We start from the raw sequence: 57,671 nt of genomic DNA on the forward strand, positions 1-57,671 counted from the left end.
AACCATTCAATACATGACCCGATTTTAGGGTTGATTAAAACCAGAGGTTGATTGCGTTCCGGCGAAATATCAATGACTAACACAGCCTCTTTTCTTCCCACTTGAGGAGCTGCCAACCCAATACCATTATCCGTGTCATACATTGTTTCCAGCATGTCATCAATCAGAGTTTGAACATCCTCTACATCAGTGACATCAACGCATTTCTGCTTCAATCTTTCATCAGGAATTGTGAGTATATCTAAAACAGCCATAACCATTCTCCTTTGTTCACGAAGCGGCTAAGACACCACGTCTGATTCAGAAAAAGTAGTATCTTTTCCCATCCAAATGGATAGAAAAATACTTTACCACTAAAAGGCAAGCACGCCATACCCAATGGATTTAAAGATAGAAGATACAGGCAATTTTAATCAAAATCGGTAAATTATCGTGATAAAAAATGCCAACTGAGAAACCCGGCCGGCATACGACTTTTTATTTACTTATATTGTAACATTATATTTTTCTATAGATTTGCTGTTTCCAATGCTTGTGATAAATCAGCAATCAAATCATCTACATTTTCAATACCCACTGAGATACGGATTAATTGTGGTGTGATACCTGCTGCTAGACGTTTTTCCAGCGGAATTGAAGCATGGGTCATCGTAAATGGCTGACCAATCAAACTTTCTACGCCTCCCAAACTTTCTGCCAATATAAATAATTTCAGAGCCTTAATCACCCTATTCGTATAGCCATCATCACCTTTCAGCACAATAGAAATCATGCCACCAAACCCTTTCATCTGCCGTTTAGCTAATTCATACTGAGGATGAGCGGTAAGACCGGGATAAAAAACTTTTTCTACTTGTGGTTGTTGCTCTAACCAATGAGCAATCTTCTCTGCATTGCTAATATGTCGCTCCATACGCAGTGCCAATGTCCGTATTCCACGCAGAACAAGAAAACTACTGAAAGGATCAAGAATTCCGCCAATCGAATTTTGCAAAAAAGCAACCTGCTCTGCCAGTTCAGGATTATTACCTACCACTGCAAGCCCTGCAACAACATCCGAATGGCCGTTCAGGTACTTAGTCGCAGAGTGAACAACAATATCAAACCCTAAATCAAGCGGACGTTGAATATAAGGCGAAGCGAATGTATTGTCCGCAACACTGATAATCTTATGGTGTTGAGCTATCCGGGCAATCGCCGCTAAATCAGCCAGTTTGAGTAGTGGATTTGTGGGTGTTTCAACCCAAATCATTTGGGTATCTGGTTGAATGGCCGCTTCCAATGCCTCAATATCTCCCGCTTCAACATAAGTGACGCGCAAACCAGCCGTTCGGCGACGTACTTTTTCCAGCAGACGATAGGTTCCGCCATACAGATCATCCACGGCAACAATATGACTGTCTTTATCCAGCAATTCCAGAATAGTCGAACTGGCCGCCAGACCAGAGCCAAAAGCATAACCCCGGCTACCATTTTCCAGCTCAGCAATTGCACGCTCCAAAGCATCACGTGTAGGATTACCACTGCGGGAATACTCATACCCTGTATGCTGACCCGGTGCTGGTTGTGCATAAGTGGATGTAGCATAAATTGCAGGCATTACAGCACCAGTATGGTCAGGGATATAACCAGCATGAACGCTTTTAGTATCAAATTTAGTCATTAAATTATTCCTGAAAGAGATTAATTGAGTTGTTGACGCCATGCGTTCAGCACATCCGTTCGAGTAACAAGGCCGATGAAGTGATTACTATCATCAACAATCAGCGCTACATGGCCTGCATCAAAAGTCGCAACCAGTTGCTCTAATGGCGCTTTTTTATGAAGAGTATTAACCTGGCTGGTCATTGCCTGACTGACAGACAAAGAGAAATTACGGGAATTAGCCTGAATAGCATGCATTAAATCCCACTCATCTATGATGCCGACAACTTGCTCATTATCGAGCACAGGGAGTTGCGAAATGTCATACAACCGCATTCGCCCATGAGCAATTTGTAAGGTATCCTGTGGAGAAACAAAAACTGTCGCACCATCGCGGTAACGATACGTTACATAATCGCTTAAATCGTTCTCTTTCTGTTGTGAACGCAATCCCTGCTCCAATAACCAATAGTCATTGAACATTTTGGACAAATATTTATTGCCACTGTCACAAGCTAAAGTCACCACCCGTTTGGGTGTTTTTTGCGCACGACAATAGCGTAAAGCAGCCGCCAATAATGTCCCTGAAGAAGAGCCAGCCAGAATACCTTCCTGTAACAGCAGCGCTCTTGCGCAAGAAAATGCTTCTGCATCCATGATCCGGTAAGCATGACGAATTTGGGAGAAATCCCCAAGCGGAGGGATAAAATCTTCCCCAATACCTTCAACAAACCAACTTCCTGCTTCATCGTAGTGACCGTATTCAACGTAATCAGCCAGAATAGAACCTTTGGGATCAGCAAGAACAAATTCAGTATTAGGAGAAACTTCTTTGAAGTATTGGCTTAAACCGCCCAGTGTTCCACCAGAGCCGACTCCCACAACCACCGCATCCACGTCATGTTCCATTTGCTGCCATATTTCAGGGCCAGTCGTTGTCGTATGAGCCAACGAATTCGAAAAGTTATTGAACTGATCGATATAATAGGCTCCGCTGATTTCCTTTGACAAACGTAAAGCATAATCCTGATAGTATTCCGGGTGTCCTTTACACACATCGGAACGTGTTAAACGAACATCCGTTCCTAATGCTCTCAGGTGATATATTTTCTCCCTGCTCATCTTATCCGGCACAACCAGGATCAGCTTATAACCTTTCATAGCAGCAACCAACGCCAACCCAATACCCGTATTACCCGCGGTAGCTTCAATGATAGTGCCGCCAGGCTTTAGCAAACCCTGCTTTTCCGCCTGCTCAATCATTGAGAGTGCAACTCTGTCTTTAATAGAACCACCTGGATTTTGGTTTTCTAACTTAATAAATAACTGACATGGGCCAGTGTCCAGATGGGTCAGTTCCAGTAATGGTGTATTTCCAATCAGTTCCAGAACCGAACGTGGTGCTGACATATTAGCCCCTTAATATTCAGTAATATTTAAAAATAATACTTACAGATTAATGAAGGATAACGCTGCATAGCGGCAGATTTAAAAGAACAAATCAAAACTATATATAACAAAATGTAATTAATTACTGGCTAAAAACATAACGCAATTAAATTCCCAGAAATTCTGTCAGAATGATATACGCTTAAATTATCCCTTTTATATTTTTTATGCTGCAAGATATTCGAATTGCAGTATGTCAGAGATATGCATGATACACACAGTCAGCAATGATAAAGAGGAAATAGATTATGTATAACATAACATTATCCAGAGAAGCCCAATTGGCATCGTTAATACTGTACGCAGCAGATATGAACATACAATATTACAATAATCCAACTCCTCCTCCTGATCCGCGTATAGAAGAAGATGGCTGGAAACTTGTCGGTTATATTAGTGGTAATGATCTGTCTTTCTCTGTAGATCCAAAAACTAATAAGCAATTTTTAATTATGCTGCCTGTTAGTGTCTGTTATGGATATATCGCAGAGAATAAAAAAACGCCAAAAGAGTATGTTATTGTTATTCGAGGGACAGATATTTCAAACCTATTTGAAGCTCTACATGATCTTGTCCCTGTTTTCACCTCACCATGGGCAGATACTCCGGAACAAAAAGTCAGTATGGGTTTCTATAGTATTTATAACTCATTGAAACTTAACATTGTTGATCCTGAGTATAAAGGTGATCTCCAATATCTCAGATTCTGCAACGCAATCGCACAATTCATAGGAATCAACACGCCATATACCATACTTGGTCATAGCCTTGGCGCTACCATTGCTGCTTATCTTATGAGAGATATTCCGTTACTTGGTGATAAACATAAAGCCTGTTTATTCGCCAGCCCAAAACCGGGAAATCATGAATTTGTTACCTATATCGACAACCATTTCTCCAATTATGAAGTCTTCAACTACGAAAAAGATCTGGTTCCCCATCTTCCCCTGCGTATTCCACTCATACTGGAATATGAATCCCTGTCAAAAGTGACCTTACTCAAACCACCAGATGGCCTGAACATAGCCGACAGTTTGGGGTGCAATCATTATTTAGTCAGTTACATTGCAATATTGGATCCAAATCAATTCAAACGCCTGATCTTAGCCTCTAAAACCCCAGATTCAGAAAAGCATAAAATAGTATCATCTTGCATTTCATTAACACAATCATCTAATGAAACAACAATAGGCAACTGATTGATATGAAAATTTAATAAACAGGAGAAGAAAAATGAGATGGCGTGGTTACACATACAGAACAATACTGATATTACTGGCAAGTTGTCTGTTCAGCCCGATCTTACGGACACAAGGGGAAGCTCATTTGTTATTCCACATGGGATTGGGAGCCAATGGAAAATTCTTTGTGGGAGGAACACTGCAAAATAAAGGAGATCAACCTGTAGCAGGTGGTTACCTGGCGATTTTGCCTCTTAATATTCAATGTGAACCACAATCCTTGATCATGTACTCATTTGATTCCCTGGCCCCTGAGCAAAAAAAGGAATTTCGCATTCCTGTAGATATCCCGCTCAGTAGTTATCATTTAATGGGTTTTGTGGCTTATGATGACATGGGTTTTTCTCTTCCCACTGTGGATGAAACAGCCAAAATCATCAAAGATCGTGAACCCAATGAACGTAAGGCATGCCAGTTGGCACGAGAAACCAACGTTACTCATAAATGAAGAAAATGCAGAAGACATTCCGCACTAATCAAATCTTTAAAATTATGGGAGGAATATAACATGTTATATCCTATTGCGATTGAAATTGGTGTTGCGAACCACGCTTACAGCGTGGTTATGCCTTCTGTACTTGATGCTAATTCGATGTGTTATCCGGCTTTATAACCATTGGGATTCTGTGACTGCCAACACCACGCATCATGGGTCATTTCTACAATGGTACGGCTTGCTTTCCAGCCCAGTTCACGTTCAGCTTTCTCCGGGCTTGACCAACATTCAGCAATATCTCCCGGACGACGTGGGCAAATTTCATAAGGAACAGACTTTCCACATGCCTGACCGAATGCTTCTACCATTTCCAGTACACTCGTTCCTTTGCCAGTTCCCAAGTTATAGATATGCAAACCTGATTTCCTGCCAACTGCATTCAGTGCCGCTATATGTCCATCAGCTAAGTCAATGACATGGATATAATCACGGACGCCTGTTCCATCCGGTGTAGGATAGTCATTACCATAAACAGATAACTTTTCCCGACGCCCTACCGCCACTTGGGCGATATACGGCATTAAATTGTTAGGAGTGCCTTGCGGATCTTCGCCCATCGTACCAGAAGGGTGTGCCCCGACTGGGTTAAAATAGCGTAGTAATACCACAGACCAGTCATTTTCCGCATGATGGAAATCAGACAGACAACGTTCCACCATATATTTACTTGTACCATAAGGATTTGTGGTATTACCCACCGCAGATTGCTCTGTGATAGGCACAATCGCAGGATCGCCATACACAGTTGCCGATGAACTGAAGATGATACTTTTCACACCTGCTTTGTGCATGCTACGCACCAATACCAGTGTTCCATTAACATTATTATCATAATATTCAAGCGGTTTTGCGACTGATTCTCCAACTGCCTTCAAGCCAGCAAAGTGGATAACTGAGTCAATTGAGTGACGGGAGAAAACAGAATCCAGGAATGCTTCATCACGAATATCACCTTCGTAAAACAGCGGCTTGATACCCGTCAGTGCTTCAATACGATTCAAAACTTCACTATTAGAATTACACAGATTATCGACAATAATCGGCGTCATTCCCGCTTCAATCATCTGGACACAGGTATGGCTGCCAATGTACCCCATTCCACCTGTCACTAATATTTCCACATTTACCTCTTTTTCAATTGGACTGAGTAAAATACCCATATAATCAATAGGATAATATCACTTTTCAGTTTCTTATCGAGATATACGATAAAAAGGTACAGTATAAAAAGAGTTAACAAATTAGTGAACTAAAAACCAAGTATGGCAAAATCAGCCGAAGACAATTTACCAATATTTCCAACAAACAATTCCCGCGAAAAATAATGAAAGAAATAACTTTTATCCCTGTACAAATGACCACCATCAATGAACCTTTTTTCACGGACATACAACGAGGCCAATTATCTGATCACCCTGAAATTCAAGTTATGCTGACTTATTTCGCTCCCAACTTCTATCAGGATAATTTATTTGATAAATATGGCATTACTTATCCCACACGGTTGCACAACGCTGTTACCAAACGGCGGGCAGAATATCTGGCCGCTCGTTACTGCACCCGACAGCTATTGAAGGCCATGGGACATCCTGAGTTTCAGGTGGAAACAGCAAAAGATCGTTCCCCTATCTGGCCTGAAAAAATTTACGGTTCCATCTCTCATTCAACCAATTGCGCTATCGTTTTTGCTGCTTCCAGCGATAAATATCAACTAATAGGCATTGATATCGAAAAGGAAATTAAACAGGACACCATTGACAGTGTTTCAGCCAGTATCATCAATGAAGCTGAGGCTGAATTACTTTCAAAATGCTCACTTTCTTTTATTCAGGCTTTTACTCTCGTTTTTTCCATTAAAGAGAGTCTTTTTAAAGCGCTCTATCCCCATGTAAAGCGATTTTTCGATTTCCATGCAGCAGAGATTATGGAAATTGACGGTATCCATCGCACTATAACCATTAAATTACGACAAACATTATCTGATAAGTATCAAGCTGGTTGCCAGTTCCATGGAAATTTCGTTCTGATGCCACAACAACAGATATTGACCTATATTGTGGGATAAAAATAGGGGATGAAAAACTCGGAAGATTTGACGGAGCAGCTTACAAGACTGCAATTTACAAGATGAGATGACAAAAATACATGCCAGTTCATAATCTACTGGCATGTTACGTCAATATGATTTGGCGCCAGTATTACTTAATTCTTCCGGTTGCCCGCGCATAAGAGAACAATCCACCAGCAGCAACAATATTGGCCAGTTCTCCCACAGGGTCAGTCGGATATTGTCCACCACTTTTCAACAAAGTCACCGTCTGGTTTTCAATATCAATCTCAACACTGTCTCCCGTAACTAATTTGTCACACAGACGCTCTTGTGCCGCAACAGGTAATAATTCTCCCGGTATCCTTTGGTAGCCAATGTATTGTCCCTGTCCTGAACAATTTTGTCGCCGGGAATATCCATGTCAGTGTTGATCTGGAACTGACAGACAGAATGATTAACATGCAAGATGATCACTGCGATATAGCTGTTGTAATAGGGCGTGAAACACCAAATCATCCCCTTGTTATGCCTCTGATTGATATCACTTGGGGGCTTTACGCCGCTCCAGACTATATCAACCAGTTTCCGGCCATCAAGAAACCGGAAGATCTTCCCCGCTATGATTACCTGCTCTTCCGTGGCCCCGCACATACTATTTCTCTGCCGTTTAGAAAAGAAAGGCATAAATTTGATATTGAAGTACGCAGCCGATTCCGCATCAATAACAGTGTAGCATTGATGAGTTCTGCGCTGGCTGGTGCCGGTATTGCCTATCTGCCGGATTACATCACCCATGAATCCGTCACAGCCGGAAAGTTAATACGACTTCTTCCCGAATGGAATATGGATATCTATCAATCCTGGATATTGTTTAAATCAGAAGAAACACTCTCTTCACGTGTACGGTTTTTTGCCAACGCTTTACAGCATAAGCTGAGACAAGATCTGGAAAATGACAGATAAAAATAAGCCAAGAAAATTTTTACGAGTGCAGCACAGTATCCATGATGCTGTACCCGTAACGAATATCACCCTGTCAGTCCAACAATGATCAGTAACAGTTATCTATCAATAATAGTTACCGTGACGGTAATCCCAAGTCGTGAAAATATCAGACATCATTACCATAATTTTGTTGACATCCAAACCCTTACGGATCAATACCGGACACGGTGTAATATCACGCTGACCATTTTGTACCGGAACTAATTTGCCGTTTTCATCCACCATTGAAATCATCACACCCTGTTCATAACGGGTTTGTTCAGTTTCATTTGGCTGGATAGATTTAACATAATCATTAGCGGCAATAATCAAATCTGCGCGCTCTTCAATACGTTCACCGATACATTCAACCAATCCCCGATTACCTTTACCTGATGGATTAGCTGAACTGGCAAAAGAGAATTTACCGTATTCTTCCCACAATTCTTTCGCCAGAATTTCGCCGGGTTTACCGAATTTAATCACGAAGCAGCTTGTACCACGATTATCCATCATCAATTCTTTGGAACCATCATCGGGAATGCGTCCTACAGCCTCTTCTTTCCATGGCAAAATACAACCCAATAATACATCTGCATCCCAATGTTTTTGATAAAGTTCTTCAATTTCCGGGTTAAGCTGAGCCAGCTCTTTAAGTTGTTCCAGAGATCCACATAATACCACTCCCGGTTTATTGCGATTACGCTGCTTGGCTTCGAACTTACGTTCCAGCCCTTTCGCATCGGAAGTCATAATGATGTAGCCCACTTTAGTTGGACAAACGATCATTCCACCATCATTAGAAAGGATCTCTACCGCTTCCTGCTGTATCCCTTGGTTCCATTGAATTTTTTTACCGCTCATATATTGATACCCTTTAACTTAAAACTGAAGAACGATTAATCCGTTAACGCTGGTAGTAACCGGTAATAGTGGCTGTTGCCAGAGTATTGGCCTGGATCATAAAACGCGCGACCGCGTTTGTTGTTTCTGAATCAATACCCAGTTTCTCTACCGACAAGGCGTGCACCGTGAAAATATAGCGATGCGCTTTATCTCCCTCAGGAGGACAAGGACCGCCAAAGCCAAACACACCATAATCATTTTTGCTTTGGATCACACCGGCTGGCTGCTTATCGCCATCACTCCGTCCCGAATCTGCGGGCAAAGTTTGTATTTCCAGCGAAATATCAAAAACAACCCAATGCCAGAAACCGCTGCCTGTTGGCGCATCAGGATCATAGACCGTAATAGCAAAACTTTTTGTTCCGGCTGGAACATTTGTCCAGGCAAGCTCAGGTGAACGATTACCACCATTGGCACCAAATTCGTTAAATTCATGCTCTTTACGCAAGAAGTCATTATTCTTAAATTCAGTTGAAGTGATTATCATGCTTCTCTCCTCATAGAAATGCCTTTTAAAACATCCTAACGCAGTTTTTCTATGCTGCAAGATTAAGCGGTGGTTTTACCTGATTGTTTCAATTTGGGAACAATAAGTGAGTTTTGGGGGAATTTTTTATTTATATGATTGCGGTAAGGATAGAGTAGAGAAAGAATCTATGGTCATCTCATTTTTGCAACACTGATTTTGAGTTATGATGGGGTTACTTAAAATTATCCGGCATGTATTAGCTCAAACTCCATCTGATAGTTACCCGTTTTTATGGTATCTGTCATATATTGACGTTCAGTAATATTCAACTTTTTCAGTGATTCAGTGTGTGGCTAATTTTGGTTTACGGTCATATATTCGGCGTCTGGCAATCATTCAAATTTGCTGCGCCATGATGAAGTCCGAACCTTGCCTCCTCATCAGATCAACGGATTAGATATCCTAGACAGTTTCAGGTTATTGCAAGGCCGGATAACCGTTTAGCTCATCAACTGCAGTCAACTTTATTGAAAATGAAACAGGTGTCTTCAGGCAAAAGCTTTGCTCATTTGGAATACCTCTTTACTTACCATAACTGACCAACATATTCTGGCGCATTTATTGGCGTAAGCGACGCAGGCTTTATTAAATCCACGTCGGCTAACCAAAGAGCAGCCAATCACCGAGCGTATCATGTTGTAACGCTCCGCGCTGTATGGCGGCTCTGGCTCTATGGATTAAAATACTGCACAGATACCGATTACTATTTTTAGTGATTTTGCCTAATTGATTTGATTAGAGACAGCAACGCGTTTTTGAACTAATGATTGCCGGACATTATGGAGAACGCAAAGGTCTTGTTGAGACAGTTTTTTACCGGAACAAAATGCATACCAGATCGATTTGCAGCTTCACAGATTACCAGTACATCATTGGCATCATTTTTATGGTTTTTAACGAAGGTTTTCACATGCTGAGGAGGAATAAGGCAAACCTAAAAACCAAGATGTTCAACTATTCGTCCCCAATAGTGGGTGGTACTACAGGCCTCCATAGCAACCAAAGTCCCAGGTTCCATTTGTCTGACAGCATCCAGTAGCCGACTTAGAGTAATCTTTTTGTTAAAGAAATGCTATTACCATCAAGCAAACAGAGCTGAAAAACAGATTTAACCAAATTAATGCCGAGAATTTTATTAGACATGATGGACGCTGCCGTAAGATGAATATGTTTATTTCATTTTGGTACAATTGACGCTATGTGGGACGTCCATCTCATCAGATTAGATTTGGGTTAAATTCTTTTCAGCCCAAATCCGTTTTCCATCCAGTAAAGTTTCCATTGGCGTTCGACCACAACAGATTTTGCCCTGATAGCTCCTGTAGAGCTTCTTGCGGAAGGCTATCTGATAGAACTCCTGAAAGATCATTTTATGAAAACGTTCACAAATACCATTGGCTTGGGGTGACATCGCTTTCCTTTTAGTGTGGTCTATATCACTTATCACAAGGTAGAGCTTACAGTCATGCTTATCCACTTTACCACAGTATTCCGTTCCTCGGTCAGTTAATATACGCAAAACAGACAAATGATGTTCTTCATAATTAACGGTAATACCTTATCGTTAAGTAAATCTGCCGTGGTAATCGGGGTTTTGGTCGTATAAAGCTTACAGTGAGCTACCTCTTAATACGTTTGCTGATAAATCCGCCCGACGCCTTTGAGATTCCCTACATAAAAAGTATCTAGGGCCCCCAGATATAGAAAAATCATATTAATGTGGCATAATATCTGGATTCAAATGACAAAGGATAAAGTTAAGATGGGTTACAGTTTGGATTTTCGACAGAAAGTACTGGCATACAAAGACAAGCATTCGTTGACTTTCGAACAAACGAGTGCCCATTTTGATATTTCTATGCGGACCTTATTTCGCTGGTGTCATAAAATAGAGCCTTGTACGACCCGTGATAAACCGCCCACGAAGATCAGTGATGAGATACTTATCGCGGATGTTCAACATTTCCCTGATGACTATCAATGGGAAAGAGCAAAACGCTTAGGTGTCTCACAGTCCGCTATTCATTACGCGTTGAAACGACTTAAGATAACCTTCAAAAAAAAACACTTCACCGTCCCAAAGCTGATCTTTTGGTTCGTCAGGCATTTATTGAGCGTATCAATGGCTACGAGTAGGCGGGCAAACCGATTGTTTATCTCGATGAAAGTGGTTTTGCCCAGTCAATGCCCCGCCTGTACGGGTATTCAAAGGAAGGGTTACGGTGTTTCGGAACACACGATTGGCACGCGAAAGGCCATCTTAATGTCATTGGCGCGATCATAAAAAATACCTTTCTCACCTTAAGGTTGTTTAGCGGAAACATCAATGCCGATGTTTTTCATGCCTGGGTCACCCAAGATTTGCGGCCAAAACTCCCAAACAGCGCAGTCATCGTCATGGATAATGCCCCTTTCCATAAACGACATGACACGATACAAGCGATAGCAGACAGCGGATGCCAACTGGAGTGGCTTCCGCCTTACAGTCCAGATTTGAATCCCATCGAACCCAAATGGGCCGAAGCAAAAGCAATAAGAAGAGGAAAAAGGTGTTCAGTTGATGAGTTATTTATGGCGCATGTAGGGGACGTCATATTTCTCCTCCTCAAACTCTTTCAGCCGTTTTTTAAGGTTTATTTAGTCAGTTGGTGAACCGAACCATCCAGTTGGTAAAACAGATTCCTGAATATCACTCCAGCCCTCAGCACCGGTAATCACCGCACGAAGTGTGGCAAACAGAATGTCAAATAGAGGGCCATCAACTTTAGCTGTCTGACGTGAATTCGATATTTAAAAAATGTTCGGTAAGGTTCTCAAGAGAAAGAGAGTAAGAACACAGCTATTCGCCCAAATCAATGAATTTATTTCTGATTAGAAAATATTCGCACTCTTGCCCTACGTTATATTACCTCCAATCAACATAATAAGTTAGACAACTCATAACTATTTTTAACTATTTTCATTCATAAGATTATAAATATACAGACAAGGATCACATAACATTTTTAAAAAACTAGACAATTGAATGTCCAATATTAGATAAGAATAAAAGATTAATAATAATTATTATCATTTATGGCGAGCTAAAACTATGAATGTGATTTCAAAAAAATCAACTAAAAAAATCATTGAAAAACAACCTATTGATTGTAAGTCCAATCTTGTGACACAAAAATTGCATTCTGATTCAGAGTGCCAGAATATGGGTTGGTATAATATTTACCTCCCAAAACAACAGGGACAAAGTAACTTTCGTTGCTTTAATATTGGTAAAGAAATTTACTTTACCAAAAGTTATTATTATGGAAAAGAACCTCTGTTTTCTAAGAGCAGCTACCCTTATGATACCACACTTATAATCTTTGGACTGAAAGGAAAAAGTCATCTAGGTTTCTCAGAAACACAACTAAACCATACGATTAGTGCAGGAGATATCTGGTTATTTAATCTTCATCACCATCAGGTATTATACCGCTTTAGCACTTCGAATCTCCGACATGAAATGGCTGTTCTCAAATTTCCTACAGAACGTTTAAAACGCTCCTTTTCAGCTAATGATGAACAACTTCTATCAATATTTAATTTGTATGTATCCCATGTGGCAGTACAACAGGATAATGACAAGTGGATTGCCCCCCTGATCGAGAATCCGCTCAGAACCCCCTTTGATCGGATCAAAGCAGAGGGAAAGACATTAGAACTCATTTCACACTGGTTACTTCCATTAGGACAATCTATTTCCATCACCTCAAAAAATCATTTAGGCTCATGTTGCTATCAAAGCAATGCGGTAGAAAAAGCACGAGAGATCCTGATTACTGAACTGACTGATCCTCCAACCTTATGTGATTTGGCAAAACAAGTGGGAATGAGTCATACTCGACTCAATCAAAACTTCAAAAAAAACTACGGAAAAACGGTTTTTAGCTGGCTAAGAGAATATAGACTACAGCTTGCAAAGGTTTATCTTCAAGATAAACAACATAGTATTACTTTTATAGCACATTTATGTGGTTTCAGCAGCACCAGTCACTTCATACAAACATTTCGTCAACATGAAGGTTGTACTCCTATCCTCTATCGAACCAATTATCTCAGTAAGGAAATGTATCATGTCGATTAAATTACCGACCCATTATTTTTCATTATTTCCTCTGATGATAATGCTTTTTGGAAACGCTATAGCACACAGTCTATTTATGATTGGTTTCCCAATTATAGGGCGCACTATGGGAATCAGTGAGTTGTTAACAGGAATATTACTTTCTGTTTCTGCTCTTAGTATGATGATTTTTGCTCCCTTTTGGGGCCGCTATACAGATAAACATGGGCAAAAAGCACCTGTAATCATCGGAATTGTTAGTACTGCGTTATTTCTGATATTAACTGCTGGATTGATCAAATTTCAAACATCTATTGAGATCACTATTCCAACACTTTTTTGCTTATTCTTTCTGTTAAGACTCATTCAGTCTGTTGGTGTCGCAGGACTTATGCCCAGTGCGCAAGCGTATGTTGCAGACCAAACTTCATACCACGAGCGTCTTTCGGGAATGGGGGTTATTGGCGCAACATTCGGCTTTGGCAGCATTATCGGTGGCTACCTTGCAATGAGTTCCGGCATAACACAATTTTCATCAGTGTTGTTTATTTTGGGTATAATTATGTTCATCATCAGCTTGGGACACCGTTTTCTGAAAACAAATCCATTATCCCATGTACCGCAAAATACAACTCTCCCTTTTTCTTCATGTCCGCAGCCACTCAACCCGATTTTGCCCTTTGCTTTGATAACATTCTGCGTCTTATTGGTTTATGGCATGCTCCAGCAAACCACGGGTCTCAGATTACAGGATCAACTTGGATTTTCTACTCAAGAGGCTTTAAAAGGAAGTGGGGAACTATTGACTTCATCCATGATCAGTATGGCAGCAGGACAAATTATATTCACTAATTTCACCACTAAGCACACAGGCCGACTCATGATCATTGGATTTATCTTCGGTTTGTTAAGTCTAATATATCTTGCGGTAAGCTGCACCTATATTTGTATGCTGATTGCGATGATTTGTCTGGGAGGCGCCATGAGTTTGATTATTCCTACCAACCTTACGTTGCTGAGTCAGACTGTCGGTGAAAAACATCAGGCTTATGCAGCCTCAATTAATTTGATCGGCAAGGGACTCGGATGGGCTGCCGGACCTGTTATGGGAGCTGTACTTTATCAATATACGCCGACCTTACCTGTCTGGTTCTCGATGATATTCTTCCTTGTAGCACTAAGTATTGTGGTTTATCAGCGGGCTGGTTTTACAATAACCTAATCAACCCGAATTCTGTTTAAGCCATCATTGGAAAATCGTCTTCCGAATAGAAAACTTTCAGTGATGGCTTCTTTCATTTAAGGCAATAGCAATCAAACCGCCTAAAATCGTCAACATAAACCCTTTTAAACTTCGGTGGCGCGAATGCTCTATCTGAGAAATTAATTTTAATTGTCCATTAATCGTCTCAATGATAAAACGCCTTGATAACATTATTTTATCCCACTCAGCTTGCAGGCGTGCTTTCATGTTTCGCCGCTTTTGGGTGATGAACGTAACACCCGTTTCGCCTAGATCGTCTTCGAACTCTTGACTGAGATAACCTTTATCTCCGTAAAGGGACCCCGTTAATTCTGTGGTTAATTCGCGAACAGGTTCCCGAGCATCCACATTACCGGCAGTCATTTTCAGCGCCAAAATTTCCCCCTGATGATTGACAACCAAGTGTAATTTGAAACCGTAAAACCTTATATGGACGCCCCCGGTTGTGCAAGCATTGAGTCGATACGGTTTGCTACCATATATCCGGCGTCATAAAGGACTTATTTGCCCGCGCCATGATGTCATCCGCACCCTGTTTCCTTATCATCCATCATCGGTATATGACTACCTAGGTTTTACTCAGGTTATTGCAGGGCCGATAGCCGTTTTTTCATCAGTGTTTGCAAACTCGGTTAAAGCATCTGTTTCGATTTACTTAATTCAATTAATGGATAGCAAAAGCTTTTTTCATATTAAAATCAACCTCATCTGTCAGAATACGCCAGATAATTCGGGTCAGCTTGTTAGCTAAAGCAACCACAGCTTTCATGACGCCACATCGGGTAATCAACGTTCTTAGCCACTCGCCTAAAGGGTCATCCCGTTTTTGCACGCCCTGCATCATCGCGCGGGCACCATGAATGATTAACGTTCGAAGATGACGGTTGCCCTGTTTGCTCAGGGAAGAGAGGCGGCTTTTCCCGTCTGAACTGTGTTGCCGGGGGACCAAACCACACCAGGCTGATAGTTGCCGGCCATTAGCAAATTGGGATGCGTTGACGTCACTCACGAAAGCCGCCGCAATAAGGGGACCGACACCGGGAATAGTCAGCAAGTGCCCATACCCTGGTTGCTGACGGGACAGTGCCGTAATTTCGTTATCCATTTCATGAATGCTGACGTTTAAATCCCGCCGATCTTCCCACAGCGTATGCAATAAACGGCGCAACACACAAGACAGGGTGTTATCGCCTTCCTCTAGAATATCAGGCAGGTGCTGTTGGAGTTTCTGAATACCCACCGGCACAATTATTCCCTGTTCAGCGAGAAAGGCCCTGATTTGATTAGCCAGGGCGGTACGCTGTTCCACCATGAGCTGCCGGGCACTGCGCAATGCTTTGATATCTTGCTGTTCTACGGTTTTGATGGGAACAAAATGGAGACCGGGTCGACAGGCCGTTTCACAGATAGCCAGCGCATCATTCGTATCGTTTTTTTGATGATGGCTGAAAGCTTTTACATGCTGGGTGGGAATAATCCGGACATGACAGCCCATAGACTGCAACGTCCGGCCCCAATAATGAGAAGTCGCACAGGCTTCCATAGCGATGAGCGTTTCAGGTGGAAAAGTCCGTATGGTATCAAGAAATTTTTGTCGGGGAATTTTTCGATTCGAAGCAACAGACCCGTCTTCCATCCAGACACAAACTTGAAAAACGTTTTTAGCGAGGTCAATCCCCACCACTTTGATCATATTCATGAGATGTTCTCCTAAAATTCAGTGTATCGGAAAAAAATGACACTCTTTACCGCTGAAAAAGGGGACGTCCATCACATCAGCCCATTGAATTTTTTCCGCGCTTTGCTATCCCCGCAAAGACCTTATGCCGAGGGATGCGAATGTTATGGCACACACACAAACTCGTCGAATCAATAAATGCAATTCCCGTGGGTTTCCCTTTTCATTGTGTCAGATAACGGCACAGGGGGACTAAAACGGAAGGGGCGACACTGATAAAACGGGTATAACTGAGTAGAGTGAGAAAATCGTTATGATGATATCGCCAAATATGTTCCAGATAAAAGTTTTTAAAATCAATGTAATGAGACATGTGGAAGAGGATCAGGATGGTCATGATTTCACTGGGATACATGTGACCTTGTCGGCGACGTAGACGATACCCCTTATTGAGGCAAAATTGGTCCCATTGGGGAACGAAAAAACGACAAAAGTCGAAGAGGTGTCCCATGGAACAAGTTATCGGCATTGACCTGGCAAAGCGAGTGTTTCAATTACATATTGCCTCCCCGCTTGGAAAAATGATTAAAAATACGGGGGTTTCACGCGATAAACTGACGGCTTTCATTGCGCAACAACCCCCTTCAAAAATTGTCATGGAAGCCTGTGGTAGTGCAAATTACTGGTGTCGCCAATTTAAACGCTTTGGTCACGAAGTGAAGCAAATCAGTCCCCAATATGTCGCTCCCTTCAGAATGGGCAGCAAGAATGATAAAAATGATGCCATGGCTATTGTGGAGGCAGACAGTCGTCCGGGAAAGCGTTATGTGCCGGAAAAAACACAGGCACAACAGGATATTCAGTGTTTGCATCGGGTTCGCCAGCGGCTAATGAAAAACAGAACGGCGCTGATTAATCAAAATTGGGGATTAGGCTTGGAATATAGCATTGCTATCCCAGAAAGCGCTCATAAAGTTGCACAGTGTTTGCCTGAGCATCTGGAGCGCGGAAAATGACCTGACGCCAATGAGCCGTGAACTGTTTCAGGAACCGTTGTTTGAACTCAAAGAACAACAGCAGCGCCTGATGGAGCGGAATAAACGCCTCAACCACCTGAATGCGCAACAGGAAGATATCGGACGGTTACTGACACTGCCGGGTATCGGTCCGATGGGCGCATCGGCTCTGATGGTCGCCTTGGGCGACAGCAATGACTTCAAAAATGGCCGCCATTTTGCCCGCTATCTGGGGCTGGTACCCAGGGAACAGAGCAGCGGAGGCAAAGTCAGGTTATTGGGGATCACGAAACGCGGAGATAGCTATTTGCGTGGAATACTGATCCACGGTGCCCGCTCAGTGGCTTATCGGGTGCAAAAACTCCCCGATGAACAATGTAATGGATTGCAGCGTTGGTTAAAAGGCGTGATAACCCGTAGCGGACTCAATAAGGCAGCAGTAACGTGGGCACTGGTCAACCAACAATCGAATTATGAAGCGCGATAAGTCACCCTTTATGTAGCAAAAGTCCGTAAGTTGATGTCATTGACAGGTAGTACCGACTCTCTGTGAACCTGGTAACCCGATCAGTCTATCGAGACTGTTGAATTAATGGGGACAGAGAGTGCGGATTTTCATCAGGGCTCACTGAAGCCGAATATATGTTTGCGACTACGTTGTCAGAAAAATTCACCCACTCACTTGAATTAAGTCGGTGTCCATATATCGGGTTAATCATCATGAGGTCTCTGAAACGTGTTAGAATAGAGCCCTCGGAGAACACTACACATCAACAATAATAGGTGTACCCTGTTTGATTAAAGAGTTGGCGATAATATTACGATGGATTTCAGATGTTCCATCGATAATTCTGAATAACCGTGCATCGCGATAAAAGCTTTCTATTAGATGACCGTCATGGCAGCCCGAAGCACCAAAAATCTGTACGGCATGATCAGCAACTCGCCCCAGCAGTTCGGTAACAAACACTTTCAGCATCGAAATTTCTTCACGACATAATTCTCCCTTATCCATTCGTCTAGCCGTTTCCCACAACAATGCCCGCGCTACCCGAATCTCAATAGCACAATCTGCAAGTATGTATTGAATATTTCCCGTTTCAATAATAGGTTTTCCAAATTGGTGACGTTGTTTGGCATATTTCGTCATCAGATCAAGTAAACGCACACATTTACCCAAACCACGTGCTGCAACTTTCGCAAGACGTGCTCTGCCCAGAGTTTGACATAATATCTTAAACCCTTGATTCACCTCCCCCAGTAAGGAGTCTTCTCCCAGATGAATTTGGTTAAATATCAGTTCATTATGGCTAGTACCAACAAATCCCATCATATTAAAACTCTGTCCGAGAGAGAAGCCGGGCATATTTTTGTCTACCAGAAATAGTGAAATTCCTTTCGCCTCCAATTCAGGGGCGGTTTTCGCTGCAACAATAAAATAGTCGGAGTACTCAGCATCACTGATATACACTTTCCGGCCATTAAGCACCCACCCCTGATCGATCTTGGTTGCACAGGTCTTAATGGAAGCAGCATCAGAGCCAGCTTCAAGCTCAGAAACAGCTAGAGAGCACCAACGATCTCCTTTCAGTGCCGGAAATAAGTATCGTTCCTGTTGAGCAGCTGTACCCAACATAAGACATTCATAGATATTTCCCGTAGCCCGTCTGGTTAAAATATCTTTTGTAATCCCCAGTTGTTCTTGGACGAGTACATTTTCAAATGTACTCAGTCCGACACCACCATATTTAAAATCAATATTAGTCGCAAACAACCTAGATCCTTGCCCCAGTCTCATCAGAGTTTTGGCTTGCTCCGGCTCAATTCCTCCCTGTTGAGTCACCATATTCTCCAGTGGCACAAGATGTTCCCAAGCAAAGCGACGTGCTTTTTCGACCAGTGCCCGCTGGTCTAGTGTTAAATGAGTCATCCCCCATTCCTTCTGACTAACATCCAGCTAAGTTCAAATCATTTAATAATAAAATGTCGACATATCTTCACAAACCTGACGAAATGCTTCAGCAAAATACTTAGCATCATCGTGAGTCAGGGTCAGTGGTGGCTGAATCCGCATCACACGATTACTGTTTGCAGTCATAAATGTCAGAATCTGATGTTCTTGTGCTAACTTAGTGACAATGCGCAAAACAAACATATCTTCCATGCCTTGCTCTATCTCATGAATGGCCACATCAATATGATATTTAGCTTTATCTGATAACAGATGGTAAGTTCCAGCAGAATCCCAACTGAAACGGTGAGCCAACTCATTAACGGTGGCAGCAACACTTCCGGTAAAGGGCTGCTCGAACTCAACGGCTAGCATGAGGCCTTTTCCCCGAACCGATTTCACAAACGGGTAGTTGCCTACAGCTTCCAGTAATAATTTTTTCAAATAGGAGCCCACATCCATGGCATTTTCGGCCAATTTTTCTTCTTCAATCAACTTAAGTGCACCCAAAGCAACAGCCGCAGCCAGATTCCCACCGCCAAATGTTGATGTATGTAATATAAACCGATCTACACTGCCATAAGCCGCATCCCACACTTTAGGAGTAGAAATTGTGGCACCAATAGGTATCACACCGCCAGACAACGATTTCGACAGAGTCAGAATATCAGGGCAAACCTGCTCCCACTCACAGTAAAACATTTTTCCAGTACGTCCCAGCCCCGTCTGGATTTCATCCAAAATAAGCAAACAGTCATACTGATCACAAAGACGACGCACAGCGTGTAGATAGCCTTGAGGTGGAAGAATAACACCACCTTCACCTTGGATAGGTTCCAGAATAAACGCAGCAATATTGCCCGATTTCAATTGCTGTTCCAATGCAACTACATCCCCAAACGGAATGACATGACACTGACTCAACAAAGGTTCAAAATACTTACGGTGCTTCTCCCTTCCAGTCACGGAGAGAGCCCCCATGGTTTTTCCATGATACCCATTTTCACAATATAACAATGTACTTTTATCCGATGCGGCCAATGCTAGTTTTATTGCAGCTTCAACAGCTTCTGTCCCGGAATTACTGAGAAATACTCGTGATAAAGCACCCGGTGCTATATTGGCCAGTTTTTCTGCCAATAATGACGCCTGGTATGGAATCGATGCATACTGAATAAAAGTAGGTTGTTGATGTGCTAAATAATTCGTCACCGCTGCCACAATTGCTGGATGGTTATGACCAACGTTTACACATCCATAGCCAGAAATAAAATCATAATATTCAATCCCTTGAGTATCGGTCAGTTTGAGTCCTTCTCCTTTAACAAATACTCTTTCCAGATGATTATGTTCATAAAAATCGATCATTTCAGGGTTGATGTACTGGCGGAAACGCTCTACTGTCTCTCTGAAATTCGAGGTACCAGGGTGAGAAACCACTTCTGCAGGAGGTTGAGGACGATGATAACGTCGGATTGCTATCCAATCCTGCTCTTTTATATGCCTCCCCAAGCTGGCAAGCGGGGCTGTGCTAAAACCATGCTTTAAGGCAATTTCTCCAATATCAAGAACCTTATCGCAATCTAACTCTCTACCTATAGAGTAAAGTTCTGCTCGTTCTTCAAGCGCAAGAATCAAAGTTTCAGCCAGACATCCATTCATAAACATTTTTGGCTCTAACTCAGGTTGGGCCCCGCCAAAAGAGACCTGTTCATTGGCAGAAATCAATCCCCCATCAAGCAAGAGTATATCTCGCCTTGGTTCATCCTGAGGCAAAACATCCTGGGGAAGTGCCACATCAATCACCACTGAACCAGGTTTTAATCTAGCAGGGTCAATCACTCCACCAGTAGAGGTTGCAGCTACATAAAACAAAACAGTTGGGTAACATGTGCTAATATCATTAGTCAGCCGTATTTGAGCGTGATAGGTTTCGGGCAGATAAGACAACAATTTTTCGGTAACCGCTTCACGGTGACGATGCACCAGATATAAGCGAACCCCTAAAGGTAGTAATAAGCGGGCAAGCACTAGGGCAATGGAACCTGGATAGCCAACAATAGCTATTTCGGCCTCATCTCCTCTTATATTTAAATTTGCCAATGTGTCGAGTATATTCCGGTAAGCCACATAAGCCGTCAGAGAATTCCCTGTCGTTACCGGAAGTACAGCCTGTTCAGCTGTTTGTAAACCACGTTGACCTACAATACCCGTGAATCCACCTAACCCCACCAACTCTGCCCCTTCCTCCCAAAGCTGATTAACTCCTGTCACTACACGCTCACTAATCACTTTGGGCTGTGTTAGCATTTCTTCAGCAGTTAATGGCATGTAATGGATGGTCCCACTACAAGTGGCACCCGTTGCACTAATCACTTTTTCAAATCGTGTAAAAGGAACCAAGTTTTCACGCTGCCAAATATTCGGCTGAAACCCTTGAGCCTGATCACGGCAAGTCCGGGTAAACATATCCATCAGCTTTGCATGTCGCTTGAGGGGTATTGATGTAGGGTGTGCAATAAAACCAAATTTCACGTTACATTCCTTATACTATATTGACACATTGCCATGCTGCTTCAGAGAGCAGACTTAGCCCATCCCCATCGGAGTTATGTGAGAGCATGACGTCGATAAAATAAATGGCTTGAGGGGTTGTTAACACCGTTTTGCAATAGGCTGCATCAAAGGTTGTCCAGCGTTCACGAATGACTTGTGTTGTTGCATGCGGTTCAGGGGCAACCAGGGCATTAGAGGCAGCGGCCAGAGATAGATAACGCGACGATGCAACAAGAGAGGACTGTTTTACCTCATTGGTTGCACTTCGTTTATCGATATATGATCGAATCATCGACAACATACCATTACACAGATAAAACACAGAAATATTAATCTTCTGTCGATGTGGATTTTGCATCAATGCCTGCTCAATATGGTGTTCGATATTTGGTGTCAAATCTCTGGCACCATCACCAATAAAAGCCAGAATATTCTGGGATGATGTGCGAGCCAGATAAGGCAATGACATCAACGCATCCCCCATCAGTGCCCGACCATACCAACCAGAAAATCCTTTCCCTGTTTTCGGTAAATTCCGAATCGCACTGATCCCGCATCTCCCTACATCATAAACACCTGTATAGACAAATCCCTGATCACTGATCAAATTATGCAACTGTTTCCCTAAATGAGCATAAAAGTAATTGGGTGACATCGGCATCTGTGGCAGCCAATCTATCGGGGTTGTGTCAGGGCAATTCTGGACCCGGGCTAGTTCTCGACGGCGATAAGCAAGTACCTCTTTATCCACATTAAGTCGGGTGAGAACTGTTTTTAAGAATGAAAGTAAATAACTATGTACAGCCAGATCAGTGTAAGGAGACATGTGTTCTGAACGACAGTTCACCTGAACAATATGACATTTATTTTTAAGTTTACTGGGAGAAAGTGGCGAGGATGCCTCATCGACTTTACTTTTGAGGAAAAAAATACTCTGGCTTTCAGGCGCAGCAAGTTGCTGCGCCTCATGTAAATAACGAAAGACTTTGCGGCTGAAACCGTAGTTCGACAGAGTTCCGATATAGTTGCTAACGGGCTTTTGCTGATGGTAATCACTGACCGCCCCCGGCGACACCATCGCATCTACTAACGCTATCCCTGCTTTTTCAGCAATCTGATAAATCAGTTCGCGTTCCTGATCAATCAAATGACAACATTGCCATAGTATACGACGCTTGTCGTGGTTGATCAGGGACATCACAGCATCCATAACAGATGTTTCGTTATCCTCAATCTGTGGAGCCAAAAGATTCCACTGACTCGGATAGGGCAGCTGTTCAGGTTTTAGGGTACATTCCAACGCTGATTGTGTTGCCAAAATAAACACGGGACCTGGCTGAGACTGTAATAGCTCTCCTACTTCACTCAACCGCTCAGACAAGGTTGTTCTATCATCAATATAAACGCACGGAATTCCTTTGGCTTCAATCGATTTCTTACCATCGTAATCCCTGTGCATCGTACCTTGGAATGGATACCAGCTATTGCTAGGACTATCGGCACAAATGATGATACCCGGCGCATGAGCACGCTTTAGGTTGCATAGTGTGCCTCGAAATTCATCAATCATACCTGAGGTCACTGCAATCACATAACCATGCTGATAAAATTGCCAGCCACAAAGTGCGGAAACAGCCAGACTGTGCTCATTCGGCCCACTTTCACACAAGGTAGATGTATCATCACACAAGTGAAGCATCGAATCGATAAACCCAGAGATCATAGACCCCGTATAATAGTGGAAGTCCCAACGATTCTGGAAGTGACACTCCATATAATCATAAATAAACTGTGCCATTGATGAAATCATCAACTTAGAAGTCGTTGCTCTAACGAGCAATGGATTAATATAAACATTATCCAAGTGATCCATCAGGTTTTTTAATACCTGTATTTCCCAAATAAGAGGATCAGACCGCCTAATATTGAATGTCACAGAATCCATCATTTGCACTTGTGCATTATCAGGCGTAATTTCTGACAAAGAGAGTAAGAAAGAATAAGGCGAAAATTTCCAAGATTTCGATTGAATCAATTGAAAAAACTTATAATTGGCCTGCTCGTAATCCCCATGTTGTAAAAACAGATCATCAGCAATCACCAGATCGAATGTTTTGCTTGGGTGCGATGCAATATCAGCCAAAACTGCATCCAGTGTTTCGTACGTCATAACATGAAAAGAAAATTGATGCTTTTTCTGGTAAGCCAGAAAGTATTCCCTAGCTTTCTGAAGCAAGTACGTCATAGTGAAGTCAACCGAAACTGCCGAATTGGGTTCCCAGACCCCACAGTGACCAGATTCAGTGGCAATTGATAGTTCCAGTTTGTTAATTGCTTCCTTCACACCTTGACTTACAATTTGAGACTGAGTGACCACACAAATTCCGATGGAATGATGCATAAGCTCTCCATAATTATTCATCAAAATGTACTAGCTTTGATTGCTCCTGAAACCACAAGCAAAGCTTGATATAAGAAAAAATAACCATAAGGCATTTCTACAACTTGTTGATTATTTTCAGAAGCGGTATAACAACATCCAACAAACCTGATTGTTTCGCCCTCTTCGATAAAACTGGGATTAGTGAGTACCTGATGCAGTAAAGTTTTGCCCCTTTCCCACCAAACAGAATGCCCACCACAAGCTTCATCCAGCTTAAAAAAAGCTACAGCACTGATAAGTGTTGCAGAAGGGTCAAGAACATAATGTCCCGTCTTAGGAACATCGGAAGAATCATCGGTATAGTCTTGCCACCATACACCACAAGATAATTCCGCTACGTGAAGAAATGTCTCTGGGTTATATAAAGCAGCACAGGCCATTCCTAACATTCCCCAACTCTGCCCACGTGGCCAACTACCTGCTTTTCCCACTGATTGCCATTTTTCCGAACTCTCTGACGGATCAAAATGACTGTGGGTATAAAATTTTCCTGAAGAGTGAATTAATTGACGGACAGTTAATCGGGCATGTGCTTGCGGCATTTCCTGCCAATTATGATGTACACCTAACTCAACCAATGCGGCACAAGGATCTATTGATAGGCAATTGTTCCCATGTTTTCCTCCTCCCATTTCAGTTCCAACAGGAAATCCCTGCCAAGGGGCAAATGTCTGACACAATTTTTCCTGAAATTGGAAGATAAGTTCGCCAGCCTGAGCATCATTCACTAAACGCAAAGCTGGACCAAATCCGTACCAAGCATTCATCGCCCGAAATACAGACTGAACATGTTTCCCTGCCTGTATTTGCTCCCAACGGAATTGGGTACGGGATATCAAGGTAGCGTGATTTGAGAAATAACCCGCCAGCCAACAACTCCCCGCCCAGAATCCAGCAACCCAAGAACCACGAGATGATGTTACCCATGACGGACTATCGGTAAGTCGATATAAAGGAAAACAAGGCGCAATCTGTTTCTCAATCTTAGCCACAGATACCGCCAATTTATGAATCAATTTCTGGTAATCGAAGCTCATCATGAATACTTTCTGTTTACATTATCTGTGACAAAGACCAGCGCAAACGGAGCACTGCAAGAAAACTGAAGCTTAACAGTATCAACATGAACACCATTCCCGCCCACATAGATCCGAAATAAGCTACTATCCACTGGAAAAGTAACGCCCCTAATGCCAGTCCGCCAAAAAATGCAAAGGAAACTCGCCCAGATGCAGTAGGTATCTCGCCAAAACAATCATGATGCAGAATCATAGACATCGCCAGAGCATTACTTGCTACAAGCGTACAGCCGATCCCAATTACCCCTACATAAATCAGCCAGAGGTTCTGTGCAGTGGCATTGAATGTCGCAATTAATGCAAGAAATGCGAATACAAACAATAAAGCCAATAAATCGGATTCCTGCTTAAAACGACTTGCTAGAGGTGTCAGCACTAAACGAGAGATCCAACCCATCAGCCCGAATAACGTGACAAGAAATGCAGCCTGACCAAGAGGCATTCCCAATTGAGAAGCAAACATCGGTACCTGAGTAATAAAGGCTGCCAACACAATACCAACACAACCTTGCATTAACATCAGCATACTTATTGTGTTCAATTGCGCTGTCCTGCGGGATTTCATCTGTGGAACAGTAAATTTTGGCTGCCAGTTACGGGTCGCAGCTAAAATCGCCATGAGCAGGCACACTGGAACAATAGAGCCTAACGCTGCCCGCCATCCCCATTGTACTGCAATCCATGGCAAAATTGTCCCCGCCGCCAATGCGGAGAGTTGAACCCCGGATTGCTTTAATCCCACCATGAACGATTTACGTGTAGGAGTTACCTGCGTCGCAATGGCCTGGTTGGTCATTGGATTCGCCAAAGCCTGCGCAATACCACAGACAGCTATTGCCAGTATCATCAGCCAAGGGTGACTTGCCAGAACCAATGCTGCAAATGCTCCACCAGTGAGCAAAAACAACATAATACTTGCCCAACGGATACCTAATTTTTTCACCCATCTCCCAGCGGGTAAGGATAAAATCGCAGATACACCAAATGCTGCTAGCGTAAATCCCCCCAAAAGTTCGCGGTCAATCTCACCCTCCTGTAACATAAAGGGCGCTAATGCTCCACTAGCGTAAAGAATCAGCATAGGCAGTGCCATCGCCAGTACTAAAATAAATCCCAGCGATAACTCCGTCTTTTCATTATGGGTTTCATTTTGAATCACCATATATGCTTACCCCTCCGATTCACCGATGTATTTTCAATACAAGAAGTTTGAGTCAATTCTGATAACATATTATGAAGAGTAGGCTTATCAACTTTACCTGCTGGACTAAGAGGTAATTGACTGAAATGGCAAAGATATTCTGGTAATTTATGCTGCTCTAATCCATATGACTGCAAAAACTGCGCTACATCATTCAGAGAAAGTGGCTGCATGCCTTCCCGCAGTGACAAACAGAGACAAATTCTCTGTCCTAAGTCTCTATCAGGAATGGCAATACATGCAGCACTGACAATACCCGGGTGATTAGTCATCAGTTTCTCAATCTGAGTAGGACTAATATTGACTCCTCCACGGATAATGACATCCTTCTTTCTTCCCATCAGATTGAGATAGCCACTTTCATCAATGCACCCCAAATCACCGGTATAAACCCAACCTTTTTGATCTCGGTACTTTTCATCCAGCATAGGGGAATTCACGTACTGCATGGGAGAAATGGGTCCACGAGCCGCAATTTCTCCAATTTGCCCCTGAGGCAACGGTTGATGATGCTCATCAACAATTCGGATATCACAAATGGAAGGATTAGGGCGCCCAACTGTCATAGCAATCTTTTCTTGTGTATCGGTCAAAGCATTAAAACAGTTCACACCATCAGCTGATCCATAAAGGCTGATAAATCGACACCCAAATTTTTCATAACAACGGTTAATTGTAGCTTCATCGATCAGTGCCCCTCCACTGATTAGTGCGACCAAATCACGAAGATCCAAGTCATTCAGGCGTTCATCGGCAACAATTCTCTGGAACATGGTTGGCACACCGAGAATGTGAGTCGGGCGATAATCATGAATCGCCTCCAATGCTGCATCGACACTAAATTTAGGCAAAATGACAACCGTGCCGCCCAGCCATGCTATAACACATGCACTGGCAGTAGAACCAAATGCCGAGCCCAGAGGCATCAGATACAAAGGAACAAACCTCGTATGGCTTCCTCTTAGTTCTTCCATAAAACGTCCCCGTCCTCCTAACAAGGCGTTATGGGAATATGCAACTAATTTAGGCTCTGATTCAGAACCGGAAGATATAAGAAAACGCACTGGATCATCAGCGGAAACCAAAGGAAATTGTGTTAAAGGCTTCCCATCAAGTAATGCTTCAAATGACAGCCAATAGTCACGAGTTTTCCCCACGGTGATCAAAACACGCAGCGACAGTATCAAAGGCCGTAAGGCTTCGATAATCTGACATATATCACCCTGATCATTCCGGTTCTCAACAATAATTGCACGCGCCTGACTACGTTTGAGGATCGACTCAATATCCAACCGACCTCTTCCCGATGGAATAGGGCACACCACTACTCCTATAGCGGCGGCGGCCATATCAATGACAATCGAACGCCAACTGTTACTCAACTGATAAACAATCACATCACCACGCACAAGTCCCGCATTAGCTAGACCTGCTGCCAATCTCAAACTTTGCTGATAAATTTCAGAATAACGATAATTTCCATCCTGAGAACAAACTGCTAACTCATCAGGCTGTTTTTCAACTTGCTGAAGAAAGGCTTCAAATACAGTTGAGTCCGGATAAGCACCTGATGCTTTCCATTCATGGCGAACTGATTCGGGGACTAAATTGATAATACCTGCTGGATTCATGAGGGCCTCCATAATTCACGTAATTGTGTGTAACTTCCTCTCATCAAATAAGGTTCAACAAGTGGATGTGTAGGGAGTAATGCCAAATCAGTACAACACCATTCGGGTAAAGAATTCACTTTGGGAATAGGCGAATTACCGGTGAGAATGGGTTCTATCAACATCGTCGCAGCCCCCAGCAATGAGCTTCTAACACTCAGCCCTGACGTGCCTCTAACCCGACAGTAAAGCGCCATGATCGCTGCCTGTGCAGCAAGAATACCCCCGAAAACATCAGTCGCTGTAAACAACGTACCACCTTTGACACCCGCACTTTGGGCAATCACATCCGCCATACCGGAATAAGCCTGAGCCATAAAATCCGTACCAGGGATCGTCATCTCATTGTCTAATATCCCCCAACCGCCTGCATAGACATAGACCAAATCAGGGTGATTAAGGCTTAAGTCAGGGATATCCAATGCCAACTCAGATGCTTTTCCCGGAGCCCAGTTGTGTATAAATAAGTCAGCATCATGGACCAATTTTTCGATGGTTTGTTTTCCCTCTGCTGATTTGATATCTACTTCAACCACCTGCTTACGGGCATTCAACGCCTGAAAACGGGCAGAAGAATCACCAGCCAGAGGAGGCATATCACGCAATGGATCGCCTCCCAGAGGCTCTATGCGCGTCACAGTTGCTCCAAGCATGGCGAGTAAATGCCCAGCCATAGGTCCCTGAATTCTCCGACAGGATTCCACCAGACGGATTCCTGCAAGTGGCAGCCCGGTTGTATTCGCAGTGTCTGAGAGCATACGAGAAGGCTTTCTGGCCTCATCACCAATGGCTTTGATAGACCAAGGGCCGTACTCAAGTAGTGACTGAAAATCTCGATCCATCTTACAATCTTGAATACGCCTGACAGGTGTAATTGCAATTCCTGTCTGACAAGCTTGAGCGGCCAAATCTGCATAGACGTGACTGGTAAGCAGTGTCAGCATCTCTACAGGTAGTGACATAGTCCCTTTGGCATATCGCTGCATAAAGGTATGCCAACCTCTGCCTATTTGCTGAATATTAGCCCCTAATTGAATCCAAAACTTCTGCCAGAGCTGTGGAGAAAGAGACTCTAATTCAAACAAGACACCATCAAGAGACATAAAAGGAGGCCTGAGAGAAGTATTTGCTTCACCACATGAGAACACCTCAGCTCCAGTTTCGGCAGTAGCGCCTGCCAGATATTGTCCGATAGCTAGTACTCCGGCTTGCACGAAATCAAAAGTAGCTTTCTGTATCCTGCTGCCCCTATGTTGTGCGATTAACCCAGCCAATAGCTGTTGCAATACCAAAGAAGCACTGATTACCGAAATATATTCAACGCCTAGCGGAGCAATCCGATCCAATGAACGGCTGTGAACGGCAACCAATCCGGTCAGTGCCTGTAACGCCACTTCATCACAAACCTGTCCATTGATCACAGGCGAAGTAACCGTGAGCATAAATTGCCAGCCTTCCTGCTCTTGTAGTATCACCACCAATTCGTTGTTCGAAGCCTGAACTGAAGATTCATTCACTGCAATACCGATTTTCTCTGCCTGAGAATTTAATGCCCTGATAAACGGGGCAAACGCCGCATCGGTCTGACTAAATGTGCCACTGAGCCGCAATGACTGAAATATTTTTTTTCTTGGCATGAAAACACCCCGATTACAATAAATAATGGTTCTGACGTTGTGAGTTAACCACCAGCCACTGCCGGAAGGATTGTGATAACGTCGCCAGCTTTCACAGTAGTTTTCAACCCATTTCCAAACCGGATGTCATCATCATTTACATAGAAATTAATAAATCCGTGAACTTCTCCGTCCCTCACTAAACGATCTTTAATTCCTGGGAAATCAATATCTAAGTTATCAATAACTTCACAAACATTTTCACCAGAAGAGGTTACCGTTTTCTGGTCATTGGTGAATGTTCTTAAAATAGTAGGTATATGAACCATGACAGACATAATTATTTCCTCACTGAGTAATTTTTATGATTTCTTCGACTGCATGCCCCTGTACATATCGGTAGCTACGCAGTTCAAGCCGCGACTCTGGAGCAGTAGAAAGAATGACATGGTGAATTTGGGGTGAAACAGAAAAAGCTAAGTCTTCTCTACTCGGGTAAGCCCGTGAGCCAGAATGAGAGTGGTAAAGGACAATCGGTTCTAGTTCTTTTTCCTCCATTTGACGCCAGACCTGGAGCTGCTGTCTCGAATCAAAGCGGAAATAGACCTCAGAAGCAGCACTATTGTGTATTGGAATAACCAATTCAGGTTTATCGCTCCCACAGGGACCAACAATGAGTCCACAAGCTTCAATTGGATGTTCTTTCTCAGCATGTTTCACAATTTCATCCAATTGGGCTTGAGATAACACTAGCATTGGATACTCCTTAATATGTCGCTTGTGAGGAATCGACTTGGCGGATCCAATTTAAGATACCGCCTTCCAGACTAAATAGTGACTTAAATCCCTGCCTCTGCATGGCAAGCAGTGCTTTTCGGGAGCGTCTACCCATCTTGCAATACACAACTACCGGACTTTGTCGATCAAGCAATTCCAGCCTTCTCCCATTTATAATTTCTTGTTGAGTTATCCCAATAGCGTTGTCGATACTACAGATAGCTCGTTCGCCAGGCTCTCGTACATCTACCAATTGAACAGCTTCTCCCCGCTCCAACATTTTCTGAAGCTCTTGTGGAGTTATTTGGGAAACAACCTCATCAAGAGCTTGTGATTTGAGACCACAAAAGAGCTGATAATCTGTCAATTGTGTAATAACCATACGATTTGGAGCACGACGAAGCGGTAACGTACGATATGTCATATCCAACGCGTCATAGACCATCAAACGACCTAAAAGGCTTGTTCCTGTCCCCGTAATCAATTTGATGGCTTCGGTCGCCATAATAGAACCAATAGCGGCACATAGTACTCCAAATACTCCACCTTCTGAGCAAGAGGGAGCATGTTCAGGTGGTGGAGGTATAGGATATAAATCACGGTAGTTTAGTCCCAGCCCACTTGGTGCATTTTCCCAAAAAACGGACGCTTGTCCTTCAAAACGGTAGATAGATCCCCATACATAAGGCTTGCCAGCGAGCACACAAGCATCATTTACCAGATAGCGGGTTGAAAAGTTATCCGTTCCATCAAGTAATAAATCGTACTGACGGATCAGTTCTAATGCATTATCTGGTTCAAGGCGTTGTTGATGACAAATGATATGAGTAAGGCGGTTAGTTTCTTGTATTGACTGACGGGCACTATCCGCTTTGTTGCGCCCGACATCGGACTGACCATGAATTATCTGACGTTGTAAATTTGATTCATCAACCACATCAAAATCGATAATTCCTATTGTTCCAACACCTGCTGCCGCTAAATAGAATAATATGGGTGATCCTAATCCCCCGGCCCCTATCACTAACACTTTGGCATTTTTTAGACGACACTGACCGATATATCCAATATCCGGCAATAATAAATGACGGCTGTATCTCTCCTTTTCCTCTTTATCTAAGTGAGGTGCAGGCTTGACAAGCGGTGGTAATTTCATTGTGATCCTCCACTTTCTTTTTATCTGTCCCGCATGCAAATAATCGGGCCTTCAACATACAGTTGGATATTTAAAAGGAGGGCAAATAGTAAAAATATCAAACGACGAGCTAATTTTTATCATTCTATGAACACAAATCTGGCTCGTTCATCATTTGATATTAGATTGCTCCGCGTCTTATATCGGGCGACACCACAATCCCTATAGTGATATTGGACAGGTAAAATGGTTTTGAAACGGGGCTGTTATCAATTGCTGATAGAAATAAGCGAAAAACCTCCTCATTCTCGCAAGTTATCAAAAGTGACTCACAGATGAATTTGTCAATAAACGAAATTAACGAGCAACAATATTTATTTAATATGCTATTAGGCCCAATTCGCTGGAATATACTCGCATTCGCATTCCAGCACAGATTGTTTGATCACTTCATCACTATGGTCGATGCAACCACTGTGGCCCAACAATTCAATTGGTGCCCAACACGATTAACATTACTTCTCAACTCTTATGTTTCCCTAGTAATTATGGAAAAACAAGCCCAGAGTTTTTCCATTAAATCCAATTATCAGCCTTACTTGCTTAGTCATTCACAACATTATCTCGGGGAAACGCTCTGCTCGCTGGCAGAAATCAAATCTCTCACATTGACGAAATCTGCCGAATGGCTGGTACAAAACACACAACCAGAACAACAAATGGATATGCATGACCAACGTTTTTGGCAAAAAGCGACATCGCGTTTACGAGCTTTTCACCGAAGTACAAGAAACCCAATCTTGTTATCTATCCTTCAGTCACTTGATAACTGGCAAGATGGACTGCATTTCCTTGATGTAGGTGCAGGCTCTGCGGAGCTAGCCCAAAATATTTTAGCTATTCACCCCCAAAGCAAGATCACGTTGTTTGATTTGCCTCTATGTTGCACAGCAATACAAATGCAATTGATAGATTCAGAGGGATTTGATAAATCTAATCCCTCTCAATCCATCAAATTTCTTCCTGGTGATATGAACACCACCCCTTTTGCGGGTTCTTATCAAATAATAGTAGCTGCGATGTCTCTCTATTTTGCTACCAATCTTCAATATTGTATAAATAGGCTCTGGACATCATTATCCCCCGGCGGAACATTGATTAGTTTTCACGAATCACTGAACCAAGAACGCACTCAACCTGAGTTTCATGTATTGGGCCGCCTCCCTGCTGAACTAGCAAATGGCCCACGTTCTATCGAATCAGATCAGATTGAAGAGGCGTTAAAAACCAATCACCCCTCTCGTCTAGATACCCAAAAAATCCCAACTCCATTTGGAGAAATGGCACTAATTATTTCCCGTAAATGCATTTGACAATCAAAACAAGGAAACACGATCAATGCCATTAAGTATAGATCTTATCCGCCAATCGATTATCGGAGAATGCTGGCCCATTAAAACCCCGTTTGGTATCAAGCCGTTAATCTATGCAGATTATACGGCTTCTGGGCGAAGCCTCAGTTTTATCGAGCAGTTTATTCAGCAACAAGTAATGCCCTTCTATGGAAACACACATACCGAGACCTCAATCACTGGGTTCCAAACAACATATCTGCGTGAGCAAAGCCGTCATATTATCCGCCAAGCGCTAAACGCCACCCAGGAATATCACATTATTTTCACTGGTTCAGGAGCAACTAGTGCCATTAACCGCTTTATTCATATGCTGAATATTCCTCGTTATAAGGAACAAAAACCTGTTGTTTTCATAGGTGGTTACGAACACCACTCCAACGACCTGCCTTGGCGGGAAGCAGATGTAGAATTGGTTCGTATTCCACTCACTCCAGAAGGTATACTGGATCAAACAGAACTAAAAACACAACTCGTCAAATATCAACATGTTCCTCTCAAAGTCGGCTCTTTCTCTGCTGCTTCGAATGTCACAGGGATTAAAACCGATATTACTGGAATCTTTACCCTACTCAAAAGCTTTAATGCACTATCATGTTGGGATTTTGCAGCCGCAGCACCCTATATGTCCATTGATTTACAGGTAATTCCAATGGATGCCATATTTATTTCACCTCATAAATTTTTAGGTGGCCCTGGTACACCAGGCTTATTGGTGATTAGAGATAATTGTTTTAGTCAGACTATCCCTGGTCTTAATGGCGGTGGCACCGTATCTTATGTAAATGCATCAACCCATCAGTATGTCGACAATATCGAACGTCGTGAAGAAGGTGGCACTCCTGCCATCATTGAATCAATTCGTGCAGGGTTGGTATTCAAAATCCAACAACAAATTGGTCTAGACTACATTAAAAAACGGGAAAAAGAGCTGGTTGAACAAACACTCTTATATTGGAGGAATCTTCCCAATTTCGAGTTAATGGGCAATCCTTCCCTTCCCAGACTAGCCATCTTCTCATTTAATATTAAAGGACTACACTATGGTGTGGTTGTTGCCATGCTAAATGACTTATTCGGAATTCAGGCCAGAGGAGGTTGTTCTTGTGCCGGACCTTATGCCCACCAGTTATTGGATATCAACCAAGAAGATAGCCGGAATATCCAAGAAAAACTAGCACAGGGAAACAATCTTGCCCGTCCTGGCTGGGTACGGCTAAATCTGCATTACCTGCTGGAACAATCCACGGTTTATTACATTCTGGAGGCTGTTTCACTCATCGCCCGCTATGGGCACTGGTTAGCAAATCAGTATCACTACCATAATGACAAAGGTGTTTGGTTATATCAACATTACCAACCTCAACTGACCGTTTCTCTCGATCATCTGGAGCTTTTTCACCAACAGAAGAATATCCGCCCGGAATCTTTTGAAGAATCCATGAAATCAGCTAAGAATATTCTGTTAAAAAGCAAGTCACATATCAGTAGTAAGAAAATTTTCAATATATTAAACAATTAGTTGTTATGGTAAACTCCATTCTCTTTTTATTGGTGGGGGCATATTTAAAATTGTTGTCTATTGTCGATATGACCATAAATACACCAACATTTGCATGTTGTACTTTAATAAATTCGGACATTTTGATAAAGGAATAGAATGACTTTAACTTAGCTGTCTTTATGAAACGAAAATCTCCTCAAAAAATTACCAATAACTTTAAAAGAAGAGCGGTCAATCTGGTTGTTGAACAGAGCTATACTGTCCGCTGAAGCTTTAGGTATCCCAACAAAACGGCTGTAAGATATCGGTTCATTGACAAACTTGCAGACCCATTTCTCATTCGCCAGTTATGTCGAATGATGAAAATCAGTCATTCAAAATTTTATGCTTGGCAGACAAAACCCGCTCGGTGACTTTCTGATGAGCAACGCACATTTTATACCGAAAGGCGACGGCGATATTTAAACAACGTCGAGAAAACTTAGACTATCGGACTCCGCGCAAAGGTAAAAACAATATCGACGGCCTGTGATCTACTTAACCGGAATTTTAACCCACTTACACCGAATTAACACTGCTACACACGGCTAATGATTATGTTGCAAAGCCAATCTGTGGTTTTACCTGATTGTTTCAATTTGGGAACAATAAGTGAGTTTTGGGGAATTTTTTATTTATATGGTTGTGGTAACGGTACAGTAACGGCAGTAAAGAAAGAAAAAGCCCGTAATTATAACGGGCTTTAAAACTTTGCGACTACAAACAGTACTTATTTAGCTGAATATGTTAAACACGCTTTTTCGAAGCCTGTAAATATAACAATTCCAATCCAATCGTCGCTGCCGCCAGCGCAGTAATTTCTGATTGGTCATAGGCAGGCGCAACTTCCACGACATCCATGCCAACGATATTCAAAGGTTGCAGACCACGCAGGATTTTCAAAGCGCGATCTGAAGTCAGCCCCCCGATCACGGGAGTCCCTGTACCGGGGGCAAACGCCGGATCAAGGCAATCAATATCGAAGGTCAGATATACAGGCAGATCACCAACAATAGCTTTGATCTGCTCAACAACATCTTCAATGCTACGATCATTAACCTGTCCGGCATCTAATACTGTGAAATCATTATCAGTATCGTGCTCAGTACGAATACCGATTTGTACAGAGTGGGTTGGATCGATTAGCCCCTCATTTGGTGCATGGTAAAACATCGTACCATGATCAAACTTGCTGCCATTCGGGTAAGTATCCGTATGAGCATCAAAATGCACCAGTGCCATTTTACCGAAATGTTTCGCATGAGCGCGCAAGAGTGGCAATGTAACAAAATGATCACCACCAAAAGAAAGCATCTTCTTACCTGACGCCAGCACTTTCTCAGCATGAGACTGCAATTTTTCGCTCATATCCTGAGCATCACCAAAATTAAATACCAGATCACCACAATCCACGATATTCAGGCGCTTACGCAAGCTGAAGTTCCATGGCCAACGGCTGCTTTCCCAAGCCAGATTAGTCGATACCTGACGAATGGCGGCTGGCCCGTGGCGACTGCCGGCTCGTCCGGATGTAGCCATATCAAAAGGCACGCCGGTAATCACCCATTCTGCATCACTGGAATAAGGTTGGAAATTCAACGGGAAGCGCAGGAAGCCGAAGGCATTTGAAACCAAGGAGTTATCGATTTGGTTTCCTAAGGAACTAATACTCATGATATTTCCCCAAAAACCCCATGTTTAATGAACATGGAGCTTGATTACGCTAACTTCAAAATAGTCTAGATTTTAAAATTAAATTTAAAAACAATAAATTACTGCCTAAAGAGAACAGGTATGTCCTTATTCATGCTCTAACAGAAAAAGCCCCAAGCACTCTAGCTTGGCAACTACTTCTATAGTATTAGACATATTTTTTTCTTACCACTATTTTGAGAAGAATTACATTAAATAAACGCTACAATGATATGAAAAACAAACGAGGATTTATTCAATCGTGGGATAGCTCCGTTGTTTGATTACCTACCTGAAATGGGTTGACTTGAATTACATTAAAATCATGATCTTACTGAGTTAATCCTATGAAAAAGAACATGATTCGATCACTTCTCCAAATCCCATTGAAGCCATTAAATTCAGCATGGAACAATCCGGCTTGACAGTTAAAGACTTAGAACCAGCAATTGGTAAGTCTAACCGTGTTTATGAAGCTCTCAATAGTGCACTGAATGTTATCAGCGAGCTCATCACTGCCATAACACAAAAAGCATTAAAACCAATAAATAATTATATTAATAATCAGATTTAATAACGACTTCTTCTCCAAATTTTCCTGCTTTTGGCAAAGGTTGATAAGAGGAATTTGATGCTCTCAAGATACGAATACCACGAATATTTAACTCGCGAGCTGCTATAATATCTGCATCAGCATCTCCATAATAAATTTTCAACTTATGTTTTTTTATCCAACTTGCTTTATCATTTTTATTTGGTTCATCCCCTGCAAAAATTACAGTATGCATTTTATCTTCAGGAATATGCAGGATTTTCTGTATATGCTGAGTAATAGATTCTATTTTTGTTTCGGTACGCCCTGTAATAAAGTAAATATCATCTCCCCGTTTTATATGCATCTGAACTAGTTCAATACCGATTTTTTTCGGCATACTGAATTTATTCCATTCATTATTCATTTTTTCCCAAAACTCTGTCTTTTTCAGATAGTTTTCATTATTAGGTGAATATTCTAACTTTCCTCGATAAAATCCTGGACTAGAAAATATGACTGTATCATCAACATCAAACCCAACAGCCATTGGCGGTTGTCCTTCCAAACTTTTCTCGATCTGCTTAACTGAAACCCAATGTATGGCGTGGCGCGAGGTTAAATCAGCCGAAGTTACTCCAGCTTCAACTTGCTCAGGCATAAACTCGTTTGCTTTCACTGCACCATTTAAACCGAAAGTGAGTGTAATCATACCGAATATCAGTATTACTTTACTCATCATTATTACGCCCTGCCTATATTATTCATAACGTTATATTTAATAAATATTAGTTTAAAAGTTAAGTTAATAGACCAAAGATTATTTCATGAGAAATACAAAACCTAATTTAAAGATGAATTAAAAATTAGAAAAGTGATTTAAAAAATCTTTCAATTCTAACTCCCTTCTCTTTAAATAATAAAGATAACTGAACAATTCAGATGGGAATAACGTATTAGGAATAAATTCCACATCAATGTTTTTTAGATACCTGGAACTCAATACTGAACTATTAATTATGGAATAACCAATATCAAAACAAACAAAATCTATAATGTGATTAATCTCTGGAACAATCAACATTTGAGTTTTAATTTCATGTTCTTCTCGATAATTCAACAAATTATAAAACAATGGATGATTTTTTATTTCGGAGTGTAAAACTATTTTTTCATTACGAATGATATTATCTAATGAATTATTTTTATTCAATATTTTTTTTGAAAAAATAAATACATCTACTTCATGACCATATTTTTTACAAGAAATTCGTTCTAATTCATCTTCTGTTGGTGGATGAATTGAAATAAAAAGATCTAATTCTCCTGAAAGGAGTTTACTGCGATGATCTCCAAAATGATATCTTTCACTAATAAAATCAATTTGACCATTTTCAATTATTTTACTTGTTAATTTTTTAAATAATTTATTGTAACTATCTGTTCCTACTTTAATCTCTTTTTTTTTAATCTTGAGAAAAAACTTGATTTAATATTCTCAACATTATCACGTATAGGTAATAAATATTTGTATAAATTTATTCCTTCTTCCGTCAGAGTTACTCCTGTATTAGAACGGTTAAATAGCTTAAATCCCAATACCTCTTCTATATCAGCGATACTTTTACAAAGTGCTGGAGGGCTTATATGAATATTTTTAGACGCATTTTTGAAAGACCCACATTCTACAACACTCAAAAAATGATTTATTTTCTTTGATAAAATCATAATAATCCCACCAATAAAAAACAAAATATTAACAATAGTGATATGAGGTTATATAAACCATACAAAGATGTCAAGATTATACTTTAGTTCAAAATAGGACAATTAATAATTCATATTAAAGCAAAAACATACTAATGTTATAGCCATTTTAAGAATGCAAATTTGTAAAAGATTAAATTAGATAAAATTAAAATCAAAGAAAGAGGCATTTAAATTTTAATAGTCATCTATACATTTAAAGTATGACCGGAGCCTCTAAAACTGTTGTGATCAATAAAAACTGGTCACTGGTTGATAAAGTCACCTGCACTGAGCATTTGATGTCATCACGAAGAACACTGGAAAATTAAGTCCGCTTTAACTTTTAGTTAATGGCAGAAAAAAATTTTTGAATTGATTTTAAGACTGATAGATATCATTTTTAGTCACAACAAAGTTTAATATTTAGTTTAACTGAATAGAAAAGTTATTTTATAAATACACCTAATGGATTTCAAAGTACGCCGCGGGCGGCAAGGGAGTATAAATCCCAACAAGTTATTAACCAGATATAAAATTTTTCATTATGGTAAGCATCTTGACCTATTGTTTGATATTTTGGCAAATCATACATGGCATTATGAAAATGTGCTTACTATTTTGAAAAATTATATATAAATACGAAAAAGCATATTAAAGGAAAATATTATGACTAATTCTATTAATACCAATAATAACCCGAAATCAAACAATCTCCCTATCCATGTAGAATGTCATACAGAATGGGGAAAATTACGGCATGTCATTGTCGGTCGTGCAGATCATGCCTGTATTCCTCCACCAGAGCCTGCTTTTATGGCTCGCATCCCAGAAAATTCAGATATGCGTGGTCGTTATGGCCCAAGAAGCCAAGAATCCGTTGATGCTGCCAATGAACAATTGGATGGATTATCTTCGATACTAACTTCACGTGGCATTCGTGTTGATCGACCAACTCCATTAGATTTTAACTCACCTGTACAGACCCCGGATTTTATCCAAGGTACTATGTTCGGTTGTCAACCGCCAAGGGACATTCTCATCACTATTGGCCGGGAAATTCTTGAAGCAACAATGAGTTTCAGATCTCGTTTCTTTGAGTATTTATGTTATCGACCTTTGATTGCAGCTTATATGAAAGAAGATACAACCATGCGGCATGAATCAGCCCCTCGTCCCCGGCTTTCGGATAAGAGTTACCGGCAGGGTTATTTATCAGAAAATATCAGTATGGAAACCCGAAAAGAGTGGGTAATGAAAAAAGAATTCGTCACGACAGAAGAAGAACCCATTTTTGAAGCTGCGGATATTTTCCGATGTGGAAAAGATCTTTTCGTACAGCATGGCTTTACTACAAACATGAAAGGTATTGATTGGTTACGACGCCATTTTCCTGATTACCGCATTCATGCTATCAATTTTCCCGGTGATCCTTTCCCAAGCCACATAGACTGTACTCTATTACCTTTGCGTCCCGGTTTAGTTTTAAATAATCCTGATAGACCGTTATTGCCCGAATTCAGAGAATTATTTATTCGTAATGACTGGCAAATTGTCGCAGCAGCACCTCCCGCACATCACCAGTCTCCTCCGTTATGTTATTCAAGTACATGGCTGTCAATGAATATATTGTCACTTGATGAGAAAACTGTGTGTGTAGAAGAAAGTGAAATTTATCAAATAGAGCAACTGGATAAATTAGGATTTGAAGTCATTCCTGTGCCTTTCCGCAATGCTTATCCTTTTGGCGGTGGTTTGCACTGTGCCACGACGGATATTTGGCGAGAAGGAAGCCTTGATGATTATTTCGCGAAAGAAAGTTCACCATATTAACACATAACGTGTTGGCATATTGATCATACAAAAACAATGAGTCTTATTTTGACCATTGAAAATCAGGGCCTGAAAATTAGAGAACTTTCAATGAATAATATAGAACTCAATACAAATTCTTCCAAATATTCACCGAATACCTTTTTCTGCAAGGATGTTCAATATTGCCTTAAAAAAGTGCCCGCCGATTTTCTCGTGGAAGAAGTTCCAAACTTCTATCAGCCCTCAATAGAAAAACAGATCTGGCATTTTCAATTACGCAAAGAAGGAATGACAACCTCTGAAGCAGTTACAAATATTGCCAGCATATTAGAAATACCAGAAAGCTATATTGGGTATGCGGGATTAAAAGATGAAGATGGAATAACAAGCCAGAGAATATCTATTCAATCTTTATCACGAAATATAATAGATACCAGTGCCATTAATGCGCATTTGGATATGACATCAGGTAAATGGCTCTCATTGCATGAAGTTGGTTGCTTTGAAGAAAATATCAAGATTGGCCAACTCGTGGGTAATAGCTTTCGAATTGTCATACGTAACTTAAATAAGCCTATTGCACACGCCTTGGCAAAACAGACATTCCATAACCATGCTTTTATTAACTACTATGACACGCAAAGATTCGGTGTACCTGGAAAGCCATCTACAACTCATCTTATTGGGCAAGCTTTTCATCACGGCAAATGGGAAAAAGCCTTGTCATTGATATGCCAATCGGCATCACCAGAAGCACAAGCAGCCCAAAAATGGCAAGGTAAAGCTGAACATTTTTTCCATCAATTAGATCCCAGACGGCTATCTTTTTATTATGCTTCTTATGGCTCTTACCAGTGGAATAATCTCGTCGCCCAAGAGTTCCAGCGTTATCACCAAGGGCTACATGTGATGCGCTCATCAATACCCTATGTTTTACCCACTGCTTATTCTGATGTCATGACATTTGCCGCTACGATGCCTTGGTATCCCTTTATTCGATTTAATATCGTTGACGGGAAGAAAGTAGAAAAGCAAAGTCTTCGTCCAACCATTGTGCATACCTTTATAAAAATTATCGACCTCAATGAAGATCACGAATTCCCTGATCGTTCCAGTTTAACAGTCGAGTTTTTTCTTCCATCTGGCTGTTACGCAACTATGGCAGTTTGTCAATTTATCTACTTGGCAAACACGCAGTTTTTCACTGTTTAACTTAGGAGGTTTGCATATGCGTATACTATTATTGATTCCTCCCTATATTCCCTCTTATTTCAATGCCGGTCATCACCTGCCATTATTTCAAGTTGCAACCTATATCAGGGAAAGAAATTCATCATGGCAAGTTACTGCGTTAGACGGTGGTGCATTAAATCTTACTTGGCATGATTTAGCCCAAGAATTGGCAAAAGGCTATGACTTTATTGGGTTATTTAATGATTTTGATGCCGTGGATAGTTTCGGCCGCACAGCAATGTATTGTCGAGAGATTCTACCCCAAGTGAAAATATTTACTTTCGGACGATTATCGAAACAAATTCCTGATTGGTTTAAGCAATTTGATTTTGAAGGTATTGTTTTCAGCGGTGATTATGAAAGTGGTGTTGAATCTTTCCTGCTAAATTATGTTCCCGACATAAAGAGTATTCCCGGTCTTATTGTGAAAACACCCCTTGGCTATTTACAGGGAGATGTCGGCCAGATGCTAAGTCCAGAAGAGTGGATACTCCCTGATACCTTAGAGATCCCTTACGCTGCATATGATCGGATGTATAAAAATGACTTGAACAAATTTTGTGGTATTCCTGAACGACGTGAACTCGTTATTCCTGTCGCACGAGGATGCCCGGTAGGTTGCGAATTCTGTGATGTCCCTCCCATGCAAGGTAAAAGTGAACGACGGCTTTCCGTAGATCGTGTCATTGAATATATCACGGAACAGCAGCGTATCCAGCCATTTGATTATGTCTCTTTTTATGCTCCCACTTTTACCCTAAATCGTCGGTGGGTAAAAGAACTGTGTCATAAATTCATCGAATTAAAACTGCCCATTCGATGGAAATGCGTGACAACAATTTATCATTTGAATAAAGAATTGATTGAATTGATGGCACGAGCGGGCTGCATCCGAATCAGCCTGGGAGTAGAAACCATTTCTGTCTCACCAAACCTGCAATTACCCAAAATAAAGCTAAATACTGAGGCTAAGGTTGAAGAACTACTCGCAATTGCCAAGTGGAATGACATAGAAATTAACGCTTTCATTATTCTTGGGTTACCCGGAGACACAATAGAAGCATCAATTAAAACAATCGACTGGTTGATTGCTGAAGGTGCCAGAGTCCGTCCCACTGTTTATACCCCTTACAACGAATTACACGAAAACTCCTCAATAACCGAGGTAGGTAAATATAATCGCCAGCTTTTTCACGCATTTCCTCAATCACCAGAAGAACGACAAAAAGGCTACGCATTGCTATTTGCTAATCAAAAAGATCGTGCCACAGAGGTCATGAAAAAAATCACACAGAAAGCGGGATATGAGCAAAATCCCACATCAGGAGATCACATATGAATATCCGCTGGCACTCCCCTGATTTTAAAAATAAAAAAGAACCGTTTAAATGGTTTCATTCAGATCATTTTTTATCTCCGAACGTCTTCAAACGATTACAAGCAGAATTTCCACAGGCGGGTTACCATCAATCTCACCGTGAAGAAGGTGACGGAAAATACTATAGCACTTGGGATCTACTGGCTATTGATGATGGTATTCCTGTGCCGGAAACATGGAATAATCTGACCACCGCATGGAAAGCAATGCTGAAAGTTATCTTAAGTGATGATTATCGCCACTATTTTTCAACACTGATGGAACGCGATCTCTCAAAGACTCGCTTACATGTGCGTTTTACTATTTACCATGAAAATTGCTGGCTGGCTCCCCATTGTGACCGTCCCGATAAGATCCTGACTCAAACCCTCTATTTCCCGACGGGTAGCATAGAAGGAGGAGAATTACTTATCCTCGGCTCGTCTGAACCTGATGATATCAAGGAAGCGGTTGCGCCTTCTCCCAATCGCTCGGTGATCCTCCTGCCTTCCCCCAACTCCTGGCACAGTGTCCGTAAGGTGACGCCTGGTTCACAACATGCACGACGTGCCCTACTCCTGCATTACGTATGCCCTGATAACCTTTAAAAATAAGGAAAATGAAACTCATGTTTAATTTATTACTGCCCCAAGCATTAACAAACTTCCCCTACCACTGGGGCATGGTATCTCCTTTTATTGACGAGGAGGTAGCCAATAACCTGATGGAAACATTTCCTCATGAAGGCTTTATCATTGCAGAAAAAATGGCAGAAGAGACCGATGATAAAAAAACCTACTGTCTGGAAGCATTACGCATTGAAAAGGATACCCCTCTTTCTTCTGTATGGAACGAATTTTGCGAATATTTAAGAAGTGAGCAATATCGGGATCGAATGGGAAAATTGATCGGCAAAGATCTCAGCTCGGCTCGTTTGAATTTAACGTTATGGCGATATCGTTCTTCTCAATGGTTAGGACCACACACAGATAAAACCGAAAAAATCGTGACTCAAATCTTTAATTTCAGCCGAGATTGGTCTCCTGATTGGGGAGGTTGTCTGCGTATTTTACACTCTGATGATTCACAAGATATTTATCGTGAGATCCCGCCTGAACTGAATACGTCAGTGATCCTACAACGTTCAGATCAATCATGGCATATGGTAACACCTATTTCTGCTTCTGCGCCCAAAGGGACTTACCGGCGTGTACTCACGGCTGTTTTTATTTCGGAATAAACGTTTGGAGAAATAATATGCAAGAGATTGAAGTGACGGGCGGCAATCAATTATCAGGGCGTGTGCATATTTCAGGATTTAAGCATGCTTTCCCACCGTTGTTCAGCCTAGCATTGTCAGCAAAACAACCTTCTTTAATCAAAAATGTTCCTGATATTGCAGATATCAGGATATTGAGCGAAATAGGTCAATTACTGGGTGCCAACATATTGTATGAGCCAGAAAAACGCACCATGTATATTGATCCCCGCGGTTTAAACAATACCAAAATACCTGAAGATTTAAGTACATTGATTCATGGTGCATGGTATCTTGCCCCTGGGATATTGGCTCATGCAGGCCACGTTATATTAGGTGAAACCGGTGGCTGTAAGATTGGAGTCGGTCAAAGAGGAGAACGCCCCATTGAACAACTATGTACCGTTTTACAACGATTCGGTGCCAAAGTTGAAACCCTGGGAAATGTGATCCAAGCCACTGTATCACGCTTTTCTTCCACTCAAATCAATATGGCTCATTTTGCTGTCGTTGAAAAAAACACTGGCAAATTAACTGGCCCACTTTATTCTGGCGCAACAAAAGCCGCATTGTTATGCGCTGCAAGGGCTGAAGGTATTAGCGAGATTATCAATCCTTATTCTAAACCAGACGTTGCGGCATTAGTTGAAGCTATCAAATGTCAGCAGGTTGATATAGCGTGGGAAAAAGACCGAATCGTCATTGCGGGGAAACCTGATGCGGGCGGTTTTGAAACGACTCTTGGCCCCGATCTGATCGAAGTTATGACTTATTTGACCCTTTCCGCTTATTGCAACGCTCCAATTTCTATTACTGGCGTTTCGCAAGATGCTATCGAAACCGGGCTATCGGCTGAAATAACTTGTCTGGAAAAATTGGGTTATCAGCTTTACTGGAAAGGAAATACTCTCACCATCGCCCAAGTGTCCACTGCATCCCGATTGGATATTCAAGTTACCTCTTACGGAATATTCAGTGACAATCAACCTTTTATGGCTCTTTTACTGATGGCATCTCAATTAGGCGGAAGTATTACAGAGCAAGTTTGGGCCAAGCGTTTCCAATATATTGAAGAATTGGAAAAGATGGGAGCCAAAGTTATTCGCAATGCCAGATCAGTAGACATTATGCCCCATGTTCCCTGCAAAAGCGGCATAACAGTACAAGCCGCCGATTTACGTGGGGCCGCAGCCCTAGTTATTGCAGCATTAAAAATATCTGGGAAAACTCAAATAAAGGGTATTAATCACCTTGAACGCGGTTACCCAGACTTATTAGGGCAACTTCGTATATTGGGCGCTCAAATTTGAAAAATCTGCTATGGAATATATTAATGGCGAAAACAACATCTGTTAATAATATTTACCCGCTGCCTTTGTCACCCAAGTGCCCTTCTCGTCAGAGAGAATTTTTATCTGACGGAATAAACTTACGTAGTGGTGAATTACACCATAAAGCATTAACAAAAATCCTTCAGGAGATTACTGTTCCGCCACAAAGACATCAATTTTACCCTTATCCTCAAGTTGAACATGAACAGGCCGCCAAAATATTAGGAATTAACTCGTCTTCTATTTATTTCACTCCAGGGTCAGACGTTGCTATTGGTCTGATATTACGTTTAATTGCATGTACAACAAAAAGATTAATTATTCCTATACCTAACTATTTTGGCTGGATTGATCACGCCAATCTTAATCAAATTGATATATTACCCATTTATTTCGATGATCAATGCGCAGAAAATTTTTGTATCAAAACATTATTAAAAACAATCCAAACGGCCCCACCTTCTATTGTTATAATTTCAAATCCTAATAGCCCGACCGGGATAGAATTTGATAATAATACGTTATTAGCAATTTCTCATTCTTGCGCCAAGCATGGTCACTTATTAGTTATCGACGAATGTTTTATAGCATTTGGTAACATTAACCATTTAGCTCTTTTAGGCCAACCTGAACATATTATTTATATTCGATCATTTTCCAAAGGTTACGGTTTAGCGGGCGCTCGTATTGCCGCCACAATAGCTTCCTCTACTATTATAGATATCCTGTCCCAGGAAAGGACTGAATCAGCTATCTCAGGCAGCACTTGGACACTACTTCAAGAAATTTTAGCGAAAAAAGAATATATTAAACAAATTTGCCAATCCATTATTCAAACACGAGAATATGTTGTTGAAACCATCATGAAATTACGTCCAAACTGGCAAATTCTTCCTTCCGGTGCCAATTTCATCAATGTCAAAACTATTGGTGATCATCCCACTAAATTAGTAGAAACCGCCGCTTTAGGTGGGTTTTACATCCGTGATATGAGTTCACAAGAAAGAATGAATGGCTATGTCAGAATTGGTATTGGAGAATTAGAATTAATGGTGAAATTTCTTAAGCAAATTTTTCCCTCAGAATACTATCATAACGAGTAAATCTACAGTAAATAAATGACAGTGAGCAGTCATGAAAACACAATTAAATAATATCAGCCAACTAAAGATCTACCCAATACACCACTCTGATATTCTGAATGGGCGAATATTAAAAATTAAGCATACCGAAAAAAATAACCGTGGAACGCTCATTCGTTGTGGTATGCAAAGAGGAAAAGAAAAAGCAGCATATAATAAATTATCAGAAATGTTGCCAATCAATATTTGGGTAGATTTACGCACACCTGAAGAATATGAACCACAGTTCAAGCCGCCTATGCCTGCATCAACCAAATATCTTAATCGTCCTATTAGATTTAAACCACCAGAGAATAATCAGACACATATTGTTACAGAATCTGATTATATTAATCTTTATTTCACCATGAGTCACGTGACATGGAAAATTGCTCAGGAAATAAAAGAGTTGCTCGATACAGGAAATGTGATGCTTCATTGCAGCTTAGGAAAAGATCGCACGGGGCTTGTCACGGCTGCTATTCTTCACCAGCTTCAATTTTCTACTTTAGAAATCGCCCACGATTTTGCGTTGTCTGCCAGATTTCTCCGTCGCCAATATCAATTGATCGAAGATAAAGCTAAAAGAAATGGCATTCCTAATCACCTGCAAGCTCGCCGCTATGAACTATCGGAAAAAACAATTATCCCTGTATTAAATGAATGGACAAAAATAATCTCATACGGTGGAGATAAATATGATTGATAATATGCAGCGTATCTTAGTGATTGGTTCCCCTGGAGCAGGAAAATCAACCTTCGCCAGGCAATTAAGCCAAATTTGCTCAATTCCCTTGTTTCATCTTGATAAAGAATATTGGCAAGAAGGATGGGTAGCCCCTTCAACAGAAAAATGGCAGCAAAAATTATGCTTCTTAACGAATCAATCATCATGGATTATCGATGGTAATTATGGTTCAAGTCTGCCACAACGTCTAGAAAAAGCAGATACGGTCATTCATCTCTACATTCCAACTTATATTTGTTTATTCCAGGCCATAAAACGTATAACTAAATGGCATGGAAAACAACGTCCTGATATGGCATTTGGTTGCTATGAAAAAATAAATTTCGATTTTTTACGACAAATAATAAAATACAGAAAATATCAATTTAAAAAAGACAAAGTATTACTAGATAGTTTTGATGGAAATTATATTAAATTGACGTCAAGAACAGAAATGAAAGTATTTTTACAAAAAATAACTCAGGTTTATAAACATCACCATTGACCCAATATTTTGAATTTGTATTTGAAAAACGAAGGGTATAACTCATTAATTGGATGAGAGAAAAAATCATGGCATTAAACCGTCGAGAACACCTATTTTTACTGGCCATGGCAATTGGCAGTATGGGCGGAGGGATCTGGCGCCCTATGGCGATCTTTTATTTAGTGTTAGTGCAGGGGTTAAATATCGTAGATGTTGGGCTGGCAATGACGATAGGGGCGATGATCGCATTACTTATTGCCGGTTACCCAGCAGGACTATTGGCTGATAGATTAGGGCCAGCTAACTCAACGCTGGTAGGTAGTTTACTGCGATTTAGTGCATTTCCCTGGATGTTAGTTGTTTCAACACACTGGCAGGTCGCTATCATCGTTATGTGTGTTTCTATCGGTGAGCGTATTTACTGGTGTGCCAACCCTGCTGCAATAAGGGTTCTATTTCCTATGAAAAATACTCAGATGAATATTTTTGCTATTATAAATAGTTGTAGAAATATTGGATTAGGTTTTGGCGCCTTATTTTCGTTATTCTTCATTGATAAAGATGGGATATCTAATACCATTGTTAATTTGATTATTTGGGGAAATTCATTCAGTTATTTTATATCAGGGATCATTATTTTTATCATAACTCAAAACGCTACCAAACAGTCTAATAAAATTATTCTAAACCCAATACAAACTGATCAAGATAGTATCTCCTCTTTTTCCATCCTGAAGGATAGAAAATATCTTATTTTCGTTTTTTTGATCGGTATACTACTACTGGCAGGAAAAAGCATCGAGCTTGTCTTACCCTACTACTTTCTGATTGAATGCGCTTTACCATCTTGGTTTGCCGCTTTTGTATTTACTGGCCTTTGTTTTGGCATTCCTTGCTTTCAGCAAGTTGCGTTGAGATTAGGCAATAAGCTTGGATGCCTGAAATCTTTAGCCTGGTCTGGCTTTTTACAAACGATCGCCTATAGCATTATTTTATTTCTTCAGGGTGACTTTGCATTACAATTTATCTTAATTTTGATTGTAACCTTACTGCTTAGCCTTGCTGAGGCTATTCTCGGAGCACAAATGGGAATCGCTATTTTAATTTTTTCTCATTCTGGTTATGAAGGACGTTATTCTGCTGTCCTTCAATTTGCTTTCGGAGGTGCCACTGTCATATCCCCCTGGTTATTCACTCAACTTCTCAGCTTTTCCAGCACTATCTTATGGGGAAATATTATATTGTACGTTACCTTAACAGGCATTGGATTTCTTATTCTCAATCGATATCACAATACTAGTAACAATCTAATACAAAAAAGATAAAAATAAGCTTGAAGAGAGTTCTCTCTTCAAGTTATTAATACCCAATGGATTTCAAGTTGCGGCGCAACGGCAAGGGAACGAATCCCCAGGAGCATAGATAACGACAACTATGTAACCGGAGTGAGTGAACTCAGCCAAAAAAGAGGCAATTTGAAAGATGAAGGGTACACACTTCTTATATCCAATATATTTCAGATTGCAAAATAGAACGTGAAACATTAGAAAATCAGTCATTTTTTATATTATGATCGACGAAACTTACATAATGGAAATTAGAGGTTCGACTAACCAGTTCAGCTACAATATTCCCAAGTAATTTTTCCTGTCCCAGTGGACGATAAATAAGTGCATCAACACCCTCAGAAGGAACTCCCAATACGATCATCTGGTTATTCACTTCAATTTCAACCACCTTTTGCTGTTTTTCTTCTCTATCCAATACAGTGATATCTTGACCTGGATAATTTCGGATCATATCACGCCAGATGATTTCAACCTGAGAAGGGTTAATCTCCGTAATAAAAGCACTATTTTCCTGAACAGCCCGGTTAAATAAATAATCAGGAAACAAAGGAACTGCACGATTAATCCCCAATCCAGATGCATGGCGAGGATTAATTTCTGTCGCAAAAAACTCACGGCCCGTCCATATTCCATCAAGGCTAAAGATCCCTCGATAACCGACTTCCTCTGCCAGTTTTTCTCCCGCCAACCGGGTATAATCACGCATAACTTCGGCATGTTTTCCAGGTCGCCAACGATTCGATGAACCACAAAACAAAAGCTGATTAGTTGATTTCTCAAAAACCGTCAATATTTCTATCGGATCAAAGACAGCAACACCTTTGGGCAAAACCAGCGCAAGGATACTGCATGGAATTCCTTGTATAAATTCAGCCATACGAAGTTTTTCAGTTTTATCGCGAAATTTATTCAACGCCTTAGTAAGTTCATGATGATCCTTAATCCAAGACAAACCTTCTGAACCTGCATTAAATGACTTTGAACTATCGGCAGCCAATATAACGCCTTTACCTTTATTCATAAGGTGAAATGCAGCTACCGCATCGTTAATATCAGACGCAATAATTTTATAAGGCGGTGTATTAATTCCCCATCGACGAAAATTTTCATCAATATAAGTCTTATCTTCAAATTTTGCCCATCCAGGCCTTTGCCAACCATAAATAGGCCGGTCTGCTAATGGAGAAATTGCTAATCTCACCCCTCCTAAGAAAGTGATATTTTTCTCTGGATCGATCTTATCTAACCAATATTTGATACAAATAAACTCCTTTTTCAATAACTCTGACAAAGGATATTTTTCAATATTAATTATATGCCAACACAATACCCCTTTAGGCCGCCACACTTTATCCGATACGGATATTAATGCTTTTATTTTGGCACCACATATTTGCAGTTCGAACATCAAACTTTTCAAAGCATCCAGACTATCTGAACAATCAATTAATAAACCGACTTCACGATTTTGCCAGTATTCCTTCAAATGTTTTGTTATTTCCGTAAACCAATTGTCTGATACCCGTTGTATCGCCATTGAGTTCCCATCCATAAATCATGAAAATAAAATATACCTTTTATCTTTCAAGTTACTGTTCTATCGGCTATACCCTTCGTCTTATCGGGTATACTCTCTTCATTCCACCAAATTGCATTATTTTTCCACCAAGCATCAATTTCATTAATAACCTTCGCAGGATCACAATCAATCGGCTGCAAAGCAAATGCCTTAGCAATGTGGTCTGAAATCGAGCGAGGAGCCTGATAATATCTGCCAGTGCGCGCCATTAGTTGATAATCAACAATGCCAGAAACAGGGCAACTGTTTGGGGCATAATGAAATACCCCCTCTTTGGGAGGAAACCAGGCAAACCCTGCCATCGCCTGAGGATAAATATGCCGGTAAGTTTCTTGAACGCGAAGCCCTGCCTGACCAAGCAACGTTTCCTTATACAAATTCAGGCCAAATGCCATTTCGTACACAGGGACATGCCCTGCTCCCCCTGGGCGACATGCAATCTCACACAGCACAAGGCGGTGTGTTTTTTCACAAAAGAAAGCTTCTGCATGAAATGCTGTGGTATCCGGCGTTGGCGGAAGGCTCATAATCACCCGTGACATGAGTGCAGATATTTCCGTTGTCAAAGGGTTACTTGGCAATAGCATCCAGCTAAGCAACGCAGAATTCCCACTAACTGCCGAAAAATTAGCTGTAGTGTGTGAAGGCCAACAATGTAACATTTCACCGTTTCTCATCAACCCATCAATCGTGAAAAACTCTCCTTCAATCCATTCTTCAACAAGATAACCTGATTTTAATAACTCAAAATTAATATCCTGTAATTGTGCAGCATGGTGAATAATCTGCACACCTACCGAGCCTCCTCCATCAACTGGCTTAATTACGACAGGAAAACCACACTCATCAGCAAATTTCTCTACCGATTTCCTATCAGTGATTTGCAGCATTCTGGCAACTGGGAGCCCATTTTTCTTCAATAGGGATTTCATCATCCATTTGTTGCGATATGCCTGTGCTGATATTTCGTTTTGACCCATTAAGCCCATTTTTTCACGCACTTTTGCTGCCCGTAAGACATCAACTTCTGTTGCCGAAATAATACGATCAATTTGCTTTTCTTCGACTAATCTAAGAATTAATTCATTAATGGAAGGTGAATCATAATTCTCAACAGGATAAATTTCCTTAATATATTTATGTGTTTTATTAGGTAATTTTTCCGATGGATATAATAATGCCTTTGGTGTTATAAGAAAAACGTCAATTTCGGCTTCAGAAAACCATAATGCAATTTTTTCTACAATAGGGCGACGATTAAGAACCAGTACTCTCATCATATTTTCCTGCTGTAATTTGATGACATGAAAAATGTTATTCCTGTGACTTTTTAGGTAAGCAAGCCAGACGGATACGGAGAAAAGCAATATCAAAACCAGATACAGCAATAATTCGAATACTATGCAAATCACATCCCTGATTTTCATCTAATTTAAATTCAAACTTTATGACATTATTATGTTTCAATTCCGCTATTTTTATTTCAGAGGCAAAACACTGTCCTGTGGATTTATCATATCCACGAAGTTCCAAATGCACCCGTTGAGAAATGGGATGAATGGAGTGGGGAATATGGAGTCGAATTTTTACTGTAACTCTTTCCCCTTGCCGGGCAATCCATGTTTCTGTCAAGTCTTCCAGGCGAAGACCACCACAACGGTAAGCAGCAAGTGGGCCACAGACACGGCACATATAAGTTTCGCTACATCCCGTTATTCCCCCGGCATGACCAAATGAAGAAACTTCCATTAATGTTCCACATCGCCGGCAAGGTTCAACGGTTTTTAATGTATTCATTAATTGATCGTAATGCAGTAAATCAAAGGCATCAAAATTTTCACGCCCCTCATGTAACAGCGACACCAAAATTTTTTCCCATTGAACAATCAATAGTTGGATAAGTGCATTATTTCGCCAAAGCACTTTTTTATCTTCTTGGAGATAAGAAATTTCATGTTTTTTCAGAGAAAAAAGAGCCAATCGCTCGATATTTACCAACTTTTCACGCAAGCTGGATAATTTATCCACCACCGTCTCACCTAACCACGCATCAATTGAACGTAGTAACCGATGACCATGAATTCCTTCTTCCAATACTGTTTTGATCCCTATCATAATCTGATGGGTTGATTCTGATTCAGTATTATCATGTAGTCTTTCTGGCAGAAACGAACTTTCATCTTTCAATGACAATTGCAATGTTGGATCACCAATTAATGCAAACGTAAAAGGTTGCCCAAGCACAGCACAAGCATCATTCAATGCTGCCACAATTTGCCCAAGCGGCATTTCTTCTTTCGCCATATTTCTGAGTAACACCAGAAGGTAATCTGGGGCAATCAATGGGCGAATGGGGGCTAAAACAGCCGCCGGCCACCCTTCTGTCAGTGCCAAGATCATTGATACTGGAGAAGGATAAAGTTCTTCAGCCATATTAAAGCCATTGCAACATATATAATTAACAGCATAGGCACGGATATCTAACCCATAAAATACTTGCGTTTTTCCATGTGCTCGTTTACATCGCCGGGTCAGGCGCGAACACCCATATTCAGGCATCAGAGGGAATTCTGTTTCTTCAAGCAACCCACAAACAGTTAATGAGGGCAGTTTTGCATGACTTCCTTCACCATGACTTCTGATCGTTTTCAACATAGCGGGTTGTGCAAGTAATTCTGCTAATTTTTCTGGCTGACTTTCATCACTTGTATATTTATGTTTCGGTGCGTCAATAAGAAATTCATTATGTTCTAACAGAGCAGGATTTAATAAAGATTTAGCAATTAAATAACTAAGGCCAGAAAAAGTTCTTCCACACAAAAAACCAATATTTTTCCCAAGCTCAGAAGCTATTTCCAGTGTATTAGCAACAAAATCTACTTTCAAATTATACGCTATAGTTATGAGCAGAACGTTTTTTTCTCTGATTTCTGATAATAGCAAGGTAATATTATTCATGTCGTTAACTGAAATAACGCGATACCCCATCACCTTTGCATATAAAAAAGCCATCGGATACGTATTTTCCCCTATATTCAATATTGCAACGTCCTTGTTGTCACTGGTACGCAATTCTTCCGCATACATTTCTTCTATGACTTGACGCCAGCGAATTTCTTGCACAGTATTTTCTGGCCGAATAATAGGTATCCCTAAGCCAGAAGCAACCACATCATTATATTCAGAAAGTGTATTCAACCAATTTATCATGTGACTATTCCTGGCTGATTAATAATCATGATTAACCAACAGTTAAATGTTCATTTATTCTTGGGCAACACTCTTCGGTTGATCTCAGGTTGCAGGTGTATCCCAAAACCATACTTGCAAAACTTTTCTTACTGCCTGCATGTCCTTAGGAATAGGAGTGACCGCATGCCAGGCTGAATCTGTTCTGCGAATAAGTGCTGACGTATTTTTTCTCGGTGCTATTTCCACCACAATATCCTTCGGATCAGCAGAGCGTAACAATTGCAAACAACCTCCCATTTCAGGCACCCAATTATCCGTTAGATACATTAAGTGAGTTACCATCTTGTGCGGTTTATCTACATGAGGCTGGAAGAATGAACCAGGGCCGAATTCCCAAAAATGTGCCTGAAATTGCAACTTTCTGACATTATATTCGCTGACATCACTGATACATTCGATATAGTCATCTGATAAAAGATCGCTTGCAACTAACAGCCAAATATCAGCGAGCTCATCTGGCATGTAAGGCTCTTTTACACCCAATTCTAGAAGGGGCCGGGTTTTTACATTATGTTGATACCATTCTTGTGACCCTTTCTTGCCAAGCGCTTCAGCAAGTTTACGCTGCGAATGATAAGTCCAGTGACTGATCGGAAAATCATCATCAGAAATCATTTGCTTAAACGTATCATCGCAAGTTGCCCACGGTGAAGGATCATAATTAAGTTTCATATTTTTTAATGCATCTAAATTCAGAATATTAGTCATTTAATATACCTCCAATATAATAATGGATTAATTTTTGGTACATATTCAATCCAGAGCTAAACGTCTTCCAAGAATATAATCAATCGTTTTTTTCTGGAGTAATGATGAATTAAGATCAGCCAAAGAAAGTAATTGGTCAGAATGACTCATACCAACCAGAACAGAAATAATATCTTTATTTGCCAATATGACTTCCAACGCTAATACAGATGGGGGACGGTTTAATTGTTGTGCAGCGTATATTAATCGATCAATGGCCTTTTTTGTGCGCACATTACGATAACCAAGCCCCTTATAACCTGACAAAGGATGTGTTCGAGGAACATCCAGCACAGAACGGTAACGCCCACCCAATAACCCACGAGCCAGAGGGAGTGCCGCCAGCAAACCAAGCTGGAATGCGATGAGGGAAGGGCGTATCTCTTCATAACTCTGGTAGTTCAATATATTGACAGGATTTTGCACGCAAACAGGTAATATTCCCCCCATTGCCTGGGCTGTATCACAATAATGCTCTATTTCTGAAAGCCTAACGTTACAAATGCCGTAACACCGGATTTTGCCTTCTTTTACCCATGATTGAAGGGTAGAGACAGTTTCTTCGACAGGCGTTGACGGGTCAGGTGCATGTAGCTGATATAAATCGATATAATCCGTTTTCAAGCGCTTAAGACTATTGTGTAAGCATTGAGTCATTGCTGCCCTGCTTGCACCTTTTGCCGTTTCATCATGACCAAATTTTGTCGCAATAACAACATCATGCCGACGCCCGTATACCGCATCACCTAATGCACTTTCACTTTCACCTTTGCCATAAATATCGGCTGTATCAAAAAAATTCACCCCCAAATCTAATGCTGTAGAAACAATACGCATGACATCTTTTCTACAGGCACTCACACCAAAATGGCTCCCGCCGACAGCCAAGCGAGATACCCGTAAGCCGATGGTTTCCAGGAAATGGGAACTGAAATCAATCATTACCAACTAACTCTCATTTGCTGGACATGTCTATCCGCCAGCCCTTCATTGATCAAAGCATCTATATTGCCCTCAGAAAGTGCGCGGTACTGTGCTGATGTCAGTTGATATTCTTGCATTACCTTTTCAGGTTCATTTTCCCAACGTGCCTGTACTTCAGGTTTAGAAATTAAATCATCAAGCAAGTCATTCACATCTTTCATTTTATTTTGCATAGTTAATTTTCTCACTGATTCATATAAAAGCGTTGTATGGTATGTAAAAACACCTTTAATATATGAGGTAAATTATAAAAAAAAGTCAAATTAACTTCTTTAAAAAACAGGCTTAGCGGTTCTCTTAATATGCTATTTATTAACAATGAAGCTTAAAATTATAAAAAGCAATTAGATTTTTTTTATGGTCATTAACCAAGAGTTAATTAAGATAAACATCTATTCGGCGTCAAAAAGTGCAGATGAAAATCCGCACTTTCTGCCCTCATAGTTTCAACAGCCTTAACAGGCTAAGTTATTAGCCCTCAATCAGGTATGGAGTGTCGGTTAGAATTAAATTGGCGAAATGGGAGGTGATTTGCAACTATCACAGGCCACACAATGGCTTGAAAGATAAAACGCCTTATAGGGGGCCTGTAAAAAATGAGAACGTAAAAGTGTTCTGTCAATCGAAGTCAAAACAGCTTTTTATCCGCACAATAATTATCAAACATTATTACAACAATCCCTTACTTTGAAATATACGTTGATAAATTTCATGTACCACTTGTTCTTTTCTCTTATTATAGTCCATTACCTGTTTAACATCATTTTTAGCAGTTATCTTCGCAGCTATATATCGTTCACAATCTTCAGGATGTTCTCTGAGCCAATCACGAAACCAAATATGTCGGATATGTTCAGGGCAATCAAGGCCAAAAACATGAAGATTAACTCTAGGTTTTGCCAAACGAAGGCATCGATGTTGATAAAAACTTGGTTCACGAACCGTTAAATCATAACCAAGCCGCTCCAATGCCGGTACATATTTTTCTTCTTGAGTTGGATCTTCCACAATGAGATCAATATCAATAACAGGTTTGGCAACCATCCCAAGAACTGCCGTTGACCCAACGTGCTCAATATTTAAGACAACGCTGCCAAGTGTTTTTTTGATAACCGAAGAAAGTTGTTGCCATGTAGCTAACCATTCAGGATTGTATTCTACAACGTCAATCACCTCTTCAGCAGGTTTACCATGTACCCAAGGGTTTTCATTAGGATCAGGCTCAGGGAATAAGATAATATCTTTAGTATTTATCACTAACTCGCTCCTTATTTCTTTGCTTAAGAAGGAAAGGGAAGTGCTAATTTCTAAGTGAAAGTATCACTTTTATTACGGTAACCGAAATCAGTGTGCCACATCACATAAGAGCTATCAAAATATTTAGACATTTCTTTGTTAAGTTCCCCCGCTATTTTTGTATTCGAACTTATCGCAAAAAAAGTTCACAAAAAGAGTGCGATTTCGCATAGTAATTAAATAAAATAGCCATCCCAAATCAAATGATTATTTAAAATCCATGATTAAGAATGACTATTAATGGAGGTTAATGATTAATCAGAATTATTCATCTTCCAAGTAAGTATAACCATACAGACCACTTTCAAACTCTTGCAGGAATTGCTCTTGCAAATTTTCACCTAAATCCGTCGATTTCACTTGATCACGAAAACGCGTCAATAGCACTTGTGGCTCCAGTTTCACATATTGAAGCATATTGGC

The 57,671-nt window shown here is 40.9% G+C and carries 49 protein-coding genes and 8 pseudogenes (1 of these 57 running past the window's edge); 24 read left to right on the plus strand and 33 right to left on the minus strand.

Translation table 11 applies throughout. The features are described from left to right. The 3 genes from ABLA85_RS15500 to ABLA85_RS15510 form a co-directional block, all read right to left on the minus strand. A partial coding sequence (locus ABLA85_RS15500) for a peptide deformylase (RefSeq protein ID WP_367965288.1) occupies positions 1 to 254 on the minus strand: 254 nt, incomplete at its 3' end. Between the two features lie 254 nt (positions 255 to 508). Next, positions 509 to 1,663 carry a PLP-dependent aspartate aminotransferase family protein gene (locus ABLA85_RS15505; protein ID WP_367965289.1) on the minus strand — a complete coding sequence of 385 codons (1,155 nt, stop codon included), beginning with the start codon at positions 1,661 to 1,663 and terminating at the stop codon, positions 509 to 511. Positions 1,664 to 1,683: 20 nt separating this feature from the next. Further along, positions 1,684 to 3,054 carry a pyridoxal-phosphate dependent enzyme gene (locus ABLA85_RS15510; RefSeq protein WP_367965290.1) on the minus strand — a complete coding sequence of 457 codons (1,371 nt, stop codon included), beginning with the start codon at positions 3,052 to 3,054 and terminating at the stop codon, positions 1,684 to 1,686. 287 nt (positions 3,055 to 3,341) lie between these two features. Between ABLA85_RS15510 and ABLA85_RS15515 the strand changes: the two genes are divergently transcribed. The 3 genes from ABLA85_RS15515 to ABLA85_RS15525 are packed head-to-tail and all read left to right on the plus strand — an operon-like array spanning position 3,342 to position 4,947. Beyond that, positions 3,342 to 4,292 carry a lipase family protein gene (locus tag ABLA85_RS15515; RefSeq protein ID WP_367965291.1) on the plus strand — a complete coding sequence of 317 codons (951 nt, stop codon included), beginning with the start codon at positions 3,342 to 3,344 and terminating at the stop codon, positions 4,290 to 4,292. A 34-nt stretch (positions 4,293 to 4,326) separates the two neighbouring features. Further along, positions 4,327 to 4,782, plus strand: a complete 456-nt coding sequence (locus ABLA85_RS15520) for a membrane-associated Zn-dependent protease 1 (RefSeq protein ID WP_367965292.1) — start codon at positions 4,327 to 4,329, stop codon at positions 4,780 to 4,782. Between the two features lie 60 nt (positions 4,783 to 4,842). Next, positions 4,843 to 4,947 (plus strand): type II toxin-antitoxin system HicB family antitoxin, encoded by a 105-nt coding sequence (locus tag ABLA85_RS15525; protein WP_222941796.1) that lies wholly within the window; start codon positions 4,843 to 4,845, stop codon positions 4,945 to 4,947. Here the strand turns inward: ABLA85_RS15525 and galE are convergent. After that, positions 4,932 to 5,951 carry a UDP-glucose 4-epimerase GalE gene (galE, locus tag ABLA85_RS15530; protein ID WP_367965293.1) on the minus strand — a complete coding sequence of 340 codons (1,020 nt, stop codon included), beginning with the start codon at positions 5,949 to 5,951 and terminating at the stop codon, positions 4,932 to 4,934. The two genes, ABLA85_RS15525 and galE, sit on opposite strands and share 16 nt — an antisense overlap. 203 nt (positions 5,952 to 6,154) lie before the next feature. Here galE and ABLA85_RS15535 point away from each other — a divergent pair, with 203 nt between their 5' ends. Together ABLA85_RS15535 and ABLA85_RS15540 are read left to right on the plus strand one after the other, a co-directional pair. Then, entirely contained in the window at positions 6,155 to 6,895 is a 741-nt protein-coding gene (locus tag ABLA85_RS15535; protein WP_367965294.1) for a 4'-phosphopantetheinyl transferase, read from the plus strand. 330 nt (positions 6,896 to 7,225) lie between these two features. Continuing rightward, positions 7,226 to 7,843, plus strand: a pseudogene (locus tag ABLA85_RS15540) (substrate binding domain-containing protein); the annotation flags it as partial. Between the two features lie 105 nt (positions 7,844 to 7,948). On the opposite strand, the gene ABLA85_RS15545 reads toward ABLA85_RS15540, so the two are convergent. The 4 genes and pseudogenes from ABLA85_RS15545 to ABLA85_RS15560 form a co-directional block, all read right to left on the minus strand. Beyond that, positions 7,949 to 8,728: an L-threonylcarbamoyladenylate synthase gene (locus ABLA85_RS15545; RefSeq protein ID WP_367965295.1), complete on the minus strand. Its 780-nt coding sequence runs from the start codon at positions 8,726 to 8,728 to the stop codon at positions 7,949 to 7,951. A 43-nt stretch (positions 8,729 to 8,771) separates the two neighbouring features. Beyond that, positions 8,772 to 9,257 carry a YbhB/YbcL family Raf kinase inhibitor-like protein gene (locus ABLA85_RS15550; protein ID WP_367965296.1) on the minus strand — a complete coding sequence of 162 codons (486 nt, stop codon included), beginning with the start codon at positions 9,255 to 9,257 and terminating at the stop codon, positions 8,772 to 8,774. 530 nt (positions 9,258 to 9,787) lie between these two features. Then, a pseudogene (locus tag ABLA85_RS15555) lies at positions 9,788 to 10,442 on the minus strand (transposase). Positions 10,443 to 10,521: 79 nt separating this feature from the next. Then, positions 10,522 to 11,000, minus strand: a pseudogene (locus ABLA85_RS15560) (IS481 family transposase); the annotation flags it as partial. A gap of 61 nt (positions 11,001 to 11,061) precedes the next feature. On the opposite strand from ABLA85_RS15560, the pseudogene ABLA85_RS15565 reads away from it, so the two are divergent. Further along, positions 11,062 to 11,361: pseudogene (locus tag ABLA85_RS15565) on the plus strand (IS630 transposase-related protein); the annotation flags it as partial. Between the two features lie 122 nt (positions 11,362 to 11,483). Further along, entirely contained in the window at positions 11,484 to 11,951 is a 468-nt protein-coding gene (locus ABLA85_RS15570; RefSeq protein WP_367965297.1) for a transposase, read from the plus strand. A 21-nt stretch (positions 11,952 to 11,972) separates the two neighbouring features. On the opposite strand, the pseudogene ABLA85_RS15575 reads toward ABLA85_RS15570, so the two are convergent. Beyond that, positions 11,973 to 12,138, minus strand: a pseudogene (locus tag ABLA85_RS15575) (ISAs1 family transposase); the annotation flags it as partial. A gap of 252 nt (positions 12,139 to 12,390) precedes the next feature. Here ABLA85_RS15575 and ABLA85_RS15580 point away from each other — a divergent pair. Continuing rightward, a complete protein-coding gene (locus tag ABLA85_RS15580; protein ID WP_367965298.1) occupies positions 12,391 to 13,422 on the plus strand; it encodes a helix-turn-helix transcriptional regulator in 1,032 nt (343 codons plus the stop codon). Beyond that, complete coding sequence (locus ABLA85_RS15585; RefSeq protein WP_367965299.1) at positions 13,412 to 14,623, plus strand: MFS transporter; 1,212 nt, start codon at positions 13,412 to 13,414, stop codon at positions 14,621 to 14,623. The genes ABLA85_RS15580 and ABLA85_RS15585 overlap by 11 nt, the downstream gene beginning before the upstream one ends. 73 nt (positions 14,624 to 14,696) lie before the next feature. Here ABLA85_RS15585 and ABLA85_RS15590 read toward each other — a convergent pair. The 3 genes and pseudogenes from ABLA85_RS15590 to ABLA85_RS15600 form a co-directional block, all read right to left on the minus strand. After that, positions 14,697 to 15,088, minus strand: a pseudogene (locus ABLA85_RS15590) (IS982 family transposase); the annotation flags it as partial. A gap of 241 nt (positions 15,089 to 15,329) precedes the next feature. Then, entirely contained in the window at positions 15,330 to 16,358 is a 1,029-nt protein-coding gene (locus ABLA85_RS15595; RefSeq protein ID WP_367965336.1) for an IS110 family transposase, read from the minus strand. Between the two features lie 85 nt (positions 16,359 to 16,443). After that, a pseudogene (locus tag ABLA85_RS15600) lies at positions 16,444 to 16,872 on the minus strand (transposase); the annotation flags it as partial. Here ABLA85_RS15600 and ABLA85_RS15605 point away from each other — a divergent pair. Beyond that, on the plus strand, positions 16,853 to 17,359 hold the full coding sequence (locus ABLA85_RS15605; RefSeq protein ID WP_367965300.1) for an IS110 family transposase: 507 nt from the start codon (positions 16,853 to 16,855) through the stop codon (positions 17,357 to 17,359). The pseudogene ABLA85_RS15600 and the gene ABLA85_RS15605 sit on opposite strands and share 20 nt — an antisense overlap. A 10-nt stretch (positions 17,360 to 17,369) precedes the next feature. Then, positions 17,370 to 17,846 carry a transposase gene (locus ABLA85_RS15610; protein ID WP_367965301.1) on the plus strand — a complete coding sequence of 159 codons (477 nt, stop codon included), beginning with the start codon at positions 17,370 to 17,372 and terminating at the stop codon, positions 17,844 to 17,846. Positions 17,847 to 18,122: 276 nt separating this feature from the next. Here ABLA85_RS15610 and ABLA85_RS15615 read toward each other — a convergent pair whose 3' ends face one another. From ABLA85_RS15615 to moeB, 10 genes are read right to left on the minus strand one after another with little or no spacing between them, the layout of a single operon-like run. Next, the gene (locus ABLA85_RS15615) at positions 18,123 to 19,289 is read right to left on the minus strand and encodes an acyl-CoA dehydrogenase family protein (RefSeq protein ID WP_367965302.1); all 1,167 of its coding nucleotides are present in this window, start codon (positions 19,287 to 19,289) and stop codon (positions 18,123 to 18,125) included. A 42-nt stretch (positions 19,290 to 19,331) separates the two neighbouring features. Then, positions 19,332 to 21,845: an aminotransferase class III-fold pyridoxal phosphate-dependent enzyme gene (locus ABLA85_RS15620; RefSeq protein WP_367965303.1), complete on the minus strand. Its 2,514-nt coding sequence runs from the start codon at positions 21,843 to 21,845 to the stop codon at positions 19,332 to 19,334. A 10-nt stretch (positions 21,846 to 21,855) separates the two neighbouring features. Further along, positions 21,856 to 24,267, minus strand: a complete 2,412-nt coding sequence (locus tag ABLA85_RS15625; protein WP_367965304.1) for a hypothetical protein — start codon at positions 24,265 to 24,267, stop codon at positions 21,856 to 21,858. A 20-nt stretch (positions 24,268 to 24,287) separates the two neighbouring features. Then, entirely contained in the window at positions 24,288 to 25,349 is a 1,062-nt protein-coding gene (locus ABLA85_RS15630) for a hypothetical protein (RefSeq protein ID WP_367965305.1), read from the minus strand. 13 nt (positions 25,350 to 25,362) lie between these two features. Continuing rightward, the gene (locus tag ABLA85_RS15635) at positions 25,363 to 26,550 is read right to left on the minus strand and encodes a nitrate/nitrite transporter (protein WP_367965306.1); all 1,188 of its coding nucleotides are present in this window, start codon (positions 26,548 to 26,550) and stop codon (positions 25,363 to 25,365) included. Further along, on the minus strand, positions 26,544 to 28,220 hold the full coding sequence (locus tag ABLA85_RS15640; protein WP_367965307.1) for a class I adenylate-forming enzyme family protein: 1,677 nt from the start codon (positions 28,218 to 28,220) through the stop codon (positions 26,544 to 26,546). Before ABLA85_RS15640 ends, ABLA85_RS15635 begins: the two co-directional genes overlap by 7 nt. After that, complete coding sequence (locus ABLA85_RS15645; protein ID WP_367965308.1) at positions 28,217 to 29,896, minus strand: CoA transferase; 1,680 nt, start codon at positions 29,894 to 29,896, stop codon at positions 28,217 to 28,219. The genes ABLA85_RS15640 and ABLA85_RS15645 overlap by 4 nt, the downstream gene beginning before the upstream one ends. A 44-nt stretch (positions 29,897 to 29,940) precedes the next feature. Further along, the gene (locus tag ABLA85_RS15650; protein WP_367965309.1) at positions 29,941 to 30,213 is read right to left on the minus strand and encodes a MoaD/ThiS family protein; all 273 of its coding nucleotides are present in this window, start codon (positions 30,211 to 30,213) and stop codon (positions 29,941 to 29,943) included. 10 nt (positions 30,214 to 30,223) lie between these two features. Next, positions 30,224 to 30,631 carry a Mov34/MPN/PAD-1 family protein gene (locus ABLA85_RS15655; protein WP_367965310.1) on the minus strand — a complete coding sequence of 136 codons (408 nt, stop codon included), beginning with the start codon at positions 30,629 to 30,631 and terminating at the stop codon, positions 30,224 to 30,226. Between the two features lie 10 nt (positions 30,632 to 30,641). Next, a complete protein-coding gene (gene moeB / locus ABLA85_RS15660) occupies positions 30,642 to 31,808 on the minus strand; it encodes a molybdopterin-synthase adenylyltransferase MoeB (protein ID WP_367965311.1) in 1,167 nt (388 codons plus the stop codon). A 314-nt stretch (positions 31,809 to 32,122) separates the two neighbouring features. Between moeB and ABLA85_RS15665 the strand changes: the two genes are divergently transcribed. Then, the gene (locus ABLA85_RS15665) at positions 32,123 to 33,160 is read left to right on the plus strand and encodes a trans-aconitate 2-methyltransferase (protein ID WP_367965312.1); all 1,038 of its coding nucleotides are present in this window, start codon (positions 32,123 to 32,125) and stop codon (positions 33,158 to 33,160) included. 25 nt (positions 33,161 to 33,185) lie between these two features. Then, positions 33,186 to 34,721, plus strand: a complete 1,536-nt coding sequence (locus ABLA85_RS15670; protein ID WP_367965313.1) for an aminotransferase class V-fold PLP-dependent enzyme — start codon at positions 33,186 to 33,188, stop codon at positions 34,719 to 34,721. Positions 34,722 to 35,489: 768 nt separating this feature from the next. Here ABLA85_RS15670 and speB read toward each other — a convergent pair. Continuing rightward, positions 35,490 to 36,416, minus strand: a complete 927-nt coding sequence (gene speB, locus ABLA85_RS15675) for an agmatinase (RefSeq protein WP_367965314.1) — start codon at positions 36,414 to 36,416, stop codon at positions 35,490 to 35,492. Between the two features lie 322 nt (positions 36,417 to 36,738). Here speB and ABLA85_RS15680 point away from each other — a divergent pair. Beyond that, positions 36,739 to 36,918: pseudogene (locus ABLA85_RS15680) on the plus strand (transcriptional regulator); the annotation flags it as partial. Between the two features lie 73 nt (positions 36,919 to 36,991). Here the strand turns inward: ABLA85_RS15680 and aphA are convergent. Continuing rightward, a complete protein-coding gene (gene aphA / locus ABLA85_RS15685) occupies positions 36,992 to 37,705 on the minus strand; it encodes an acid phosphatase AphA (protein WP_367965337.1) in 714 nt (237 codons plus the stop codon). A 707-nt stretch (positions 37,706 to 38,412) separates the two neighbouring features. Beyond that, a complete protein-coding gene (locus ABLA85_RS15690; RefSeq protein WP_367965315.1) occupies positions 38,413 to 38,694 on the minus strand; it encodes a LysR family transcriptional regulator in 282 nt (93 codons plus the stop codon). Between the two features lie 687 nt (positions 38,695 to 39,381). Between ABLA85_RS15690 and ABLA85_RS15695 the strand changes: the two genes are divergently transcribed. The 10 genes from ABLA85_RS15695 to ABLA85_RS15740 all read left to right on the plus strand — a co-directional run bounded on the left by ABLA85_RS15695 (position 39,382) and on the right by ABLA85_RS15740 (position 49,366). Next, the gene (locus ABLA85_RS15695) at positions 39,382 to 40,545 is read left to right on the plus strand and encodes a serine/threonine protein kinase (RefSeq protein WP_367965316.1); all 1,164 of its coding nucleotides are present in this window, start codon (positions 39,382 to 39,384) and stop codon (positions 40,543 to 40,545) included. 48 nt (positions 40,546 to 40,593) lie between these two features. Beyond that, positions 40,594 to 41,739, plus strand: coding sequence for a tRNA pseudouridine(13) synthase TruD (gene truD / locus ABLA85_RS15700; protein WP_367965317.1), 1,146 nt, complete (start codon positions 40,594 to 40,596; stop codon positions 41,737 to 41,739). Positions 41,740 to 41,755: 16 nt separating this feature from the next. Beyond that, positions 41,756 to 43,099, plus strand: coding sequence for a radical SAM protein (locus tag ABLA85_RS15705; RefSeq protein WP_367965318.1), 1,344 nt, complete (start codon positions 41,756 to 41,758; stop codon positions 43,097 to 43,099). Then, on the plus strand, positions 43,096 to 43,725 hold the full coding sequence (locus ABLA85_RS15710; protein WP_367965319.1) for a 2OG-Fe(II) oxygenase: 630 nt from the start codon (positions 43,096 to 43,098) through the stop codon (positions 43,723 to 43,725). Before ABLA85_RS15705 ends, ABLA85_RS15710 begins: the two co-directional genes overlap by 4 nt. Before the next feature lie 20 nt (positions 43,726 to 43,745). Next, positions 43,746 to 44,357, plus strand: a complete 612-nt coding sequence (locus ABLA85_RS15715; protein WP_367965320.1) for a 2OG-Fe(II) oxygenase family protein — start codon at positions 43,746 to 43,748, stop codon at positions 44,355 to 44,357. 17 nt (positions 44,358 to 44,374) lie between these two features. Next, positions 44,375 to 45,685, plus strand: a complete 1,311-nt coding sequence (locus tag ABLA85_RS15720) for a hypothetical protein (RefSeq protein WP_367965321.1) — start codon at positions 44,375 to 44,377, stop codon at positions 45,683 to 45,685. 23 nt (positions 45,686 to 45,708) lie between these two features. Further along, on the plus strand, positions 45,709 to 46,809 hold the full coding sequence (locus ABLA85_RS15725; RefSeq protein WP_367965322.1) for an aminotransferase class I/II-fold pyridoxal phosphate-dependent enzyme: 1,101 nt from the start codon (positions 45,709 to 45,711) through the stop codon (positions 46,807 to 46,809). Positions 46,810 to 46,840: 31 nt separating this feature from the next. Then, positions 46,841 to 47,533, plus strand: coding sequence for a tyrosine-protein phosphatase (locus ABLA85_RS15730; protein WP_367965323.1), 693 nt, complete (start codon positions 46,841 to 46,843; stop codon positions 47,531 to 47,533). After that, positions 47,526 to 48,059, plus strand: a complete 534-nt coding sequence (locus tag ABLA85_RS15735) for a hypothetical protein (RefSeq protein ID WP_367965324.1) — start codon at positions 47,526 to 47,528, stop codon at positions 48,057 to 48,059. Before ABLA85_RS15730 ends, ABLA85_RS15735 begins: the two co-directional genes overlap by 8 nt. Positions 48,060 to 48,127: 68 nt before the next feature. Continuing rightward, positions 48,128 to 49,366 (plus strand): MFS transporter, encoded by a 1,239-nt coding sequence (locus tag ABLA85_RS15740; RefSeq protein WP_367965325.1) that lies wholly within the window; start codon positions 48,128 to 48,130, stop codon positions 49,364 to 49,366. 226 nt (positions 49,367 to 49,592) lie between these two features. Here the strand turns inward: ABLA85_RS15740 and ABLA85_RS15745 are convergent, their stop codons facing one another. The 8 genes from ABLA85_RS15745 to speA all read right to left on the minus strand — a co-directional run. Next, entirely contained in the window at positions 49,593 to 50,927 is a 1,335-nt protein-coding gene (locus ABLA85_RS15745; RefSeq protein ID WP_367965326.1) for a hypothetical protein, read from the minus strand. A 47-nt stretch (positions 50,928 to 50,974) separates the two neighbouring features. Further along, on the minus strand, positions 50,975 to 52,249 hold the full coding sequence (locus tag ABLA85_RS15750; RefSeq protein ID WP_367965327.1) for an acetyl-CoA carboxylase biotin carboxylase subunit family protein: 1,275 nt from the start codon (positions 52,247 to 52,249) through the stop codon (positions 50,975 to 50,977). Positions 52,250 to 52,283: 34 nt separating this feature from the next. After that, positions 52,284 to 54,179 carry a hypothetical protein gene (locus tag ABLA85_RS15755; RefSeq protein WP_367965328.1) on the minus strand — a complete coding sequence of 632 codons (1,896 nt, stop codon included), beginning with the start codon at positions 54,177 to 54,179 and terminating at the stop codon, positions 52,284 to 52,286. Positions 54,180 to 54,263: 84 nt separating this feature from the next. Continuing rightward, entirely contained in the window at positions 54,264 to 54,929 is a 666-nt protein-coding gene (locus ABLA85_RS15760) for a 2OG-Fe(II) oxygenase (RefSeq protein ID WP_367965329.1), read from the minus strand. Between the two features lie 45 nt (positions 54,930 to 54,974). Next, positions 54,975 to 55,910 carry an aldo/keto reductase gene (locus ABLA85_RS15765; protein WP_367965330.1) on the minus strand — a complete coding sequence of 312 codons (936 nt, stop codon included), beginning with the start codon at positions 55,908 to 55,910 and terminating at the stop codon, positions 54,975 to 54,977. Beyond that, entirely contained in the window at positions 55,910 to 56,125 is a 216-nt protein-coding gene (locus ABLA85_RS15770; protein WP_367965331.1) for a hypothetical protein, read from the minus strand. Before ABLA85_RS15770 ends, ABLA85_RS15765 begins: the two co-directional genes overlap by 1 nt. Positions 56,126 to 56,621: 496 nt before the next feature. After that, positions 56,622 to 57,209, minus strand: coding sequence for a GrpB family protein (locus ABLA85_RS15775; protein WP_367965332.1), 588 nt, complete (start codon positions 57,207 to 57,209; stop codon positions 56,622 to 56,624). Positions 57,210 to 57,512: 303 nt separating this feature from the next. Next, positions 57,513 to 57,671: the 3' end of a biosynthetic arginine decarboxylase gene (gene speA / locus ABLA85_RS15780; RefSeq protein WP_367965333.1), read on the minus strand. The gene runs 1,746 nt beyond the window's last position; 159 of the gene's 1,905 nt are visible here — the last part of the coding sequence; its start codon lies beyond the right edge, outside the window; the stop codon is at positions 57,513 to 57,515.

The sequence above is a fragment of the Xenorhabdus sp. SGI246 genome (assembly GCF_040838225.1).
GTDB lineage: Bacteria > Pseudomonadota > Gammaproteobacteria > Enterobacterales > Enterobacteriaceae > Xenorhabdus > Xenorhabdus indica.

Excerpts from the sequence above, each read along its gene's own strand:
- ABLA85_RS15505 (WP_367965289.1), bottom strand. The coding sequence starts at position 1,663 with ATGACTAAATTTGATACTAAAAGCGTTCATGCTGGTTATATCCCTGAC.
- ABLA85_RS15510 (WP_367965290.1), bottom strand. The coding sequence starts at position 3,054 with ATGTCAGCACCACGTTCGGTTCTGGAACTGATTGGAAATACACCATTA.
- ABLA85_RS15515 (WP_367965291.1), top strand. The coding sequence starts at position 3,342 with ATGTATAACATAACATTATCCAGAGAAGCCCAATTGGCATCGTTAATA.
- ABLA85_RS15520 (WP_367965292.1), top strand. The coding sequence starts at position 4,327 with ATGAGATGGCGTGGTTACACATACAGAACAATACTGATATTACTGGCA.
- ABLA85_RS15525 (WP_222941796.1), top strand. The coding sequence starts at position 4,843 with ATGTTATATCCTATTGCGATTGAAATTGGTGTTGCGAACCACGCTTAC.
- ABLA85_RS15535 (WP_367965294.1), top strand. The coding sequence starts at position 6,155 with ATGAAAGAAATAACTTTTATCCCTGTACAAATGACCACCATCAATGAA.
- ABLA85_RS15545 (WP_367965295.1), bottom strand. The coding sequence starts at position 8,728 with ATGAGCGGTAAAAAAATTCAATGGAACCAAGGGATACAGCAGGAAGCG.
- ABLA85_RS15550 (WP_367965296.1), bottom strand. The coding sequence starts at position 9,257 with ATGATAATCACTTCAACTGAATTTAAGAATAATGACTTCTTGCGTAAA.
- ABLA85_RS15570 (WP_367965297.1), top strand. The coding sequence starts at position 11,484 with ATGCCCCGCCTGTACGGGTATTCAAAGGAAGGGTTACGGTGTTTCGGA.
- ABLA85_RS15580 (WP_367965298.1), top strand. The coding sequence starts at position 12,391 with ATGAATGTGATTTCAAAAAAATCAACTAAAAAAATCATTGAAAAACAA.
- ABLA85_RS15585 (WP_367965299.1), top strand. The coding sequence starts at position 13,412 with ATGTCGATTAAATTACCGACCCATTATTTTTCATTATTTCCTCTGATG.
- ABLA85_RS15595 (WP_367965336.1), bottom strand. The coding sequence starts at position 16,358 with ATGATCAAAGTGGTGGGGATTGACCTCGCTAAAAACGTTTTTCAAGTT.
- ABLA85_RS15605 (WP_367965300.1), top strand. The coding sequence starts at position 16,853 with ATGGAACAAGTTATCGGCATTGACCTGGCAAAGCGAGTGTTTCAATTA.
- ABLA85_RS15610 (WP_367965301.1), top strand. The coding sequence starts at position 17,370 with ATGAGCCGTGAACTGTTTCAGGAACCGTTGTTTGAACTCAAAGAACAA.
- ABLA85_RS15615 (WP_367965302.1), bottom strand. The coding sequence starts at position 19,289 with ATGACTCATTTAACACTAGACCAGCGGGCACTGGTCGAAAAAGCACGT.
- ABLA85_RS15625 (WP_367965304.1), bottom strand. The coding sequence starts at position 24,267 with ATGCATCATTCCATCGGAATTTGTGTGGTCACTCAGTCTCAAATTGTA.
- ABLA85_RS15630 (WP_367965305.1), bottom strand. The coding sequence starts at position 25,349 with ATGATGAGCTTCGATTACCAGAAATTGATTCATAAATTGGCGGTATCT.
- ABLA85_RS15635 (WP_367965306.1), bottom strand. The coding sequence starts at position 26,550 with ATGGTGATTCAAAATGAAACCCATAATGAAAAGACGGAGTTATCGCTG.
- ABLA85_RS15640 (WP_367965307.1), bottom strand. The coding sequence starts at position 28,220 with ATGAATCCAGCAGGTATTATCAATTTAGTCCCCGAATCAGTTCGCCAT.
- ABLA85_RS15645 (WP_367965308.1), bottom strand. The coding sequence starts at position 29,896 with ATGCCAAGAAAAAAAATATTTCAGTCATTGCGGCTCAGTGGCACATTT.
- ABLA85_RS15650 (WP_367965309.1), bottom strand. The coding sequence starts at position 30,213 with ATGTCTGTCATGGTTCATATACCTACTATTTTAAGAACATTCACCAAT.
- ABLA85_RS15655 (WP_367965310.1), bottom strand. The coding sequence starts at position 30,631 with ATGCTAGTGTTATCTCAAGCCCAATTGGATGAAATTGTGAAACATGCT.
- moeB (WP_367965311.1), bottom strand. The coding sequence starts at position 31,808 with ATGAAATTACCACCGCTTGTCAAGCCTGCACCTCACTTAGATAAAGAG.
- ABLA85_RS15665 (WP_367965312.1), top strand. The coding sequence starts at position 32,123 with ATGAATTTGTCAATAAACGAAATTAACGAGCAACAATATTTATTTAAT.
- ABLA85_RS15670 (WP_367965313.1), top strand. The coding sequence starts at position 33,186 with ATGCCATTAAGTATAGATCTTATCCGCCAATCGATTATCGGAGAATGC.
- speB (WP_367965314.1), bottom strand. The coding sequence starts at position 36,416 with ATGAGTATTAGTTCCTTAGGAAACCAAATCGATAACTCCTTGGTTTCA.
- aphA (WP_367965337.1), bottom strand. The coding sequence starts at position 37,705 with ATGAGTAAAGTAATACTGATATTCGGTATGATTACACTCACTTTCGGT.
- ABLA85_RS15690 (WP_367965315.1), bottom strand. The coding sequence starts at position 38,694 with ATGATTTTATCAAAGAAAATAAATCATTTTTTGAGTGTTGTAGAATGT.
- ABLA85_RS15695 (WP_367965316.1), top strand. The coding sequence starts at position 39,382 with ATGACTAATTCTATTAATACCAATAATAACCCGAAATCAAACAATCTC.
- ABLA85_RS15705 (WP_367965318.1), top strand. The coding sequence starts at position 41,756 with ATGCGTATACTATTATTGATTCCTCCCTATATTCCCTCTTATTTCAAT.
- ABLA85_RS15710 (WP_367965319.1), top strand. The coding sequence starts at position 43,096 with ATGAATATCCGCTGGCACTCCCCTGATTTTAAAAATAAAAAAGAACCG.
- ABLA85_RS15715 (WP_367965320.1), top strand. The coding sequence starts at position 43,746 with ATGTTTAATTTATTACTGCCCCAAGCATTAACAAACTTCCCCTACCAC.
- ABLA85_RS15720 (WP_367965321.1), top strand. The coding sequence starts at position 44,375 with ATGCAAGAGATTGAAGTGACGGGCGGCAATCAATTATCAGGGCGTGTG.
- ABLA85_RS15725 (WP_367965322.1), top strand. The coding sequence starts at position 45,709 with ATGGCGAAAACAACATCTGTTAATAATATTTACCCGCTGCCTTTGTCA.
- ABLA85_RS15730 (WP_367965323.1), top strand. The coding sequence starts at position 46,841 with ATGAAAACACAATTAAATAATATCAGCCAACTAAAGATCTACCCAATA.
- ABLA85_RS15735 (WP_367965324.1), top strand. The coding sequence starts at position 47,526 with ATGATTGATAATATGCAGCGTATCTTAGTGATTGGTTCCCCTGGAGCA.
- ABLA85_RS15740 (WP_367965325.1), top strand. The coding sequence starts at position 48,128 with ATGGCATTAAACCGTCGAGAACACCTATTTTTACTGGCCATGGCAATT.
- ABLA85_RS15745 (WP_367965326.1), bottom strand. The coding sequence starts at position 50,927 with ATGGCGATACAACGGGTATCAGACAATTGGTTTACGGAAATAACAAAA.
- ABLA85_RS15750 (WP_367965327.1), bottom strand. The coding sequence starts at position 52,249 with ATGATGAGAGTACTGGTTCTTAATCGTCGCCCTATTGTAGAAAAAATT.
- ABLA85_RS15755 (WP_367965328.1), bottom strand. The coding sequence starts at position 54,179 with ATGATAAATTGGTTGAATACACTTTCTGAATATAATGATGTGGTTGCT.
- ABLA85_RS15760 (WP_367965329.1), bottom strand. The coding sequence starts at position 54,929 with ATGACTAATATTCTGAATTTAGATGCATTAAAAAATATGAAACTTAAT.
- ABLA85_RS15765 (WP_367965330.1), bottom strand. The coding sequence starts at position 55,910 with ATGATTGATTTCAGTTCCCATTTCCTGGAAACCATCGGCTTACGGGTA.
- ABLA85_RS15770 (WP_367965331.1), bottom strand. The coding sequence starts at position 56,125 with ATGCAAAATAAAATGAAAGATGTGAATGACTTGCTTGATGATTTAATT.